A 55302-nucleotide genomic window follows, 5' to 3' on the forward strand; every position below is an offset into this window, starting at 1 on the left:
CAGCAACGACGACCGCGAGAAGCCGGACTCGTGGAAGCACGACAAGCCCGAGGGCGGTGTGCACGCCGGTGGTGGTGCGCTGGCCGGCGTGTCGGCCGACGACTGGGAGAAGGACAAGGAGAAGGACAAGGAGTCCGGCTCCGGCAGCAACGACGACCGCGAGAAGCCGGACTCGTGGAAGCACGACAAGCCCGAGGGCGGTGTGCACGCCGGTGGTGGTGCGCTGGCCGGCGTGTCGGCCGACGACTGGGAGAAGGACAAGGAGTCCGGCTCCGGCAGCTCCGGGAACAGCGAGCAGACCTGGAAGCACGAGAAGCCCGAGGGCGGCGTCCACACCGGCGGTGGAGCGATGGCGCTCTCCGGCAGCGGCCTCGCCGCCGGTTCGGTGCTGATGCTCGGCGGTCTCGGTGCGGTCGCGTACAAGCTGCGCCGCCGCAACGCCTCGGGTGCCTCGGCCGCCTGACCGGTGTGCCGCACCGCTGAATGAGTCCCGCCGCGGCCGCCGCCCCTTTCTCCGGGGTGGTGGCCGCGCCGGATTCCCCGGCACAGTCCTCCCCTCGCACGCGAAAGGCAGCATGCGCATGGCCGCCCCGCAGCCGTCCGACACAGCCCCCGCCTCCCCTGCCCTCGGCCGTTCCCTGCTGTGGCCCGTCGCGGCGGTGGGGCTGGGTTTCCTCCTCGTCCACAACTCCTTCGACGCGTCGGCGGGAGTCCCGCCGGCCCCCGCCGTGGTGTCCCTCCCCGCGCCCTCGAAACCTGCGTCGACCGCCCCGTCGGCAGCCGCGTCGGCCCCCTCGCCGGGGCTGCCCCGGTCGGAGCCCGAGCGGATCCGGATCAGATCGATCGGGGTCGACGCCCCCTTCGCGCCGCTGTCGATCGGCCCCTCCGGGCAGTTGGACGCCCCGCCCGCGAACGACGCGAATCTGGCCGGCTGGTTCAAGGACGGTGCCACCCCCGGTGAGCGCGGCACCTCGGTGGTGGCCGGGCACGTCGACACGAAGACCGGCCCCGCCGTGTTCCTGCTGCTCAGTACGCTCAAGGCGGGCAACACGGTGGACATCACCCGTCGGGACGGCTCCGTCGCCGGCTTCAAGGTCGACTCGGTCGAGACCTTCAGCAAGGAGGATTTCCCCAATGAGCGGGTGTACGCCGACAACGGCCGGGCCCAGCTTCGGCTGATCACCTGCGGCGGTGCCTACGACAAGAAGAAGAAGGACTACAAGGACAACGTGGTGGTCTTCGCCCACCTGGCCTCCACCACTCACCCCTGAGGCCGTTCGGAGCCGCGGCCGGTGTCGGCTGGGCCGGCCGCCCGCACCGCGAGGCCTCAGCGAGCGTTCCCCCGCTCCGCCACGGCGACCTGGTGCAGTGTGCGGCCGGTGCGGGCCGAGCGTGCGTGGTACGGATCGGGGGTGCCCGGCCGGTCATGGACGGCCTGCCGGTCGTCGGCCTTGATCAGCAGCCACGCCTCCGGTCCGCGTACCCCGTTCCCGTCGTCGATACGGAACCGGGTGAGCGCGAACTCGCCGTGCAGCTCGGTCCCGTCGAGCCGGAACGTGGCGTGCCCGCGCTCCAGAGACTCTGCGAACGGTACGGGCGCGCCCGTGAGGTCGTGGCTGGTCGGACGGTAGGTGCCCTGGTCCCAGACGATCACCGTACCGCCGCCCTGTTCGTCCTGCGGGATGACGCCCTCGAAATCGCGGTAATCCAAGGGGTGGTCGTCCGTCGGCACGGCCAGCCGCTTGTCGTTCGGGTTGTCCGACGGGCCGCGTGGTACGGCCCAGGACTTCAGTACTCCGTCGACCTCGAGCCGGAAGTCGAAATGCATGCGCCGGGCGTCGTGGATCTGCACCACGTAGCGCCGTGTTTCGCCGTCGCTGTCCACGCCGGATCCTTCCGCCGGATGCGGTCGGACGGTGCGTGTCTGCCCGGGGCGAGACCGCGCGGGCCCCGCACAGTCCATGTCTCCACTGTGCGGTCCCCTGTCCGCCCCCGCACGCGGGGGGCGGACAGGTCAGCCGGTGTGGCGCCCGAGCGCGGCGTCCGCGGCCGCGCTCGAACGGTGCCACCAGGTGGTCACAGGCTCCCAGACCCGGATCCCGCCCGGTGCCCCCAGCGAGGCGGCGTCGAACGTCCGCCCTCGGTGTGCGGGGTCCCCGGCGACCGTCAGCCGCTCCACGACCCGCAGCTCCGTGGCTTCCGGGTCCAGAGTGCGCACCGCGGCGTAGGCGGAACCGGCGGCCGGCAGGCGGTACGGACCACTCCGCCCGTCGGGCACGGGCAGTGCGGGACCGTCCAGATTGCCGAAGACGACGGTGGGGAAGCGGTCGACGGCGCAGGTCTGCCGGCCGTGGTTGGTGACGCTGATCCGCAGGGCCCCCGGCTGCTCCGAGGATGCTGCGGTGATCTCCAGCGCGCTCTCCGCGCAGGTGGGGAGAGGAGGTGCGGCGGTGGGGGAGGAGGCCGTCGCGGCGCCGGCCGTCGCCGGCAGGGCGAAGGCCAGGGCGAGGGTGAGGGCAAGGGTCGCTTCGGTGCGGATGCGCATGAGTTGTCCGTTCCCCGCCGCGGTGACTTCTACCCGTACCCGCCCGGTCCGGACCAGATCCTTGACGCGCCCCGGAGGGCTGCCTTAAATCAAGTGTTGAAAGATACGCCTGAGGTGAGCGCGTCACACGTTCACCTCTCGGCGTCAAAGTGTCATGCGCATGATTGTCATCCCCCCACCCGAAAAGATGTGATGACCGTGCATTCCCCCCACCACGCGGCGCGCCGCCTCTCCAGGAAGCGCCGGACGACGCTGTACACCGCACTGTCCCTGCTCTGCTGTTCCGTGGCCATGGCCGCACTCCCCGCCGGAGCCTCGGCCGCACCCGACCCCCACACGGCTGCGTCCTCCACGGCTTCCAGGGCGACCGCCGCGGTGGCCTTCGCCGACGAGTTCGACGGCCCCGCGGGCTCCGCCGTCGACGGCGGCAAATGGCTGACCGAGACCGGCGACAACGTCAACAACCACGAACGGCAGTACTACACGGCGGGCAACAGCAACGCCGCACTCGACGGCCAGGGCAACCTCGTCATCACCGCGCGCAAGGAGAACCCGGGCAACTACCAGTGCTGGTACGGGACCTGCGAGTACACCTCGTCCCGCCTCAACACCTCCGGCAGGTTCACCGCGACGTACGGACACGTCGAGAGCAGGATGAAGATCCCGCGCGGACAGGGCATATGGCCCGCCTTCTGGATGCTCGGCGCCGACATCGGCGACGTCGGCTGGCCCAACAGCGGTGAGATCGACATCATGGAGAACGTCGGCTTCGAACCCGGCACCGTCCACGGCACGCTGCACGGGCCCGGCTACTCCGGCTCGGGCGGCATCGGCGCCGGCTACACCCTTCCCGGCGGCGCGGCCTTCGCCGACGACTTCCACACCTTCGCGGTGGACTGGGCCCCCGACTCCATCACCTGGTCCGTCGACGGCACCGTCTACCAGCGAAGGACACCCGCGGATCTGAACGGCAACGCCTGGGTGTTCGACAAGCCGTTCTTCCTCATCCTCAACCTCGCCGTGGGCGGCTACTGGCCGGGCGACCCGGACGGCAGCACCAGCTTCCCGCAGGAGCTCGTCGTCGACTACGTCCGTGTGACCACAGGCGACTGACAGCGCGCGCGGACCGGCGGCGAGCCCGCCGGTCCGCGCGCCGACGTAGCATGATCCGTATGGAGCAACGCACACTCGGCAGGACCGGCCGTGACGTCTCGGTCGTAGGACAGGGCACCTGGCAGCTCGGCGGGGACTGGGGCGAGGTGACGGAGGCCGACGCCTTCGGGGTCCTCGACGCGGCCGTCGAGTCGGGAGTCACCTTCTTCGACACCGCCGACGTGTACGGCGACGGCCGGAGCGAGCAGCTCATCGGCCGCTACCTGAAGGACCGGCCGGACGCGGACGTCTTCGTCGCCACCAAGATGGGCCGGCGCGCCGACCAGGTCCCGGAGAACTACGTCCTCGACAACTTCCGCACGTGGAACGACCGTTCCCGAGCCAACCTCGGCGTCGACACCCTCGATCTCGTGCAACTGCACTGCCCGCCCACCGTCGTCCACTCCTCCGACGCCGTGTACGACGCCCTGGACACGCTCGTCGCCGAACAGCGGATCGCCGCCTACGCCGTGAGCGTCGAGACGTGCGCCGAGGCGCTCACCGCCATCGCGAGGCCGGGCGTCGCGAGCGTCCAGATCATCCTCAACCCGTTCCGGCTCAAGCCCCTCGACGAGGTGCTCCCGGCCGCCGTCGAGGCAGGTGTCGGGATCATCGCGCGCGTACCGCTCGCCTCCGGGCTGCTGTCGGGGAAGTACACGGCCGACACGGTCTTCGCTCCCGGGGACCACCGCACCTACAACCGCCACGGCGAGGCGTTCGACCAGGGCGAGACGTTCTCCGGCATCGACTACGCGACCGGCGTGGCCGCCGCCGCGGAGTTCGCCGGGCTCGCTCCCGAGGGCGCCACCCCGGCGCAGGCGGCGCTGCGCTGGATCATCCAGCAGCCGGGTGTCACCAGCGTCATCCCCGGTGCGCGTTCGGTGGAGCAGGCCCGCGCAAACGCGGCGGCCGCGGCTCTTCCGCCGCTCCCGCAGAGCACCCTGGACGCGGTGCGCGACCTGTACGACCGCCGGATCCGCGCGGAGGTCCACCCGCGCTGGTGAGCCGAGCGGGGTCAGCCGTCCGCGTCCTCGCCGTCCGGGGCGGAACCGTCCGTCGGGTCGGCGGGCGCGGGCGACTCGAGCCCGGCCGTCGGCGAGGAGCCGGGCTCGGGGGTGTCCGCCGCCCCGGTGTCCGGTGAGAAGAGGATCGTGCCCAGGTACACCGCCGCCAGGAAGGCAACCGTTCCGGCCACGGCGCTCGCCACGCGTGGGCGACGCCGGATGGCCTCACCCGTGCGGACCCGGCGTGTCGTGGCCGACCTGGTGGCGGATCTGGACGCCCGGGGCGCGGGAGCCGCCCGTCTGCGGCCGCCGGACTGAGGCAGCCGGTACGTCGACGGGCCTCCGGCCGCCGGAGCACCCGGAGCCTGGGCCGGTGAGGCCGCGACCCGGGCAGCGGGACGCGGTGCGGCCGCTGCGTGCTGCGGCAGCGGCTCGGGCCGGCCGCGCCAGGCATCCGTACGGAACCAGTCGGACACCTGCTGTGCGCTCGGCCGCTCCTCGGGCTGCTTCGCCAGCAGGCCCAGCAGGTACGAATCGAAGGCCGGGGAGACGTCGACCCCACGCTGTCGCACCGGCATCGGGGGAGTGTCCACATGCTGGTAGAGCGTCGCGGTCGCCGTGTCCGAGCGGAACGGCGGCTGCCCGACCAGCAGTTGGTAGATGACACAGCCGAGGGAGTACATGTCCGACGCGGAGTCGGCGGTACGGCCGAGAGCTCGCTCAGGTGCCAGGTACAGGCTCGTCCCGACGATGTGGCCGGCCGTGGTCAGAGCCGTCGAGGGGTCATCGACGAACTGGGCGATACCGAAGTCGCCGATCTTCACCGACCCGTCGGCGTCCAGCATCAGGTTGCCGGGCTTGATGTCACGGTGGACGATGCCCTGCCGGTGCGCCGCGGCCAGCCCTGCGGCGGCCTGTTCCGCGATGCGGGCGACCTGCTCGGGATGGACCGAATCCTGAGCCTCCAGCAGATCCCCGAGGCTCCGGCCCTCGACCAGCTCCATCACGAGGAAGAAGCGGTCCTCCCAGGAGCCGAAGTCGAACACAGCCACCAGGTGAGGGTGGCTCAGACGCGCGGCCGTCTGCGCCTCGAGCCGGAAGCGCGCCGTCGACGAGGCGTCAGCCTGATCACCCAGCAGCAGCTTCACCGCCACGGCCCGTCCCAGCACTTCGTCCGTGGCGCGCCACACCTCACCCATACCGCCACGGCCGATGGGGGATATCAGCCGGTACCGTCCAGCAACCAGCACCTGTGCACACCAATCTCGAATTGTGGCCCGCTCCGACTGCCGCGGCAGCGACCCCACGGGCTCATCGCCTCGGTACGGTGCGTCGGGTGCGCGGCATGATCAGGATATCGGTCCCCCGGACCTCCGCTCGCCCGGCCGGAGCGAGCGGTGCCGGATCCGGCCAACCGACGTGCCGAACCGGCCTGTTCTCAGCCGGTGGCAAGCCAGTCCAGCACGGCGGCAGCGGTGAACTCCGCCTGCCCTCCGGGAAACAGCAGTTCCGCCTTCCCGAACGCCTCCCCGTCCACCGTCGCCGCTGCGTCGGGAACCGCGACACAGCGCATTCCCGCCGCGTGAGCCGCCCGGACGCCGGGGACGGCGTCCTCCAGGACCACACACGAGTCCGGGGTCACGCCGAGCCGCCGCGCCGCCTCCAGGAACACGTCGGGCTCGGGCTTCCCGTGAGCCACCTCCTCGGCGGAGACGAACAGGGGGAGGTAGGTGTCCAGCCTCGTGACGGCGAGCGTGGCGGCGATCGCGGCCCTGGAGGACCCGGACGCCACCGCCATCGGCACGCGCTTCTCGTACAGCTGCTCGACCAGGGTGCGCATCTCGGGGAACGCGGTGGTGGACGCCCCGGCGAGCTCCAGGTAGAGGGCATTCTTGCCGGCGAGCAGTTCGTCGACCGGCGCCTCGATGCCGTACTCCTCGCGCAGGACGGTGAGGGTCTCGCGGGTGCCGATCCCGATGAACCGGGTGTGGTTCTCCCAGCTGAAGTCCCGTACGCCGTACCGGGCGAGGAGCCTGCGCCCCGCCTCGTAGTAGTTCGGCTCGCTGTCGACGAGGGTGCCGTCGAGATCGAAGAGGACGGGCGGGGTGGAGGGCGGGGTGTTCATGGCTTCCAGCATGCCTGATGGTGATCAGCCGGTGGCCGCTGCCCGGCCCACCGACTCGACCAGCGGCAGGACCCGGTGCGCCACCCGCTCGCGCAGCGCCACCTCGGTCCGGGTCCTGACGACGCCGGGAAGCTGGATCAGCTGCTGGATGACGTCCTCCAGGTGCCCGTTGTCGCGGGCCACGACGCGGGTCAGGAGATCGCCGCCGCCCGTGGTCGAGAAGGCCTCGATGATCTCCGGGACGGCCGCGAGCGCGTCACCCACCTCGTCCAGATGCCCCTGGGTGACCTCCAGGTGGACGAAGGCGAGTACCGGGTGCCCCAGGGCGGCGGGGGAGAGAGCAGGACCCGTGCCGGTGATCACACCGTCCCGCTCCAGGCGGTCCAGCCGGGCCTGAAGGGTGCCGCGTGCCACGCCGAGGATGCGGGCGTACTCGCGCACGCTGGTGCGCGGCTGCTCGATCAGCAGCCGGAGGATGCGGGTGTCCAGTGCGTCCACGGCCATGCGCGGATGTGCTCCTCAAGGCTCGGTGATCGTCCGCCCGACTGTACCCAGGACGGTTCGGCGTCCGTCGGCGACGGGCGCGGTGCGGTCCTGAAGGGGCATCGACGGCTACGGCGGTGCGCGCGCGCACCGCCGTAGCCGCCGTTTGACGGAGGTGCCCACCCGTGATTGCTTGGGGTGATTCGGGGATTTGACGCTGTTCGTCACGAAAGCGGTCGAGTATGGCTCTCGTTTCGCCGGTTAATTCGCACAACGAGTGGGACCCTTTGGAAGAGATCATCGTCGGGCGGCTCGACGGCGCGACGATCCCCTCAGGGCATCCGGTCGTGGCGTGCAACGTCCCACCCTGGGCGGGACGGTTGCAGGGGCTCGCCGCGGGCCGCGCCTACCCGCGACGGCTGGTCGAGCCCGCTCAGGAGGAACTCGACGGGTTCGTGGCCCTGCTGGAGTCCCTGGGGGTCACGGTGAGGCGCCCGGACGCCGTCGACCACAGGCGGCGTTTCAGCACCCCCGACTGGTCGTCGCGCGGATTCTGCAACACGTGTCCACGGGACAGCATGCTCGTGATCGGCGACGAGATCATCGAGACCCCGATGGCCTGGCCGTGCCGGTACTTCGAGACCCACTCCTACCGCGCGCTCCTGAAGGACTACTTCCGGCGCGGCGCGCGCTGGACGGCGGCACCGCGGCCCCAGCTCACCGACGAGCTGTTCGACCCGGATTTCCGTCCCCCCGCGGCCGACGAGCCGATGCGCTACATCCTCACCGAATTCGAGCCGGTGTTCGACGCTGCGGACTTCGTCCGCGCGGGTCGCGACCTGTTCGTCACGCGGAGCAACGTCACCAACCGTATGGGCATCGAGTGGATGCGCCGTCATCTCGGACCCGGCTACCGCGTCCACGAGATCGAGAGCCGCTGCCGCGCCCCCATGCACATCGACACGACCTTCCTCGTGCTCGCTCCCGGCAAGGTGCTGATCAACCCTGAGTACATCGATGTCGACCGTCTCCCCGATGTGCTCGATTCGTGGGACATCCTGGTCGCCCCGGAGCCCGACCGGATCCACGAACGGCTGCTCAAGCTCACCTCGCTCTGCGGGAAGTGGCTCAGCCTGAACGTTCTCATGGTCGACGAGAAGCGGGTGATCGCGGAGCGGCGCCACACGGGCATGCTGCGTGCCCTGGAGAGCTGGGGTTTCGAGCCGATCCCGTGCGACCTGCTGCACTACGCGCCGTTCGGCGGCTCGTTCCACTGCGCGACGCTCGACGTCAGGCGCCGCGGAACGCTCGAATCCTACGTCGACTGAGCCGAGGCCACGGGGGTGCGAGGTCCGGCGCCGGGGAAAGCCGCCGAGCGACTTCCCTCGTCCGTGTTCAGACCGCGGACCAGCCGTTGTCGACGGGAAGGATCGCCCCGTTGATGTTGCTCGCTGCGTCGGACGCGAGGAAGACGATCGCCGCCGCCTGTTCCTGAGCCCGGGCCGGCGAACCCACGTTGCCCATGTAGGGGGCGAGGGCGGCGGGCCCGTGGGCACCCCGGTCGGCTTCGACCCGGATGTTGGTGATGGTGCCGCCGGGTGCGACGGCGTTGGAGCGGATGCCCTTGTCGCGGTACATGACGGCCAGGGACTTGGTCAGCCCGGCGATGCCGTGCTTGGACGCCGTGTACGCGGCACCCGCCGCGCTGCCCCTCAGCGATGCCTCGGAGGCGGTGAAGACCACGGCTCCCTTCCCCGCCGTGAGCATGTGCGGCAGCACGGCGCGGGTGAGGCGGAACGGAGCCGTGAGGTTGATGCCGATGACACGCTCCCACTCGTCGTCACCGGTGTCGGCCGCCGCCGACATGCTGTCCATGATCCCGGCGTTGTTGACCAGGACGTCTATGCCGCCGAACTCCTCCACCGCCGTCGACGCGACCCGGTCGACGACGGCCTGGTCCCGCAGGTCCCCGATCACGGTCAGCGCGGTCCCGCCTGCCTGCTCGGTCTCCTCGGCGACGGCGCGGGCCGCCGCGTCGTCGACGTCCGCGATCACGATGCGCGCGCCCTCCTTCGCGAACAGCAGGGCGGTGGCCCGGCCGATGCCCGATCCGGCGCCCGTGACGATGACGCTGCGGCCCGTGCCCTTGCTGGTGACGCTCATGTGGTGCTCCTCGTGTCCGGTGAACGAACGGGAACGCTACCCTTAAGTGGCGCACGCTGCCAAAATGGCGTGGACCGTCAACAAAGTATCGCTACGATGGGCGCAGCTGGAAGGAAGGTGGCCGGAAGCCGTGGGACACGTACGCGTCGGAGCGGTGCGGGGTACTGCCCCGGGCGCCTCCGGAACAGAGGCCGGCGGAGCCCGCCTCGGCCGTCCTCCACTGACCGAACGCCGCAAGGCCGCGACCCGGCTGGAGATCGCCCGTGAGGCCGTACGTCTCTTCGCCGAGCGTGGTGTGGCCGCGACGACCGCTGACGAGATCGCCGAGGCGGCGGGTATCTCGCAGCGGACCCTGTGGCGCTACACCTCGTCGAAGGAACTGTGCGTCAGCCCTCTGCTGACCTACGCGCTGGACTCCGTCACCGCACTCATGAGGTCGTGGCCCCGTGACCGGCCGCTGGCGGAGGCCGTCGCGGGGACCCGGCCCTCGCTCCCTCACGAGCCTGACGGCACCGGGGCCGAAGCACTGCGTGACCTGGTCCTGCTCACCCGCACCGAGCCCGGGCTGCGCGCCGTGTGGCTCCAGGTGCACCACGAGGCGGAGCTGGTCTTCGCCGAGATCATCGCCGAACGGACGGGCGACGGGCCGGACGGTCTCGAGTCCCGGGTTCAGGCGACCCTGCTCAACAGCACGCTCCGCATCGCGGTGGAGCAGTGGGCCTGGAGCGCGGACCCGCGGCCGGCTTCCCTGTCCCGCACCATCCACCGCGCGCTGACCATCGCACGGTCCGGTCTGTCCGGCTGAGTGCGGGCCGGACCCGGAGCCCAGGACGTGTCCGGCCGTGCGGCTCGTCGTTGACCAGGACATGAACCTGCGGACCATGTCCTTCGCACTCGCTGCCCTGATGGGTACGGCCGGTTGTGTCTCCGTCCAGGCCGAAGCGGAGAGGCCGGCGGCGCCCGTGTCCTCCGCTCACTCCGCCGACGCCCCCGTCACGCGGGCGTCCACGCCCCCCACCGCACCCCCTGCCGTCCACGACGCCCTGGGGAAGGGCGAGGAGCAGCCGGGGCGTCCGAGCGGGAAGGAGCGGCCGGAGAAGAAGGAAGAGGGTGTCCGCGCGCCCGCCCGGCCCGCGGGTGCCGGCGCGCCACCGGCCCGCCAGGAGGCCCGGAGCCGGCCGCGCCCCGTCACGCCCGCCCGGCCCGAACCGCCGCGCCGGGCGCAGCCGCGGCAGACCTACGACATGCGCACCGTCTGCGCCAGGGGCCAGGGGGTCGCGTCCGCCGAGATCGTCGACCTGTGCCGCACCACCTACGGGCGCTGACGGCATGTGACGGCGGCGCCGCCCCGAAGCCGGGGAACGTGGCCCTGCCTGGTCGGCGCCGACGTGACGGGCTGCGCCCGAGGGCGTGGTCCGTTGGCTCTGCAGCGGTCAGTGAAGAGGGCGTAAATCTGGGCCATTGGCCCAGCAGAGTAGACCTCGGTTGAACCATCAGCTCCCCAGATGCTGAGATGGAGTCATCAATGGCGCTGCGGGTCCCTCCGGGGATCTCTGTGGCGCCTTTCCCATGTCTGCGCTGGTCCATGTGCGAAAGGTGCGGGGCAACTTGCTGAAGAGGGCGTTCGTCGCACCCGATCCGGGGCGCGTCCGGCTGAGGTTCGCGTCCCGGGCCGTGCTCGGTATCGGGCTTGCCGTCGCGCTCTGCGCAGCGGCCGGGCACTCGCTGGCGGCAACCATCACGGGTGGCCTGGCCGCGCTGCTCGCGCTGTTCACGGTGACCGACCCGACGGTGCGTGGGCAGGCGGTCACGACCGGGCTCCTCCCCGTGGTCGGTCTCCCGGTGCTCACGCTCGCCGCCGTGCTGCACGATGTGCCCGTCGCCCGCGACCTGGCGTTCCTCGCGGTCGTGGGGGCAGGGGTGTACGCGCGGCGGTGGGGACCTCGCGGGCACTCACTGGGCGTGTTCGGCTTCATGGCTTATTTCTCAGCCCAGTTCCTGCACGTCGTGCCCGGCCGGCTGCCCGAGCTCTACGCGGCCGTCCTGCTGTCGCTCGTCGCGTCCTCGACGGTGCGGTTCGGGGTCTGGTGCTACGAGCGGCGGCTCGCGGCACCGGTGGTGGTCGCACTCCCCGCCGGGCCGGCGGGGCTCGGGCGGATCACGACGCGGCAGGCGGTACAGGCCACGTCGGGGGCGGGCTTCGCGCTCGCTGCGGGGCAGTTGCTCTCCGACCAGCGCTGGTACTGGGCGGTCGGTGCCACCTGGTGGGTTTTCGTGGCCACGACCTCGCGGGGCGAGACGGTCGTGCGCGGATTCAGACGCTTCCTCGGGACGGTGCTCGGGATCGGGTTGGGCTTCGCCGTGGCTGTGCCGCTGCACGACGAGCCGGTCGTGGCCGCCGTGGTCGTGGCGGTGAGTGTGTTCGGGATCTTCTACACCGCCGCCGTCTCCTACACCTGGATGATGCTGGCCGTGACCGTGATGGCGAGCATGCTGTACGGGCTGCTCGGGGTGCTCGACGCGGGTCTGCTCATGCTGCGGGTGTCCGAGACCGCCGTCGGGGCGCTCGGTGCCGTACTGGCGGTGCTGTTCGTGCTGCCGGTGACCACGCACTCGGTGACCGAGGCGTGGGTGGAGCGGGCGCTGCGGTGCGTGCACGCGTGCACGGCCGAGGCCACCGCCCGGCTCGCCGGGAGCGAGGTCGCCGACCCTCCCCGGCGCGTCGTCGAACTGGAGGCGATCCTCGGCCGGGTGCGCCTTTCCCTCGCGCCGCTGGTGCATCCGCTGAGTCCGTTCCGCGCCCGCAAGGCACGCGCCGCGCGGGTCCTCGCGCTGCTCGACGTGTGCGTGCGCGAAGTGCGGGGCCTGGCTTCCGTCGCGGCGGACCCCGAGGCGTCCCACGACGCCCGTCTGGCGGCTGCCTGCTGGCGCGTGGAAGCGTCGGTGGAGGCGCTGACCGCCCCTCCGGTACGGCGGCGCCGCGCCACGGTGGCCTGTGCCGGTGAGCGGCTGCCCGCCGGGGACGCCGAACCCGCGCTGGCCCATCTCCACAGCCTGGAGAGGGCGCTCGCCGAACTCGCCGCCCCCCTGCACAGCTCCCCGCGCGCTCGGCTGATCGGCGCCTGACCCGCTCGCCCGGAACACTTTCAGGTCCGGACGGGAAAGAGCTGCCTGCTACCGTCGGCCGGGAAGATCGTGACGGACGTGAAGAGGGGTAGCGCTATGGGCGCCGACCACGCACAGCGGGCATTCATAGGGTCGTTCACCTCGGCGGGCGGCCTTGGCGTCACCGTCGCGGCCGTCGACCGGGACACCGGGGCGCTGGCCGTGCTCGCGTCCACGGACGCCGTGGCCGACCCGTCCTTCCTCGCGGTCGGCCGGGCCCCCGGGGCGGGCGGCACCGTGCTGTACACGGTCAGTGAGGCCTCCGACGGCGCGGTCGCGGCATTCGGCATCGACGACGACGGCGCACCGCGGCTGATCGGGGAGGTGCGGCAGGTCGACGGAAGCAGCCCCACCCATCTGGCCCTCGCCGCGGGCCACCTGCTGACGGCCAACTACGGTTCCGGCAGCGTCACCGCGCTCTCCGTACGGGACGACGGCTCGCCCGGCCCGGTGACGTCCGTGCTGCGGCACGAGGGCAGCGGGCCTGACGAAGGCCGTCAGTCGGGTCCGCACGCGCACCAGGTGCTGGTCGACCCGTCGGGCAGCTGGGTGCTGAGCGTGGACCTCGGTACGGATTCGGTACGTGTCTGTGCCCTCGACCCGGATAGCGGCTCCCTGCGGCTGCACGCCGAGACGGCACTGCGACCCGGGACCGGGCCACGTCATCTCGCCTTTCACCCGGGCGGAGGACACGTCTACGTCCTGAACGAGCTGGAGCCGACGGTCACCGTGTGCCGCTGGGACGCGTCCGGCGGCACGCTCGAACCGATGGGGGAGACGCAGGTGCTGCCCTACGACCACGAGGAAGGCGATGCCCCGCGCACCTACCCGTCGGAGGTGGTGGTCTCGCGCGACGGGCGTTTCCTGTGGACCGCCAATCGTGGGCACGACAGCATCTCCGTCCTCACGCTCGACGAGACGGCCGAGAAGCCCGTGCTGGCGGCGGCGGTGGGCTGCGGTGGACGCTGGCCCCGTGATCTCACGCTCGACCCCACCGGGCAGTGGCTGTACGTCGCCAACGAGCACTCGGGGAACGTCAGCTGGTTCGCCGTGGACGCGGAGACGGGCATCCCGGCGCACGCGGGCTCCGTCGAGCTCCCGGCCGCCTCCTGCGTGGTCCTCGCCTGACCGGAGGAGGCGCGGACCGGAGAGGACCGGTCCGCGCCACACAGCAGGGCCACGCCGTGGCGCGGATCAGTGTGCCTGGGCACCCTGCGGCGTCGCCGGGGTGATCCCCAGCGTCGTCGCGTACAGCGAGAGCACGAGCTTGCCGATCGCCGGGTACGCGCCGAGCGGCTCGGCGGTCGCGCAGCCGGCCTCCTTCGCGGCGGCGTCCAGCAGTCCCGCGTCGATCTCCGGGCCCACCAGGTACGGCGCGAGCGCGAGGTTCGCGGAGCCCGAGTTCTGCAGCTGCGCGGCGACCGAGGCGACCGAACCCTCCACGTCGAGGGCCGCGGCCATCACCGGAACGGCCAGGCGGGCGGCCAGCAGCATGCCGGTGATCCCGGCGGCCTGCACGGCTTCCTCGCCGCCGACCGTGGCCAGCACGATGCCGTCGGCCGCGGTCGTCACGGTGAACAGCCGCGCACGGTCGGCGCGTGCCAGGCCGGCCTCCGACAGGCGTACGTGCAGCGCTTCGGCGAGCAGCGGATGCGGACCCAGTACGTCGGTCAGCTCCGTCTGGGTACCGCTGTCCATCACGGCCTGCCGTATGCGCCGGATCAGAGCGCTGTCCGGCCCCGCGAGCAGCGGCACCACGACGGCGGACGGGCCCGAGGGCTCGGCGACCTCGCGGCCCGCGGCGGTGGCCTGCTCGTAGCGCGCGGTGCGCTCGGCGGCCGCGTGGGCGAGTACGGAGGCGAGCGTGGGATATTCGGCGTCGTCGCCGTCGAGATAGCCGATCTGCGCATTGAGACCGGGCAGCTCGGAACGGGCGATGCTGATCACTTCCTCGGCCAGGCCGCGCGAAGCCGGGGAAGGAGTACCGGGAAGGGCGAGAACGAGCGCGGCAGCGCCCTCAGGTGCGACCACGGGCTCCGGGCGGCGGTGCCGTCCGGACTGGCGAGGTCGCGGCATTCGTACAGGCAGGCCGGAAGCGGGCCCAGTGGGGGTGCTCATGGCGCCGCATGCTACTGGTTTTGGGTGCCCCTCTGTTCGGGGAGGGGGCGGCTGGGCGTCATCTGTCCGTATATGTCTGTTGAGCGGCATAGCGGGCAACTGACCTGCTCTGTCCGGGCGGATGATCGCCCGAATCGACTACGTTACTCCTGGTACGAACAGCAGGGTCGGGTGGGTCGGCAGTCGCAGTCCGGGGCCGGCGAGCGCCCGCGCGATCTCCAGCGCACCGTGCAGGGGGTCACCCCCGGCCGGGACCACGCGTGCCCGGGGCACCTGCCGGGCGAGCTCCTCGTGCAAGGGGCCGAGAAGGGGGGCGCCCATGCGGAACAGCCCACCGGTCAGAGCGACTTCAGGACCACCGGAGCGGGTCTCCGTGGGGCCGCCGGGGCACACGGCGGCCGCCGCTTCGGCGATGTGCGCCGCCGCCTCCCGCAGGATTCCCGCCGCCACCGGGTCGTCGACGGCGCAGGCCCCCACCTCGGGGGCGAAGGAGGCGAGGAGCGCGGGACGGTCCGTGCGCGGATAGAGGAGGCCCGGAAGGCCGACGGCCGGCCCGAAGGCCGCTTCGAGCCGCGCCAGCAAGGCGGGCGAGCCGCCGCGCCGGCCGTCATGGGCCCGCATCGCCGCGTCGAGCCCCGCCCGGCCGATCCAGGCGCCGCCGCCGCTGTCGCCCAGCAGATGCCCCCAGCCGTCCGCCCGGCGCCACGTCGTGAGGTCGGTTCCGAGCGCGATCAAGCCGGTGCCGCCCGCGACGACAGCCCCGGGCCGGCGGCCCAGGGCCCCGGCGTACGCGGTCACCGCGTCGGCGGCCAGCGCCACCCGGCGTACGCCCAGCGCGTCCGCGAGTGCGCCGGGCAGTCGGACGCGCAGCTGGTCACCGAGGGTCGCCATACCCGCCGCGCCGACCGCCGCGGCGGTGACGGCGGCCTCGGGCCCTGCCTGCTCGAGGAGGCCGCGAACCGCGGGCAGCAGCTGCTCCAGCAGGTGCCCGGCGTCGATGCCGTCCGCGTTCGTCCGCACCGGTTCGGCGCAGACGGCTGTGAGCGGCGGCGGCCCGGCGGCCACCGGTCCGAGTGCCACCCGCAGCCCCGACCCGCCCGAGTCCACCCCGAGGGCGAACGCGTCACCGCCGACCGCGGACGGGCGCCTGCTGGAGTTCATGGAAGGACTCCGGAATCCTGGAGGACCGGCATGGAGGACTGACGACGAGCGGCACCCTATCCCTCATTCCCGCCCCGTGGGGTCACATGATCACCCGGGGTCCTGTAGGCCGGTAGAGTGACGCCCGTGGCAGCGCGACCGTTGAGCGAACTTGTGGAGCCCGGCTGGGCCGAGGCGTTGGAGCCCGTGGCAGGCCGGGTCGCGGCGATGGGGGACTTCCTCCGCGCGGAGATCGGTGCCGGACGCACCTATCTGCCGGCGGGGAAGAACGTCCTCCGCGCCTTCCAGCAGCCCTTCGACGACGTCCGTGTCCTGATCGTGGGTCAGGACCCGTACCCGACGCCGGGCATGGCCATCGGACTCAGCTTCGCGGTGGCGCCCGATGTGCGACGACTGCCGGGCAGCCTGGAGAACATCTTCAGGGAGCTGCACTCCGACCTCGGGGTTCCCAGGCCCTCCAACGGTGATCTGACGCCCTGGACGCGGCAGGGCGTGCTGCTGCTCAACCGGGCGCTGACCACCGCGCCCGGCAAGCCGGCAGCCCACCGGGGCAAGGGCTGGGAAGAGGTGACCGAGCAGGCCATCCGTGCCCTGGCGGCTCGGGGCAAGCCGATGGTGTCCGTGCTGTGGGGGCGGGACGCACGCAACGTACGGCCGCTCCTCGGTGACCTGCCCGCGATCGAGTCAGCCCACCCTTCCCCCATGTCGGCGGACCGCGGCTTCTTCGGCTCACGGCCTTTCAGCCGCACCAACGACTTCCTGGTCGGTGCGGGGGAGCAGCCGGTGGACTGGCGACTGCCCTGAGCGGCACCCGGTGGGTGGCCGGAGTCAGCTGAGCACCGCCGCCCGCACGCACAGCACATCGGGCAGGTGCGAGACCAGCTGCTGCCAGCTGTCGCCGTCGTCCGCGCTCGCGTACACCTCGCCGTTGCGATTGCCGAAGTAGATTCCCGCCGGGTCGGCGTCGTCCGTGCAGAGTGCGTCACGGAGCACCGTGCCGTAGTGGTCTCCGTCCGGAAGGCCCAGGGCCAGGGGCTCCCAGGTCTCACCCGCGTCCTGTGTGCGGAACACCCGGCAACGGTGTCCGGCAGGGACCCGGTCCGCGTCGGCGTTGATCGGGAAGACGTAGAACGTGTCCGCGCGGTGCGGGTGCGCGGCGGCGGCGAAGCCGAAGTCCGAGGGCAGACCGGCGCCGATGTCCTTCCAGTGCTCCCCGGAGTCGTCGCTGCGGAACACGCCCCAGTGGTTCTGCAGATAGAGCCGGTCCGGGTCGGCCGCGTCCCGGGTCACCTTGTGCACGCACTGGCCGAACTCGGGCTCCGGGTCCGGCAGGAAGACGGCGGAGACGCCCTTGTTGGACGGTGTCCAGCGCTTGCCGCCGTCCTCGGTGCGGAACACGCCCGCTGCGGAGACGGCGACGGTCACCGCGTGGGCGTCCCGAGGATCGGTCAGGATGGTGTGCAGACCTTCGCCGCCTCCGCCGGGCACCCACTCGGACCGTGTCGGATGCTCCCAGAGCGGGCGGACCAGCTCGAAGGACTCGCCCCGGTCCTCCGACCGGAAGAGCGCGGCCGGCTCGGTCCCCGCGTAGACGACGTCCGGGGCCTCGGGGCCGGCGGGGTGCAGCTGCCAGACCCGCTCCAGCGAGGCCCCGGTGGACTGCGGGAACTTGACGGCGGGTCGTCGGGGCTCCACCCAGGTCGTGCCCAGGTCGTCGGAGTGGAAGACCGACGGGCCCCAGTGGGCGCTGTCGCCGCCGACCAGCAGCCGGGGCGTACGCCCCCGGGTGTCGATGGCGATCGAGTAGATCGCCTGGGCGTTGAAGTGCGGATCGCCGAACGTCCATCCGCGGCCGTCCCTGCGGCCGATGAAGAGCCCCTTGCGGGTACCCACGGTGAGCAGTACGTCGGACATGAAAGACCTCCCGAGACGCCTGTGTGCCGGATGAGGGCCAGTCTGCACCCGGCCACTGACAGTGACCGGGAAATGCGGTGTCGGCCCAGGTCGGCACGGTCGTGGCGGCGTACGGGGCCTGGTGAGGGACGGACGGGCCCGCACGGAGGGAGCAGCCGTCGGCCGCACCCTCAGCGGGCCGGAGGGGCCGTGCTGCTGCGGACCACCAGGCTCGTCGCCAGGTCGACCCGGGTGGTCGCCGGCTGCTTGCCCCGGCCCAGGTCGAGGACGAGCCGGGCCGCGGTCTCGGCCATCTCTATGAGCGGCTGGCGCACCGTCGTGAGCGGCGGTCCGATCCAGCGGGTGAGCGGCAGGTCGTCGAAACCGACCACACTGAGGTCCTCGGGGATCCGCAGTCCCAGCTCGCGTGCGGCTTCGTACACGCCGAGGGCCTGGAGGTCGTTCCCGGCGAAGACCGCGGTGGGCGGCTCCGGCAGGCGCAGCAGTTCCAGCGCCGCCGTGTAACCGTCCTCGTGATTGAACTCGCCCTCGCGGACGAGTTCGGGATCCATCGGGATGCCCGAGGTCTCCAGGGCGGCCCGATAGCCGTCGAGCCGGGCGCGGCTGCACATCATGCGGGCCGGTCCGCCGACGATGCCGATCCTGCGGTGCCCCAGGCCCGTCAGGTGGCGGGTCGCGGCAAGGCCGCCCTGCCAGTTGGCCGCCCCGACCGAGGGGATGTCGTCCCCGGGGTCACCCGCCGGGTCGACGACCACGAAGGGGATGGAGCGGCTGGTCAGCTGCGCGCGCTGGGCCGCGTCGAGGTCCGAGAGCACCAGGATCACTCCGGCCGGGCGGCGGGCCAGGACGCCGTCCACCCAGGTCTGGCCGGGTGTGAGCCGGCCCGCGCTCTCCGAGAGGACCAGGCTCAGCCCCTCCTCCCGCGCGACGTTCTCTACCCCCCGGACGACTTCCATCGCCCAGGCGCTGTCCAGCTCGTGGAAGACGAGGTCGATCAGTTGGGACTGCTGGGAGGTCCCCCGCCTGCGGCGGTAGCCGTGCCGCAGAAGGAGCTCCTCCACTCGCGTGCGCGTACCGGGGGCGACGTCGGCGCGGCCGTTCAGCACCTTCGAAACTGTCGGAGCCGAAACTCCGGCCGCTCGGGCGATCTCTGCCAGCGTGGCGGTGCTCTCCGTCGGCTCGGCGCCGGGCGTCTTCTCCTGTGGTGGCTGGACCTTTGCAGGGCTCATGCGCGAATCGTAGCGTCCCCGCAGCCCGACAGCCGCGTTCGGGCAGGGTTCGCAAATGCTTGCTCCCACCCTCTTGACGGGCTCGAAACACGACCGTACGGTTCCGGCAACATTCGAAAGGCAAGCCGAAACATTCGACAGAGGGTGCGGTCATGCGGTCGGGGATATTCACTCAGGGCACACGTTCGACGAGATGGGCCGCAGCAGGCGCGGCCATGGCGATGGCCGGGCTTCTGGCCGGCTGCGGGTCCGGGAGCAGCGGGGGCGACAGCGGGACCATCACCGCCTATGTCTACGGCGACGACGCCGTCAAGGTTCAGCAGGCCGCGGTCGACACGTTCAACAAGACCTCCAAGGTCAAGGTGAAGCTGGTTCCGGTTCCCGGCAGCGACTACGTGAACAAGCTGCGCAGCGCCATGGGTTCGCCCAGCGCCCCCGACGTCTTCTACAACTGGGGCGCCGGCTCCATCAAGCCGTACGTCGACTCCAAGGACCTGATCGACCTGACGTCGACGGTCAAGAACGACGCCACGCTCAAGGACGCCTTCATCCCCTCGATCATGACGGCCGGCAGCCTCGACGGGAAGATCTACGGCGTGCCCATGCGCGGCATGCAGCCCGTGATGCTCTTCTACAACAAGACCCTCTTCGCCGAGCACGAGATCGAGCCGCCGAAGACCTGGGAAGAGCTCCAGGAGGCCATCAAGACCTTCAAGGCCGCCGGTATCACCCCCTTCGCGCTCGGTGGCGCCGAGAAGTGGCCCGAACTGATGTGGATGGAGTACTTGCTGGACCGGATCGGCGGCCCTGAGGTCTTCAAGAGGATCCAGGACGGCGACACCGACGGCTGGGGCGACCCCGCGGTGCTCAAGACGGCCCGGACGGTCAGGCAGCTGATCGACGACGGAGCCTTCGGGAAGAACTTCAACTCCGTGGACTACGGCAGCGGAGCAGCGCCGACCCTCCTCAGCAAGGGCAAGGCCGCGATGCACCTCATGGGCTCGTGGGAGTACTCGACCCAGCTGGGCAAGGCGCCCGAATTCGCCGAGAAGGACCTCGGCTGGACCACGTTCCCCGCAGTGACCGGAGGGGTCGGTGACCCGGCGAACATCGTGGGCAACCCCACCAACTACTGGTCCGTCAACGCCCGGACCAAGCACAAGGACACCGCCATCGAGTTCCTGAAGACGATGGCGTCCAAGACCTACGCACAGGCCCTCGTGGACAACGGTGACGTCCCCACCACGTCCGACGCGGCCGAGATGCTGAGCGGTTCCCCTAACCCGCAGTTCGCGACCGACCAGTACGAGATGGTGCAGAAGGCCCCGAGCTTCACCCTCTCGTGGGATCAGGCACTCGAAACCCAGTACGCCACGCCCCTGCTCACGGAGATCAGCAAGCTGTTCGCCGGCAAGACCACTCCCGAACAGTTCGTCGAAGCGATGAAGGCCGCCAGGTAACGATGTCCCACCACACTCCGGTCGCGAAGAGGCACGGGGACAGGAAGGCGGCCGTCGGCGACGTCGGCCGCCCGCCGGTCGCCTGGGCGGTCCCCGGCATCCTCTTCTTCGCCGTCTTCGCGATCGTCCCCCTGGCGATCGCCGTCTACCTCTCCTTCTCCGAGTGGGACGGGCTCAACTCCCCGACCTTCACGGGCCTGGACAACTGGACCCGGCTCTTCAACGACTCCGAGTTCGGCCAGGCCGCCTGGCTGAGCCTCCTGCTCACCACCATGAGCTGGGCCTTCCAGACCCCGGTGGCCCTGCTGCTGGGCGTATGGGCCGCCGGCCGCCAGCGCAGCCGCGCGTTCCTGTCCGCGGTCTTCTTCATCCCGCTGCTGCTCTCGACCACCGCCATCGCGATGCTCTTCCGCGCGCTGCTCGACCCCAACTTCGGCGTGATCCAGACCATCGGACCCTGGCTCGGCATCGACCCCAACGTCATGGGGTCGTCCACCGGTGCGCTGCTCGTGGTCGTCTTCGTCGGCGGGTGGCAGTTCATGCCCTTCCACACGCTGATCTACCAGGGCGGCGCCCGCCAGATCCCGGAGGTCCTCTACCAGGCGGCCTCCATCGACGGCGCGGGCATGGTCCTGCAGTTCTTCCACATCACCCTGCCGCAGCTCCGCCACACGATCACCACCTCGTCGGTCCTGATGATCGTCGGCTCGCTCACGTACTTCGACACCGTGCTCATCATGACCAAGGGTGGCCCCGGCACGGACACGACGATCCTGCCGTACCTGATGTACCGGACCGGCTTCCAGACCTACGACCTCGGCTATGCGGCGGCCATCGCCACCGCGCTCGTCGTCGTGGCCACCAGTATCTCGCTGATCATGGTCCGTCTCAGCGGCTTCGGGTCCATGCGGTCCACCCGGGAAGGTATGTGACGCCATGTCGATCGACACCCGCCCCGCCGCCCCGCAGCACCGGGTGAATACCTCCGTGCCGCGTCGCGGCCGCCCGGTCCGCGGACGCAGGGCCCGGGGCAACCCGGTGGCCGGCATCGGTTCGCTGATCTGGCTCGTCATCGTCCTCGTGCCGCTCTACACCCTGGTCTCCGCCTCGCTGATGCACCAGGACGAGGCGCTGAACGGTGACCCCCTGGCGATCCCCACGGATCCGACGTTCGACAACTACCGCTCCGTGCTGGACAGCGGGTTCCTCACGCTGATCGGCAACACCGCGATCGTCGCGGCGGCCACGGTCGCCATCGTGCTGGTGCTGTCCGTCCCCGTGGCGTACGTGGCGGTGCGCACCCGCAGCCGCCTCTCGTCGCTCGCCTTCAGGACCTTCCTGCTCGGCGTCGCCATCCCGGCGCAGGCGGTGATCGTGCCCCTGTACCTGATGATCGGGAAGATGGGGCTGTACGACACCCTGTGGGCGATCATCCTGCCCACCGCCGCCTTCGCGATGCCCGTCGCGGTCCTGGTGCTCAGCGGCACCATGCGTGATGTCTCCGAGGAGATGTACGAGGCGATGGCCCTCGACGGAGCCTCGCCGCTGCGCATGCTCTGGCAGTTGGCGGTGCCGCTGTCCAAGGCCGGGATCAGCACGGTGGCGATCTTCTCCGCCCTGCAGGCGTGGAACGGCTTCCTGTTCCCGCTGATCCTGACGCAGTCGGAGGAGCAACGCGTCCTGACGCTGGGGCTGTTCAACTTCATGAGCCAGTTCGGAGTGAACATCCCCGCCGTACTGGCAGCGATCGTCCTCTCCGTCGTTCCCATCTTCGCCGTGTACCTCGTGGCGCGGCGGGCGCTGATCAACGGACTGATGGGGGTGGGCGGCAAGTAGCCCACCGATGCCGCCCGGACCACCGCACTCATGAGAGGAACCCCTGCCGCCATGGCAATCCACCCCGTCCCGCACACCCGCCAGGCCGATCCGCCCCCCGCCGTCGACGGCCCCTGGCGCGACCCTTCGCTGAGCCCCGAGGAGCGGGTCGCCGATCTGACGGCCCGGATGACACTGGAGGAGAAGACCGCCCAGCTCTACGGGATCTGGGTGGGCGCCGACGCGGAGGGCGACGGAGTCGCCCCGCACCAGAACGACATGGTCGACCCGGTCGACTTCGAGGACATCACCACGCGCGGACTCGGCCAGCTCACCCGCCCGTTCGGCACCGCCCCGGTCGACCCGGGCGTCGGCGCCGTCGCGCTGGCCACGGCCCAGGGCAGGATCTCCGAGGCGGGCAGGTTCGGCATCCCGGCCCTCGCCCACGAGGAGTGTCTGGCCGGCTTCACCGCCTGGGGCGCGACCGCGTATCCGGTTCCCCTGGCCTGGGGAGCGGCCTGGGACCCGGAGCTGGTCGCCGAGATGGCCCACCGGATCGGCACAGACATGCGGTCGGTCGGGGTCCATCAGGGCCTCGCCCCGGTCCTGGACGTGGTGCGGGATCTGCGCTGGGGCCGCGTGGAGGAGACCATCGGGGAGGATCCCTACCTCGTCGCGACCATCGGTACGGCCTACGTCCGGGGCCTGGAGTCGTCCGGGATCGTCGCCACCCTCAAGCACTTCGCGGGCTACTCCGCGTCGGCGGGCGCCCGTAACCTCGCCCCGGTGCGGGCGGGCGCACGCGAGATGGCGGACGTGATCCTGCCGCCGTTCGAGATGGCGATCCGCGAAGGTGGAGCCCGGTCGGTGATGCACTCGTACGCCGAGATCGACGGTCTGCCCGCCGCCGCCGACCCGGCCCTGCTCACCGGGCTGCTCCGGGACGCCTGGGGGTTCGGCGGAACGGTGGTCGCCGATTACTTCGGCGTCGGTTTCCTGGAGACGCTGCACAAGGTCGCCGCCGGGCGCGGTGACGCCGCGCGGCTGGCCCTCACCGCCGGCGTCGACGTGGAACTGCCCACCGTACGCAGTTACGGCGACGCGCTCGTCGCCGCCGTGCGCGACGGTGCGGTGGCCGAGGAGCTGGTGGACCGCGCCCTGCGCCGGGTTTTGCTGCAGAAGTGCGAGCTGGGCCTGCTCGACCCGGACCGGCCCGCCCTCCCCGACGCGCTGGACGGGGTGGACCCGGAGCGGGCACGCGGCACGGTGGACCTCGATCCGCCGCGGAACAGGGCTCTGGCCCGGGAGCTCGCCGAGCGGTCCTGCGTCCTGCTGGCGGACGCGGGGGGAACGCTGCCGTTGCGGGGCACCGGGCGGATCGCCGTCGTCGGCCCACGCGCCGACGACCCCCTGGCCATGCTCGGCTGCTACTCCTTCCCGAGCCACGTCGGGGTCCAGCACCCCGAGGCGCCCATGGGCATCGAGGTGCCGACCCTGCTGGAGGCGTTGCGCGGGGAGTTCCCGGACGCGGACGTCGACCACGCGCAGGGCTGCGAGGTGGACGGTACGGACGCCTCCCGGATCCAGGAGGCCACCGCCCTCGCGGCCGGGGCGGACGTCTGTGTGGCCGTGCTCGGTGACCGGGCCGGACTCTTCGGCCGCGGCACATCCGGAGAGGGCTGTGACGCGACCGACCTGGCGCTGCCAGGTCTCCAGGGCGAGCTGCTGGACGCGTTGCTCGCTACCGGCACGCCCGTCGTCCTGGTGCTGCTGACGGGGCGCACGTATGCGCTCGGCGGATGGGCGGACCGGCTGGCCGGTTGCGTGCAGGCGTTCTTCCCCGGCGAGGAGGGCGGTCCGGCGCTCGCGGGTGTGCTCTCGGGGCGGATCAACCCCTCGGGGCGTCTGCCCGTGAGCGTGCCCAGCGACCCCGGTGGCCAGCCGTGGACGTACCTGCAGCCGCCGCTGGGCCGGGCCAACGGGGTCAGCAGTCTGGACCCGACCCCGCTCTACCCCTTCGGCCACGGACTCTCGTACACCTCGTTCGGCTGGGAGCCGGGTGCCGACGTGCCGGCCGAGCTCCCCACCGACGGCGAGACGGACCTCGAGATCACGGTCCGCAACACGGGCGACCGTGACGGGGCCGAAGTGGTCCAGCTCTACGTCCATGACCCGGTCGCCCAGATCACCCGACCCGAGGCCCGGCTGATCGGATACGCCCGGGTGCCGCTCGCCGCGGGGGAGTCCCGGAAGGTCAGTTTCCGCTTCCACCCGGACCTGGTCTCCTTCACCGGGACCGGAGGGTTCCGGATCGTCGAACCAGGTGACCTGGAGCTCCGTTTCGCCACGTCCAGCGATGCGGCCGACGTGAAGCACACCGTACGGCTGCGTCTCACCGGAGCCGAGCGCGTCGTCGACCACGGCCGCCGCATGGTCTGCGCCACCTCGGTCGACGCGCTGGTCGCGCAGGACTGAGTACGAGGGCTCACGCCCCTCCGCGCGGTCTCCGCACACCCTCCCAGGGGTGCGGAGACCGCGTCGAAACTTTCGAAGGCCGCCTATGCGGTCCCCGTCCACGTGCTGGAATTCTGGAAGGCCGACCCGGCCGTGGTACTCCAGTACCTCGTGATGGACGTCGGCGGCGGCGGACCCGGATGTCCGGGCCCACCGGCCGGAGCGGGACGAGGAAGGCGGCAGGGATGAGCATCGAGATCTCGGACACCGAGGGGCGGGGCGCGAGGCTGGAGGTGGCCCCTGGGGCCACGGACGGGCCGCTTCGGGTAGGAATCCGGATCGAGGGCCGCTCGTCGCGCGTTTCCTGGTCCTGTTCCCCGGCCGCCGCCAGGGCGCTGGCGGCGGTACTCGTCGCGGCGGCCGCCGAGGCGGAGGACGCGCGTGCGGTGGAGCCCGTCACCGTCAAGGCGCGGGAGCTGTTGCGTGGAGACGTGCGGGACGGGGACCGGCGCATGACGGTGGAGGCCGCCAGGACGGACGGGGCCGAGGTCCGGGTGACGTGGACCTCTGGAGCTGGGCGCAGCTGGACCCAGACGTACGACGCCGAAGCAGGCATCCGGCTCCGGCGCCGCCGGTCGGCGTAGCGCGGCGCGCCTCGTGGTACGTCACATCTCGTAGTACGGCGAAAGTCGTAGTACGACGAGAGTCGTAGTACGGTGAATCTCGAACGAACAGACGGTCCGGCGCGCCCGGGCCGTCGCGTCCCGAGAATCCGGAGTCCCCTGTGAGTGCACTGTTCGAGCCCTTCACCCTGCGTTCGCTGACCATTCCCAACCGGCTGTGGATGGCCCCGATGTGCCAGTACAGCGCGGAGGTGTCCGGCCCCGACGCGGGCACGGTCAACGCGTTGCACCACGTCCACTACGGCGCCCGCGCCGTCGGCGGCACCGGCCTCGTCCTGGTCGAGGCCACCGCCGTCAGCCCGGAGGGCCGGATCAGTCCCGCGGACCTCGGTATCTGGAACGACCGCCAGGTGGAGGCGTTCCGCGACCTCACCGGCTTCCTGGCCGGCCAGGGGACGGTGCCCGGAATCCAGCTCGCCCACGCCGGACGGAAGGCGTCGACCGACCGCCCCTGGCTCGGCGGTGCACCCATCGGCGTCGCCGACGCCGAGGGCTGGACGCCGGTCGCCCCGAGCCCTCTCGCGTACGACGAGGCGCACACGGTGCCCTCCGAGCTGAGCGTCGAGGACATCCAGCAGGTCGTGCGGCAGTTCGCCGACGCCGCCCGTCGGGCGCTCGACGCGGGCTTTGAGGTCGCCGAGATCCACGGAGCACACGGCTATCTGATAGGTGAGTTCCTGTCCCCGCACAGCAACCACCGCACCGACGCCTACGGCGGCTCCTTCGAGAACCGCACACGCTTCGCACTGGAGGTCGTGGACGCCGTGCGCGCCGTCTGGCCCGAGGAGCTCCCGCTGTTCTTCCGCGTCTCCGCCACCGACTGGCTGACCGAGAACGCGGACGACCCGCGCGAGGGCTGGACCGCGGACGACACCGTCCGCTTCGCCCGCGAGCTGCTCGCGCACGGCGTCGACCTGTTGGACGTCTCGACCGGCGGCCTGGCGCCGAAGGCGCGGATCCCCGTGGAGCCCGGCTATCAGGTGCCCTTCGCCGAGCGGGTACGCAAGGAGACCGGCCTCCCGGTGGCAGCGGTGGGGCTCATCACGGACCCCGTGCAGGCCGAGAAGGTACTCGCCGACGGCAGCGCCGACGCGGTCCTTCTGGGCCGGGAACTGCTGCGCGACCCCTACTTCGCCCGCAACGCCGCACGGGCGCTCGGCGGCGACGTCCACGTGCCCGAGCAGTACGGGTACGCGGTGTGACGCCGCGTCCGTGGGTACGCTGAGCGGCGATGTTCACTCCCCAGGGCCCCACGTTGCGCGAACTGGCCGTACAGGCGCTCTCCTCGACGATGCGCGGATACGACCTGCTCGCCCCGAAGTTCGACCTGACTCCCTACCGGACCCCGGACCGGGTACTCGAAGCCGTCGCCGACGCGGTACGGCCCCTCGGGCCGTTCGGCCGGGGCCTGGACGTCTGCTGCGGCACCGGAGCGGGCGTGGGTGTGTTGCGGACGTTGTGCCAGGAGCGGGTCACCGGTGTCGACTTCAGTGCCGGCATGCTGGACGTCGCCCGGGCGGCGGACGCCGGGAGCGCCGGAGGGCCGGCGGTCGACTGGGTCCGGGCCGACGCCCGCGCGCTGCCGTTCGCGCACGCCTTCGACCTGGCCCTGAGTTTCGGGGCGTTCGGCCATTTCCTGCCGGAGGAACGCCCCGCACTGTTCGACCAGGTGCACGCGGCGCTGCGGCCCGGCGGGCTGTTCGTCTTCCCGGTGGGCGCCCCGCCCGCAGTGGGGTCCCGGGCCTACTGGTCGCTGCTCGGCTTCGACCTGGCCATGCGGGCGCGCAATCTGCTGTGGCGCCCGCCCTTCGTCATGTACTACCGCACGTTCCCGCTCGCGGGGGTGGTGGACGACCTCGTACGGACCGGATTCACGGTGCGGCTGCGGCCGTTGGAGGAGTTCGGCCGGAGACCGGACGGCAGCCCCCGCGTCCGGCTCGTGACGGCGTTCCGTGGATAGAACTACGACGACTCTCGTACGATGAAGGACCCTTTACGAAGTGGAGCCATTGTGACGACGAACGCCACGCGCGTGCTCGCCCACCCCTCGCGGGAGGAGATCCGCGTAGAGGGCGTGCTCCACGCGCTCTCCGACCCGATCAGGCTCCGGATCGTTCGCCAGCTGGCAGGGGCGACCGACGACCAGGCCTGTTCCCAATTCGATCTCCCGGTCTCCAAGTCCACCACCACCCACCACTTCAGGGTGCTCCGCGAGAGCGGCGTCATCAGCCAGTTCTACCGCGGTACCGCGAAGCTGAGCTGTGTGCGGGCGGAGGACCTGGACGCACTCTTCCCGGGCCTCCTGGACAGCGTGCTCGGCGGCGCGGACCGGCAGGCCGAGCGCCTCGGCCAGGGCTGACGTCCTGGGCCACCGGGAATCTCCAGGATTCCCGACACGAGTCGGGCTGACGGTCAGCGGCGCGAGCGGACGATGCGGCGGCAGCGCAGGCGCTGCCCGGTTTCCCGCAGGGTCCGCGCGGCAGGGCGTGCTGGGCGGTCACCGGGCCGTGCGACGCTTTCAGATCTGGTTCTCACCGCCGTCGACGTACAGGTTGGCGCCCATCATGTAGCTGCTGTCCGCCGAAGCGAGGAAGGCCACGGCGGCCGCAACCTCCTCCGGGCGCCCGATCCGGCCGATCGCGACTTCGGCGCCGAGCTTCGCCTTGAAAGCGGCTGCGTTTTCCTCACCCACGAGTTCGGTGATGCCGGAGGTGTCGATCGGTCCGGGCGAGATCGCGTTGACGCGAACGCCCCTGCTGCTGAGTTCGTTGGCCCAGGTCCGCGCGAAAGACCGGACGGCGGCCTTGGACGCCGCGTAGGCACCGAACGCCGGTGTGCCGTGGTCGGCGGCCGTGGAGGCGTTCAGGATGACCGAGGCGCCGTCATTCAGGAGCGGCAGCGCCTTCCGCACGGTCAGGAACGTGCCCTTGACGTTGACCTCGAAGATGCGGTCGAAGTCCTCGCCGGTGGTCTGCTCCAGCGTCGCGAACGAAGCGGTGGCCGCGTTGGCGAACAGCACGTCAAGGCCCATCCCTCGCTCGCGCACCGCGCCGTACAGCCGGTCCAGATCGGCCGGGTCCGTGATGTCACCCGGCACCGCGGTGACCGCGGTGCCGATGGACTCGACCGCTTCCTTCAGTTCGACCTCGCGCCGGCCGGTGATGAACACGTGCGCTCCCTCCGCCGCCAGCCGTGCGGCGGTGGCTCGGCCGATGCCTCGCGTCCCGCCGCCCGTGACGACAGCCGTCTTGCCTTCGAGTTTTCCCATGACGTGGCCTCTCCCTATTTCTGTTCCGACCGGGACAGAATGAGACCGTAGCACTTCTGTTCCGGTCGGAACAGAAGGGGTATGATCTGGAGCGTGGAAGCTACGAACAGGGCACCGGTCGGCCGGCCTCGAGGGTTCGACACCGACGAGGCCCTGCAACGGGCCATGGTCGTCTTCTGGGAACACGGCTATGACGCCGTCAGCCTCACCGACCTGACCCGCGCGATGGGAATCACGAAGACCAGCATGTACGCGGCCTTCGGCAACAAGGAGGACCTCTTCCGAAAGGCCCTGGAACGTTACGCCGAAGGGCCTGCCTCCTACAGCGCCCTCGCACTGCGGGAGCCCACCGCCCGGGAGGTGGCCGCCGCCTACCTCACCGGCTCCGTCCGTGCCTCCACCCGGGCCGGCTGTCCGGCCGGATGCCTCGGCGTCCAGGGCTTCCTGGCCGCGGGCCGTCTCGGGCAGAGCGCCGGCGACGCTCTCGCCGCGTGGCGCAACGACAACAGGGCACACCTTCACGACCGCTTCCGACGCGCCATCGACGAGGGCGACCTGCCCGCCGACGCCGACCCGGACACTCTTGCCCGCTACCTCATGACCATGGCGAACGGCGTCGCGGTCCAGGCGGCCATGGGCGCCACCCGGGACGAGCTCCAACAGGTCGTGGACGCCGCCCTCCACGCCTGGCCCCCCGCCTGACGGGCCGGTCCACGGTTGATGCCGGGGCGCGTCGGCCTACGGCCGGCTGGTGCTCACCCCCGGACCGGCCCGTCAGCGCCTGACGCTGTCGCCACGGGCCGCGTCGAGCAGCCCCGACCAGTCGGGGATCTTCACCCGCCCGCGTCCGAGCGAGCGGCCGAGTGCCGTCTCCGCGCGTTCGATGGCCAGCCAGCCGTCCCATTCCACCGGCCGTAGCCCCTGAGCCCGCAGAGCACCCAGGGGGTCGGTTGCCACCTCCCGGCCGGCCAGCAGCGACGCGTCCTCGATGAGCGAGGCGACCGTCTCCTTGGCGCACGATCTGTTGGAGCCGATCACCCCGGTGGGACCACGCTTGATCCACCCGGCCACGTACTCGCCGGGCGACACGGTTCCGTCCCTGGTCACCCGCCCCGCCAGATGCGGCACGGTGCCGCGCACCGGGTCGAAGGGCAGGCCGGGCAGGGGCGTCCCCCGGTATCCCACGGCCCGCAGGACGAGCTGGGCCTCGATGTCCTCGTACGTCCCGGTGTCCCGTACGCCTCCGGCGCCGTCAGGCGCCGTCCGCGCGAACCGCACTCCCGCGACCCGCCCGTCCCTCTCCAGCAGTTCCACCGGGCGCAGGAAGAACCGCAGCCGGATGCGGCGCTCGCGGTCGGCGGCCCCGGACGGCGGATCCGCCGCCCACCCGCGCAGGACGTCCAGATTGCGCCGGACCACGGCGGGCAGTGCCGCCCCAGGGTCCTCCGCCGTACCCGCGTACGCCGGATCGAGTGCGAGATCCGTCCCGTCGACGACGACCCCCGCCCTGGGGAGCGTGCCGAGCTCGCGCAGTTCCTTGGTGGTGAACCTGGCCTGCGAGGGGCCGCGCCTGCCGATGATGTGCACTTCACGCACCCGGCTCGCCCCCAGTGCGTCCAGGGCGGCCCGCGGTACGTCCGTGCCCCGCAGCTCGGCCGCGCCGCGGGCGAGGATCCGGGCCACGTCGACCGCCACGTTGCCGACCCCGACCACCACGGCCGAACGCGCCAGGAGAGGGAAGCCGTCGACGGCGGCGTCGGGGTGGGCGCTGTACCAGGAGACGAATTCGGTGGCGGAGAAACTCCCCGGCAGCCCCTCACCGGGTACGGCGAGCGGCCGGTCGGCCGCCGCGCCGACGCAGTAGACCACCGCGTGGTACAGCTCCTTCAGCCGGGCGGGTGACAGGCCACCCGCGCCACCCACCTCGACATGTCCGACGAACGTGATCCGTTCGTCCTCCAGGACGGCCCGGAGGCTGCTCTGCAGTGACTTGATCTTCTCGTGGTCGGGTGCCACGCCGTAGCGCACCAGTCCGTACGGCGTGGGCAGCCGGTCCAGCACGTGCACCCGCACCTCGGGTACCCGCGTCTGCCGCAACAGGGCCTGAGCCGTGTAGACCCCGCTGGGGCCCGAACCGACGACGGCGACACGGAGCACGGCGCACCTCCTCCCGGACGATGCCTCCAGCATGGCACCGCCACGCGGAGGAGGGGAGTGGTGCGGCCCGGCACCCTTCAGGCCATCAGGCCGCGCATCCGGTCGATCTCCACCGTCTGCTGGGCGACGACGTCGTTGGCCATCTCCTCCACCAGCACGTTGTTGCCGTCCGCGAGAGCCTCGGTGGCCATGGTGACCGCACCCTGGTGGTGGGTGATCATCAGCTCGAGGAACAGCCGGTCGAAGGCCTTGCCCTGCGCGGCACGCAGCCGCCCTATCTGCGCGTCGGTCGCCATGCCGGGCATCGCGGAGTGGTCGTGCGTCTCCTCGCGGTCGTCGCCGCCGTTGTTCTTCAGCCAGCCCTCCATGGCACCGATCTCGGGCTTCTGGGATGCCGAAATGCGTCGCGCGAGCCGTTCGACGGACGGGGAGGACGCCCGTCCGGGGACGAGCGCGGTGAGTACCAGGGCTTGTTCGTGGTGCTCGATCATCATGCGGGCGTACCGGAAGTCGGCGGAGTTGGGCGTATCGTCCCCGGCGGCTTCCGCCGCTTCCTCGGCCGACAGCGTCCTGGCCGGTTCTCCGGGCTTCCCGGGCGCCACGACCGACATGCCCTTGTCCGCCCCAGACGCTTCGCCGCTGCCGCTGCCGCTGCCGTCGTCGCAGCCGCCCAGTGCGAGAACTGCGGCCAGGAGCGTCACCGTCAGGGCGGGTGAGCGCAGGCGTGTAATTCGACGGGGCATCAACACGGCGACCTCCATTGCCACATGAGTCTGTTGCAGACCGTCCTAACACCTTCCGCCGGGCCGTGATCAAAAACTTTTATTACGTCTCTGTTGCCATCTGTTGGTGTGTACATGCGAGGGACGATACTGCCGGGGTCCAAGAACCGTTCGTCGGCGAACGGATACAAGGGAGGACACAGTGACTTCGTTGCACACCACCAGCGTGCGGCGCAGACGTCTGGGCGCGGCAGCAGCCGCGGCCGGGCTCATCGCGACGCTGTTCACGGCCGGGCCCGCGGCCGCGACACCGGACCCGGGCGACACCGCCACCACCCGCAGCGGTGTCTCCGCGAGCGAGCAGGCCGAAGCACGGGCCGCGATCGAGAGCGGCGAGATACCCGGCGTGGACGAGATCGTCCACAGCGCCAACATCGAACACCTCGCGAACGTCCCCAAGGACGCGCTCCAGGGGAACAACACGGACCTGGCGTTCCAGGGCACCTACGCCTACGCCGGGAACTACGACGGCTTCCGGATCTTCGACATCCGCAACCCGAAGAAGCCGAGGACCGTCGCGCAGGTCCTGTGCCCCGGTTCGCAGAACGACATCTCGGTCTCCGGGAATCTCCTCTTCCTGTCGACCGACTCCTCCCGCAGCGACAACTCCTGTGCCAGCACCACCCAGCCGGCCACGGAGAAGTCCTCCTGGGAGGGCATGAAGGTCTTCGACATCAGCGACAAGCGCAACCCGAAGTACGTCGCCGCCGTCGAGACCGCCTGCGGTTCGCACACCCACACGATCGTGCCCGAGCGCAAGAGCGTGTACGTGTACGTCTCGTCGTACTCGCCCAACGAGACCTTCCCGGACTGCCGGCCGCCGCACGACGGGATCTCCGTCATCAAGGTGCCGCGCAGCGCGCCCGAGGACTCCCGGATCGTGAACTTCCCGGTGCTCTTCCCGGACGGCGGCAACCCGGGCGCGCCGGCCAATCCCGGCGTCTCGAAGACCACCGGGTGCCACGACATCACCGTCCTGCCGTCGAAGGACCTGGCAGCCGGGGCGTGCATGGGTGACGGCCTGCTGTTCTCCATCAAGGACCCGGAGAACCCGAAGATCATCGACCGGGTGCAGGACAACGTGAACTTCGCGTTCTGGCACTCGGCGACCTTCAACCAGGACGCCGACAAGGTCGTCTTCACCGACGAGCTCGGCGGCGGTGGCGCGGCCACCTGCAACGACGAGATCGGCCCGACCCGTGGTGCCGACGGCATCTACGACATCACCGGCAGGGGGGACCACCGCAAGCTGGTCTTCCGCAGCTACTTCAAGATCGACCGTCCGCAGGCGGACACCGAGGTGTGCGTCGCGCACAACGGCTCGATCATCCCGGTCAAGGGCAAGGACCTCATGGTCCAGGCCTGGTACCAGGGCGGTATCTCCGTATGGGACTTCACCGACTCCTCGAAGCCCGAGGAGATCGCGTACTTCGAGCGCGGTCCGGTCTCCACGGACGCGGTCACCACGGCCGGCCCGTGGTCGGCGTACTACTACAACGGCCACATCTACTCCAACGACATCGCCAAGGGCTTCGACGTCCTGAAGCTCAACGACCGGAGGACCGACCCGGCGAAGAAGGTGCGGCTGCCGGAGCTCAACGTGCAGACGCAGCCGGACTACTTCGGCCGCTGATCCGTCCACGCCTCCCGCAGATGAGCGCGAGTGCCCCGCCGGGCGGTGTCCGCCCGGCGCGGCACGCATATCTCATTGACCCATGAGCGGCACCGGGACATGCTTGACCCCTGGTTCCGGCGATGCGGGGGATCGCCGGAATCAGGCCGCGGGGTCACGTGCCGCCCGGTCGCTCAGGCGGCCGGCCGGACGCTGGTACCCGAGGCGGTGGCCCACTCCACCAGCAGGTGCTGGTACTCCGTCTCGTCCTCGGCGGACAGCAGTCCGCCCGAGCGCTGCCACAGGTCACGGATCTCGGCGTTGACGACAGAGGCGGGGCGCACGGCGACGGACGTGTTCGGATACGGGGACATGTCCACCAAGCTAAACCCCCTTCGGGCTCCCGGCCCCCTTCGTGGACAGGGATATCCCTCACACCCCCTGCCGGAATCCTTCACGGAACGCGGTGGGTGGGCCCGGCGGCTTCCCGCCGTTCCGTGTACGTGGTGTATCCGGCTACGGACAACGCGACCAGGGCGGCCCCCGACAGCACCCCGCCCAGTACGTCACTCATCCAGTGCACACCCAGGTAGACGCGTGTGAGGGACACACCGGCCACGGAGACGGCGGCCAGTGCCAGTGACCCCCACCACACCGATGGCTCCACGCCGTGCAGGCGTAGCAGCCACATCAGGAGCCCGCAGGCCACCGCCGCGCTCATGGCGTGTCCCGAGGGGAAGGCCGCGTAGTGCGCCGAGTCCACCGGGTCGGGCCACTGCGGGCGTTCCCGGCCCACGGCCCACTTCAGCCCCTGCTGCAGCAGGGTGCCGACCAGGCTGGTCGCCGCCACCCAACCCGCGAGCAGGCGCGCACCTCGCCGCCACAGCGTGATCACGACCACGGCGGTCAGGACGCGCATCGTCCAGGGATCCCACACCCAGTCCGTCAGCACCCGGCTGGCCCGGACCAGTCCCGGCTCGTCCACCGCCCTGCGGTGCAGACCGTCGGCCACCGTGGTGTCCAGCGAGATCAGCGGCGGCCAGCGGACCGCGACCAGCACGAGGACGACGAGGGACAAGGCGGCGCAGACGAGGCCGGTGGTCAGGAAGGGGACTCGGGTGCGGGGAGGGAAAGGAGGGGAGTGCATGGGGTCGATACTCGTGCACGATCCGTGCGAGAAGCTATCCCAGTGCCCTCAGACCCGGTACGAAGGCCACCAGCAGGGGGACCACGGGCACCAGCGCTGCGGCTGCGGTCAGCCGCAGCCGGCGGCCGGCCGTGAGCCGTTCCACCGGCGTGAGAAGGCGGTTCACCCTCAGCGGCATCTGCGCGCCCGAGGTCGGTGCGGGACCGAACACCCCGCGGTCCTCGTTGAGTTCGACCAGGGCGAGGGCGGTCGTGAGGCGTCCGAAGCGCCGTGACGCCACATCGTCCGCGGCGAGTTCGACGAGACGGTGCATCTCGTCGCGGAACGCGGCGAACACTGGTACCTGGGGGAACCCGGTCGCGAGTGCGTCCGAGCAGTGCAGGAGCCAGTCGTGGCGGGCCTGCGCGTGGCCCTGCTCGTGCGCCAGCACGGCATCGAGCTGACGGCCCTTCAGCCGGTTGAGAGCCGCGGTGGTGATGACCAGTTGGGGTGCCGTCCCCGACATCCACCACGCGTCCGGCCGTTCGCCCTCCAGTACGACGAGGCGTCCGCTGCCGGGTTCCTCTCCGGGCATCAGCGGGGAACGGACCAGCAGTTCGGTGCGCCGCCGCCTGCGACGGGCCCGGGCCCGGTGGATCTCCCGTACGAGCATGGCGGCGGTCCATACGCCGCCGAGTGCCAGCAGGACCGCGATGACCGCCGACCACGGGCCGTACGCGCCCAAGGCGTACGCCTCGACCACGGCGTGCGGGGCGGGTGCGAAGACATGGCCGCGGACCGCCTGCCAGGCGGCGGCCGCGCTGAAGGTCATGGAGAGCCCGAACGACAACAGGACGCCCGCGACCACGCACTGCCACACCCACAGGGCCACGACGGGCTCACGCTCAGGCCATCGGGCCCTGGCCATCAGGCCCGGGGCCACGACGGCGGCCAGTGCACCGAGCAGCAGGAGCGCGAGGGAGACCAACATGGGCGTCAGCCTATGAGTGCCGCGGTGTCCAGGGGTATGGCCGCGCACGTCAAGTGACGTACGACACGGGCCGCAGGGCCCTGCCTCACAGGGTGAGCAGCATGGCGAACATGGCTATGCCCATGGTCAGCCTGCACGCCAGGGCCAGCTCCGGCCGCGCACCCCAGGCCGGGGCCGTCAGGCCACCGCCGGCCGGCGCGGGAGCAGGTATGAGCTGCCCCGCCGAGCCCAGGACGTAGAGCGCGTAGTAGATGAGCAGGGCCCCCGTGATCACAGGGATGCCTCCGGATCCGGCGGCCCCCGCGCCGTGGCCCGGGTGGCCGCCCCCCGGCGCCATGGCCACGGCCATGTAGACCATGGCCAGCGAACCCACCAGGTGGTGCAGATGATGGCCGCCACGCCTGGCGCACACCACGGCGTGCAGCGAGGCGGCGCCGAATACCGCCGCGTACACCGCCCACGTCCGTTCCGGGAGTGTGAACAGGGCGGCGGGCATCGCCATCGCGGCCATCCCGAACCCCATCAGAGCCTCGGCGCGCGCCGATCCGCGTTCCCGCGCCGTGCTGTCGCGCGCCCGCAACAGGCAGTAGGCACCCGTGGCCCCGCACAGCACCATGAGCAGCCAGCCGGACAGCGCCGGTCCGTGCACGGTGCACCTCCCCCCTGGGATCACGCCGGTGTCGTCCCATCGATGCCCCGTTCCTGTCGCCCCTACCGGGGCGCATTGGAGTACTGGGGGGAGCGCGCCGGGGGCCTGCGGAGGCTGGTCGGGGCCGGGTTAGTCTCGGGAAAGCACAGTCGACAGCGCACCACCGGAGACGCCACATGGACATCGCACCGGCCACGGCACGGGCAGAACTGACCTTCCGCGACGCGACGGAGGGCGATGTGCCGGTGCTGGTGCGACTCGTCGAGTCCGCCTACCGGGGCGACGCCAGCCGTGCCGGATGGACCACGGAGGCGGACATCCTCCAGGGGCAGCGCACCGACGCCGACGGGGTCCGCGAGGTGCTCGCGGCCCCCCACGGCCGGGTCCTCCTCGTCGAGCGGGGCGATGATCCGGTCGCGTGCTGCCAGCTCGAACACCGCGGGAAGGCCGCGTACTTCGGCATGTTCGCGGTCAGACCGGATCTGCAGGGCGCGGGCCTCGGCAAAGTGATCATCGCGGAGGCGGAGCGCACGGCCCGCGACAGCTGGGGCGTGAGCGAGATGCACATGACGGTGATCTCCGTCCGCGAGGAGCTGATCGCCTGGTACGAGCGCCGGGGGTACCGCCGTACGGGAGAGCTGACACCCTTTCCGTACGGCGACGAGCGCTTCGGTATCCCGCAGCGTGACGACCTCACGTTCGAGCTGCTGGTCAAGGCGCTGTAGCCCGCAGGTGGGACAGGCCGGCGGAATCCGGCGGTCAGGCGGTGAAGCGGCCCGCGCGCCGGATCTCCGGATAGTCGGTCGTCGCGCCGTCGAGCCCCAGCGCGCGGACGAGGCGCAGATGGTCCTGGGTGTTCACCACCCAGCCGATCACCCTCAGGCCCTCCGCATGCGCCTGCTCGACCACCTCGAGGGTGAGGCGGCGGATGTTCAGCGCGAGCGTCGCCGCACCCACGGCCTTCGCCCGTTCCACCACGTCACCTTCCCAACGGCTGGCGATGAGCACCGTCCGCACGCCAGGGACCAGCTGCGCGATCTCGGCGACCGCCTCGTCGTGGAACGAGGACACCTCGACACGGCCGGCCAGATCACGTCGCAGCATCACCTCGGCCAGTGCCCTCGCGGCCGCCACGTCCTTGATCTCGGCCTGTACCGGGGAGCCGATCGCGTCGAGCACCTCCTCGAAGACGGGCACCCGTTCGCCCTGGCCGGCGTCGAGCTCTCGGAGCTCCGCCATGGTCTTCTCGGCGATCAGACCCCGCCCGTCCGTCGTGCGGTCCACGGCGGGGTCATGCATCACGGCGAGTGCGCCGTCCTTGCTCAGATGGAGATCCAGCTCGACGGCGTCCATGCCGGCCTGCTCCGCGTGCGCGAACGAGCGCAGCGTGTTCTCCGGTTCGACACCCATGACCCCGCGATGACCGATGGTGAGAAAAGTCAAGGCACTCCCGCTTCCGTCCGTCGTGTCCGCCCCGTGCGGCTTCCGCACCAGGGAACCAGTTCTCGCACGCCGAACGGTCACCGCCTGTCGACTCCGGTGGAAGGAGTTGTCGCATGGATGTGTGGCAGGAAAAATAGCGGTGAAGATGAGGGGTGGCAGGATAATTTTCATCTCTCCACTTGTCCGCAGGAACCGCACATGGATACGGTTGCTTGACGCGAGGTTCTCCCGTGAAGGAAGTGTTATGACGGAAATTCTTGAGCATGCCACCGCCACCGGCGCGATAGCTGCTTCCCAGCGGGTCGTGGAGCACCCGGCCTGGCCCGCGCTCAAGAGTGCCGTGGAAGAGCTCCGTCCCTGGCAGTCCAAGGACGGCTCCATCGACTTCGAGGCCGACGGGGCGCCCTCCGTCGAGACGGCCGGAACCGTCATCGAACGTGTGATCGCGGCGGTCGAGCAGCTCTCCCCGCTGCTCCCGCACGACGACGTCTACCACCGCGCGCTCGTCGCCGACCTGCGCCGCTGGGCCGCGGACGGCTTCGGAGTCCCGGACTTCCTCGACTCCCTGCTCGCCTTCCAGCCGGCGAAGGACCGCGTGGACGGCCTGCAGCACCTGGTGGTCTTCGCGATGTACACCCAGAACGGCAATCCGGACCGCAATCTCGAAGCCGTCGTGCTGCGCATGGTCTGGCCCGATTGGCTCGCCGACCTCGAGGCCACGCGGTACGACAACCCGCTGTTCTGCGGCATCACCTTCGAGGACTTCACCGCGGGCTACGACACCAACTCCGCGGTGCTCTTCCCCGAGACCATCGCCGTACGTGAGGCTCCGGAGCGCTTCAGCTGGGGCGGCATCTTCTGCGACCGGGAGGCCGCGCGCTTCCGCCGTGTGACCGAGGCGTCCGTCGACCTGCTGGGCGTGGAGCTGCCCGACGACATCCGCGAGATGATCGGTGACCAGAAGCGCTGTGAGCAGGCCTTCGTGCTCTGGGACATGGTCCACGACCGCACCCACAGTCACGGTGACCTCCCGTTCGACCCCTTCATGATCAAGCAGCGCCAGCCGTTCTGGATGTACGGGCTGGAGGAGCTGCGCTGCGACCTCACAGCCTTCAAGGAGGCCGTGAAGCTGGAGGCCGACGGCTTCGGCCAGGGCCGTGACGTCCAGTTCGCGGTGCTCTTCGACCGGATGTTCCGTTTCCCCGTCACCGGCGAGCGCGTGCGCAACTACGACGGCCTCGGTGGCCAGCTGCTCTTCGCCTACCTCCACAAGCACGACGTGGTCCGTTGGACCGACAACACGCTGAAGATCGACTGGGACCGTGCTCCGCAGGTCACCAACCAGCTCTGCGGAGAGATCGAGAAGCTCTACCGTGACGGCATCGACCGCCCCAAGCTCGTGCACTGGTTCGCGGCGTACGACCTGGTCGCGACGTATCTCGCCCCCCACCCGGGATCCCGCTGGGCCAAGGGTCCGGACGCCCTGGACGTGACTCAGCCGCCCCGGAAGCTCGTCGACGACGTGCTTCCGGACGAGTTTCCCCTGAGCATGTTCTATGAGGCGCTGTCGAAGAAGCTGAAGCATGTGATCGCCTCGACCCGGGGGATCACCGCGGCGGACGCCGGGCGGGCAGCAGCGTGAGCGCGGGTTCTGAGGAGACGGTGGCGATGAACGGAACAGGCAGGACCGACAGCGGTGCGCTCGAGGGCGCGGTGGTCGCGGTGGCCGGAGCGGCGGGGCCGGCGGGCCGCGCCACCTTGCTCCGGCTCGCCGAGGCGGGCGCGACCGTGGTCGCCTCCGACGCCAATCCCGAGCGTCTCGCGGAGGCCGTCGACGCCGCGCGGTACGCACACGGCGGGGCGACGGTCACCGGGGACACGGTCGATCTGCTCGACCTGGCGGCCACCCGGGACTGGGTCGCCAAGACGGAGAAGGAATTCGGCCGCGTCGACGGCCTCGTCCACCTCGTGGGCGGCTGGCGCGGTGGTTCCGGATTCGCGGACACCAGCCTCGCCGACTGGGACTTCCTGGAGAAGCTGCTGATCCGTACCGTCCAGTCGACGTCGCTCGCGTTCCAGGACGTTCTCCAGCGCAGCGACCGCGGCCGGTACGTGCTGATCAGTGCGGCCGGTGCCAGCAGGCCCACCGCCGGAAACGCGGCCTACTCCGCGTCGAAGGCGGCGGCCGAGGCCTGGACACTCGCCCTGGCCGACGCCTTCCGCAAGGCGGGGGGCGACGCGGGACCGACTTCCGCGGCTGCGATCCTGGTCGTCAAGGCATTGGTGCACGACGCGATGCGCGCCGAGCGCCCGAATGCGAAGTTCGCGGGCTTCACGGATGTCACGGAGCTGGCCGAGGCCATCGCCGGAGTCTGGGACGAGCCCGCCGGAGAAGTGAACGGAAAGCGTCTGTGGCTGACCCCGCAACCGTAAGGACCGATGCGCGACGTCATCACGACCCGCAGGTACGCGGTTTCGCCAGTGACAACTACGCGGGTGCGCACCCCGAGGTTCTCGCGGCGCTCGCCCTCGCCAACGGCGGCCACCAGGTCGCCTACGGCGAGGACGACTACACCGGACACCTCCAGCGGATCATGCACAGCCACTTCGGTCCCACCGCTGAGGCATTCCCGGTCTTCAACGGCACCGGAGCCAACGTCGTCGCCCTCCAGGCGCTGACCGACCGCTGGGGCGCGGTGATCTGCGCCGAGTCCGCCCACATCAACGTGGACGAGGGCGGCGCGCCGGAGCGGATGGGCGGACTGAAACTGCTCACCGTCCCGACACCGGACGGCAAGCTCACGCCGGAGCTCATCGACCGCGAGGCGTACGGCTGGGACGACGAGCACCGGGCGATGCCGCAGGTCGTGTCGATCACCCAGAACACCGAACTGGGCACGGTCTACACCCCCGGCGAGATCCGCGCGATCTGCGAGCACGCCCACGAGCGGGGCATGAAGGTCCACCTGGACGGGGCGCGGATCGCCAACGCCGCCGCGTCGCTGGACGTGCCCATGCGTACGTTCACCAACACGGTCGGGGTCGACGTCCTCTCGTTCGGGGGCACCAAGAACGGTGCGTTGTTCGGCGAGGCGGTCGTCGTCCTGAACCCGGATTCCGTCCGGGCCATGAAGCACCTGCGCAAGCTGTCCATGCAACTCGCCTCCAAAATGCGCTTCGTCTCGGTACAGCTGGAGGCGCTGCTCGCACGTGACCTCTGGCTGCGCAACGCGCGCCATGCCAATGCCATGGCCCAGCGGCTCGCCGACGGGGTCCGCGCGGTGGACGGCGTGGAGATCCTTCACCCGGTCCAGGCCAACGCGGTCTTCGCACGGCTGCCGCACGAGGTGACCGAGCGGCTGCAGAAGCGGTTCCGGTTCTACTTCTGGGACGAGAAGGCCGGAGACGTCCGCTGGATGTGCGCGTTCGACACCCGCGAGGACGACGTGGACGCCTTCGTGCTGGCGCTCAAGGAGGAGATGGCCAGGGAGTGACGGTGTGCATGGCTATGCGGTCGATCGGAAATCTATTGCCTCTGGTCGGCCGCCTGGCTACGCTCCGTGGGTATGAATCCGATCCAGCATGCCCCCGCACTCTCGGCCTACCTCGCCGCTGACGAGGTCATCGACCATCACCACCCGCTCGTGCGGGAGGCAGCCGAGCGCCTCGGCTCCGGAACGGCTGACGCATATACATACGCGTCCGATGCCTTTACATATGTGCGTGACACCATCCCTCACTCGATGGACGTGGGGGACCCGAGAGTCACCTGGCGCGCCTCCGACGTCCTCGCCGAGCGCACCGGCATCTGCTACGCCAAGGCCCATGCGCTGACCGCCCTGCTGCGGGCAGCGGGCATCCACGCCGGCCTCTGTTACCAGCGGCTGACCGCGGGCGACGGCACGGGCCTCGTCGTGCACGGCCTGGTCGCGGTACGGCTCCCCGCGTGGGACAGGTGGATCCGGCAGGATCCACGGGGGAACGTGGGCGGGATCGATGCCCGGTTCTCGGCGGGTGCGGAACGGCCGGCCTGGGTGGCGCGGCCGGAGCTCGACGAGATGGACTACCCGGAGGTCTACGCCGCACCGCACCCGACCGTTCTCCGCGCGCTGCGGAGCTACCGCGACGGAGCGGAACTGGGCAGGAACCTGCCGTCCGCACTGTGAAGCCGCCGCCCGCCGCGGAGCGGCGGGCGGCGGGACGTCACTTCCGCTCCACGACGGATCAGCCGAGCTCGCGTGCCTCCGCGGGCGTCGGGGCCGTACCGCCGAGGTGGGACGGGACCCACCAGGTGTCGGCCGCGTCCCTGGGGCGCACCGGATAGGCGCGCTGTGCCGCCTCGAGGAGCTCCTGGACGCGCTCACGGAGCCGACGGGTGATCGCCCCCGCGTACTGGTCGGCCGGGGCCTCCACGGCCTCTCCCACCCGGATGGTGATCGGGGTGTGGCTGCGCCGGAAGTTGCGCGGCCGTCCCTTGGTCCACAGTCGCTGGGTGCCCCAGAGCGCCATCGGGATCAGCGGTACGCCGGCCTCCTGGGCCAGTCGCGCGGCGCCCGACTTGAAGCTCTTCAGGGTGAAGGACTGCGAGATGGTCGCCTCGGGGAACACGCCCACGATCTCGCCGGCGCGCAGTGACGCCAGCGCGTGCGCGTAGGCGTCCTCGCCCTGGTTGCGGTCCACGGGGATGTGCTTCATGCCGCGCATCAGGGGTCCGGACACCTTGTGGCGGAACACCGACTCCTTCGCCATGAAGCGGACGAGCCGCTTCTGGGGCAGGGCGCCGAGTCCGGTGAAGATGAAGTCCAGATAGCTGATGTGATTGCTGACCAGAACCGCGCCACCGGTCTTCGGGATGTGCTCCGAACCCTGGGTGTCGATCTTCAGGTCGAGCGCCTTGAACAGCGTGCGAGCGGCGCCGATGACCGGCCGATAGACGAGTTCTGCCATCTGGATGAAGACCCTTCTTCAATGCCTGGGGAGGGTTCTCCCGGCGGAAGTTACGCAGCCGTAGGTTTTCGGCATTGTGGCGATCGTGCCCCATGCGCGACGCCGTGGCCAGCCCCAAAGGCCCCAGGACGAGAGATTCTCGTCACGTGAATCCTCCGGGAATGTAATGCCGTCGCAGGACGCTGACCCTTTGCGCAGAGCTCTGAGAGGGAGGACCGGATGGATGGACGGGCGGCCGTCGGCACTTTGGGCGCGGCCCAACTCGGCGTGGAACTGGGGGATCGGGCCACTCTGGTCCAGTTCTCCACCGCGTTCTGCCAGCCGTGTCGTGCGACCCGGCGCACCCTCGCCGAGGTGGCGGGCATGGTCGAGGGCGTGGCCCACGTCGAGATCGACGCCGAGGAGCATCTGGCGCTCGTGCGCAGCCTCGGTATCAGCCGGACCCCCACGGTGCTGGTGCTCGACGCGGCGGGCCGCATCATCCGTCGGGCGGCGGGACAGCCGCGCACGGCGGATGTCGTAGCGGCGCTGGGGCAGGCGATGTGACGGGCCGTGACACATCTCCCACATGACTGGACGCACTTGACTGTGTACACCACGCATCGTCATTCTGACGCTATGCCGCCAGCACTCCTTCTCTTCGGCCGGGTCCACATCGACCTCGCGCGTCACGCGAGCGCGTGCTGTCAGGGTGCGTGACGAACCAGCGGACCCGTACGCCTCTTCGCAGAAGGATCTTCCCATGACGGCCTCGCCCGACCTCGGTACTTCCCGGACGGCTGCTCCCGGACTTCTCCGCTCCGTCTTCCGGCAGCATGCCGCCGGAGTCGCCGTGATCACCGCCGCCGGAGCGGCTCCCGTCGGTTTCACCGCGACCTCGCTCAACTCCGTCGCCGCCGAGCCGCCGCTCATCTCCTTCGGGGTGGGCACGTCGTCCTCCAGCTGGCCCGTGGTCTCGGAGGCGGAGCACGTCGGTGTCCACATACTCGGCGAGGGGCAGCGGGAGCTGGCCGCGAGGTTCGCCCGCAGCGGCGCCGACCGGTTCGGGCCGTCCACCGACTGGCGTGCGGGGCCCGAGGGTGTGCCCCTGCTCGGGGGAGTGGTGGCGTGGCTGGTGTGCCGTGTGGTGGCCCGGGTTCCGGCGGGGGACCACCGCATCGTGATCGCCGAGGTCGTGGCCGGGGACCCCTCGGGAGGCGGTCGGCCGCTGGTCTACCACCAGGGCGGTTTCACGGCTCTGCGAGACTGAGCGGGAGCAGGGCGGCAACGGAACGGACATGGTTGTCCACGTCACAGTTCCAAGCGCTTGCTTATGGGTAACGTACTGGGTGTACTGGCGAGTAATATTTCGCCGGGAGCCGGGTCGCCCCCGACCGGAATCCGCCCGATAAGGCGCCTATGCTGCGTGCAACAAGGCAGCCCAGAAATGACGATGCAGTAGGAGAGCCGGCGTGAGCTTGAGGATCGTTGTCTGTGTGAAGTACGTGCCCGACGCCACCGGCGACCGGCACTTCGCCGATGACCTGACCCTGGACCGTGACGACGTCGACGGTCTGCTGTCGGAGCTCGACGAGTACGCGGTCGAGCAGGCGCTGCAGATCGCCGACGAGGCGGACGACGCGGAGATCACCGTGCTCACGGTGGGCCCCGAGGACGCCAAGGACGCGCTGCGCAAGGCGCTGTCGATGGGTGCCGACAAGGCCGTCCACGTCGAGGACGACGACCTGCACGGCACCGACGTCATCGGCACCTCCCTGGTCCTGGCCAAGGCGGTCGAGAAGACCGGTTACGACCTGGTCATCTGCGGCATGGCGTCGACCGACGGCACCATGGGTGTGCTCCCGGCGCTGCTCGCGGAGCGCCTGGGCGTCCCGCAGGTCACCCTGCTCTCCGAGGTCTCGGTCGACGGCGACACCGTGAAGGGACGTCGCGACGGCGACTCCGCGAGCGAGCAGCTCGAGGCCTCCCTGCCGGCCGTGGTCTCCGTGACCGACCAGTCGGGCGAGGCTCGCTACCCGTCGTTCAAGGGCATCATGGCGGCGAAGAAGAAGCCGGTGGAGTCGCTGGACCTGGAGGACCTGGAGATCGAGGCGGACGAGGTCGGCCTGGGTGGCTCCTGGACCGCGGTCGACTCCGCGGCCGAGCGTCCCGCCCGCACGGCGGGCACGATCGTCAAGGACGAGGGCGAGGGCGGCAAGCAGCTGGCCGCCTTCCTCGCGGAGCAGAAGTTCATCTAGACACAGCCCTGCGGGCCAGACGTTCGTCTGCGCCCCGGCTGCTCCCTCACCCGTCCCGCCCTCCCTCGCACGCAGGAGATTGAAGTCCCATGGCTGAAGTTCTCGTCTATGTCGACCACGTGGACGGTGCCGTCCGCAAGCCCACCCTGGAGCTGCTGACGCTCGCCCGCCGCATCGGCGAGCCCGTCGCCGTCGCCCTCGGCAACGGGGCCGCCGACACCGCCGCCGCACTCGCCGAGCACGGCGCGGTCAAGGTCCTGACCGCCGACGCGCCGGAGTTCGCCGACTACCTCGTCGTACCGAAGGTGGATGCCCTCCAGGCCGCCTACGACGCCGTGTCCCCGGCTGCCGTGCTGCTGCCCTCCTCGGCCGAGGCCAAGGAGATCGCGGCCCGCCTGGCGCTCCGCATCGGCTCCGGCATCATCACCGACGCCGTCGACGTCGAGGCCGGCGCCGAGGGTCCGGTCGCCACGCAGTCGGCGTTCGCCGCCTCGTACACGACCAAGTCCCGTGTCTCCAAGGGCACTCCGGTCATCACGGTCAAGCCGAACTCGGTGGCCGTCGAGGCCGCCCCGGCCGCGGGCGCCGTCGAGGCCCTCACGGTCTCCTTCTCCGCCACGGCCACCGGCACCAAGGTCCTCTCGCGCACTCCGCGTGAGTCGACCGGGCGTCCGGAGCTGACCGAGGCCGCGATCGTCGTCTCCGGCGGCCGTGGTGTCAACGGCGCGGAGAACTTCGCGATCATCGAGGCGCTCGCCGACTCCCTCGGTGCGGCTGTCGGTGCCTCGCGTGCCGCGGTCGACGCCGGCTGGTACCCGCACACCAGCCAGGTCGGTCAGACCGGCAAGAGCGTGTCCCCGCAGCTGTACATCGCCTCGGGCATCTCCGGTGCGATCCAGCACCGGGCCGGCATGCAGACCTCGAAGACCATCGTCGCGGTCAACAAGGACGCCGAGGCGCCGATCTTCGACCTCGTCGACTACGGCGTCGTCGGTGACCTCTTCGCCGTCGTCCCGCAGCTCACCGAGGAGGTCAAGTCCCGTAAGGGCTGACCCCGCAGGAGTTCTGTCCGTGTGACGGCCCGGGGCCGCGTGGTGTTCGCACCGCGCGGCCCCGGGCCGTTTCCGATCACCATTGACGCGGAACAGGGAGGCTTATAACTTCACCATGCGGATGAATCATTCCGGTCAGCGGAATTCCTGAACAAGTGGAGGGTACGGCCATGGGTCAGCAGGAGAAGGTGGCGACGAGCCTCACCGGCACGGTCGGCGCGGAGATCGGCGCCTCCCTCGCATCGGTGGACGCCGAACTCGCCCGCCGTTACCCAGGGGACCCCGGTACGCGCCAGCCCGTCCACACCGTCTACGTGCCCGCGGACTCCTTCACCCCCACGACCGTCCGCACCTGGGGTGACCAGGCGCTGGCAGCGCTCGACGAGCACGCACCCGACGCCGTCTCGCTCGCCACGGTCCTCGGCATCCCGCAGGAACTCGCCGGGCCCGTCCACGACCGCGTACGCGCCAAGCTGGAGCGCGAGCCGGTCGAGGACCTGCGCATCGACTTCGAGGACGGCTACGGGCCCCGCCCCGACGCCGAGGAGGACGAGGCGGCCGCCCGCGCGGCGCGTCTGGTCGCAGAGGCGTACGCCGACGGGACCGCGGCTCCGTACATGGGCATCCGGATGAAGTGCATGGAGTCCGCCGTACGTGACCGGGGCATCCGCACCACGGACATCTTCCTCACCGGCCTGATGCGGGCCGGTGGCCTGCCCGACGGGCTCGTCCTGACGCTGCCCAAGGTGACCTACCCCGAACAGGTCACGGCTTTCGTGCGCCTGCTCGAGGCCTTCGAGGAGGCCCACGCACTGCCCGCCGGGCGCCTCGGGTTCGAGATCCAGATCGAGACCAGCCAGTCCATCCTGGCGGCGGACGGCACCGCCGCCGTGGCCCGCATGATCGACGCCGCCCGGGGCAGGGCGAGCGGTCTGCACTACGGAACCTTCGACTACAGCGCCTGCGTGGGCGTCAGCCCCGCCTACCAGGCCAGTGACCATCCCGCCGCCGACCACGCCAAGGCCGTCATGCAGGTCGCGGCGGCCGGTACCGGCGTGCGGGTCTGCGACGGCTCCACGAACGTGCTGCCGGTCGGCCCCGCCCAGCAGGTCCACGACGCCTGGCGCCTGCACCACGGCCTCACCCGCCGCGCGCTGGCCCGCGCCTACTACCAGGGCTGGGACATGCACCCGGGCCATCTGCCCACCCGGTACGCGGCCGTCTACACGTTCTACCGCGAGGGCCTCGGCCAGGCGGCGGCCAGGCTCGCCGCCTACGTGGCCAAGGCCGGCGGTGACGTCATGGACGAGCCCGCCACCGCCAAGGCGCTCAGCGGTTACCTGCTCCGTGGCATCGACTGCGGCGCACTGGACACGGCGGAGGTCACCGGGCTCACCGGCCTCGGCCGTCCGGAGCTGGACGCCCTCGCCGCGCCGGGCCGGGGCGGCCCGACGGTGTGAGCCGGTGCGGCGAGCGCGGCGCGGACGGTGCGGCACCTCACCGCCGCACCGTGCCCCGGATCCGCCTGGCCCGCCGGGTGAGCCTGCTGCGCAGCCCCATGCTGACAAGGGCTGCGGTCGGCAACTCGCCGGAGCGCAGCCGTGGTAAGCCCCTTCGGGGGAACAGCAGGGCTCAGGCGGGCGGGAGTTCGCCCGAGCCGCGCGCGATGAGCCGGGTGGGGAGCTCGACCCTGGCCGGGGCGTGCGCGGCGCCGTCGAGGCGGCGGAACAGGTGCTCCGCCGCCGTGCGGCCGACCGTTGCGGCATCCTGCGAGATCACCGTGATGCCGAGCAGATCGGCGAGTTCGATGTCGTCGAAGCCGACCAGGGCGATCCGGCGGTCGCACTCGGCGAGGACGCGGACGGCGGTGACCGTCACCCGGTTGTTGCCCGCGAAGAGCGCGGTCACCGGCTCCGGGCCGCTGAGCATGGCCTCGGCGGCGGCCCTGACCCGGTCCGGGTCGGTCGGGCCGAGGGAGACCCAGGCGTCCTGGACCTCCACCCCGGAGTCGGTCAGGGCCGCGTGGTAGCCGCGCAGCCGTTCCTTCGCGGTGTGGATGCGCGGATGGTCGCCGATGAAGCCGATCCGGCGGTGGCCGTGCGCGACCAGGTGGGCGACGCCCGCTCGTGCTCCGCCGAAGCTGTCCGAGAGGACCGTGTCGGCGTCCACCCGGCCCGCCGGTCGGTCGACGAAGACGGTGGCGATGCCCGCCTTCATCTCGGGCTCCAGATAGCGGTGGTCGTCGCCGGCCGGGATCACGATGAGACCGTCCACCCGGCGGGCGCAGAGGGCGAGGACGAGCTCCTGCTCGCGCTCCGGGTCCTCGGCGCTGGAGCCGTTGATCAGCAGGGCGCCGTGCGCGCGGGCCACTTCCTCCACAGCGCGGCTCAGCGGGCCGTAGAAGGGGTCCGCGAGGTCCTCCAGCACGAGGCCGATGGAGGCGGTCCTGCCCTTGCGCAGGACGCGCGCGCTGTCGTTGCGGCGGAACCCGAGGGCCTCGATGGCCTCCTGGACGCGGCGCTCGGTGTCGGGGGTGACACCGGGCTCGGTGTTCACCACGCGTGAGACCGTCTTGAGGCCCACCCCGGCTCGTGCCGCCACGTCCTTCATGGTCGGCCTGTTGCCGTAGCGGGACTCGGAGGGGCGGGCGGTCTCGGCCACGGTGCGCTGTCCTGTCGTCGGGAGCGGGTTGCTTCCGGCCTTCACCGGTGATGCCGGGGGCGGGCCGGATGCTGTGGCGTCGAGCATAGGCCCTGGACAACGTTGTCAAGAGAATGGAGACTGGGTCGGCCATCCGATTGAAGTCGCAGGTCCTGCCCCTCACCCTCCGGAGAGTCCACACCGATGCATACCGACCTCGTCGCCGCGCTCGACATCGGCGGTACCAAGATCGCCGGGGCGCTGGTCGACGGCGGCGGAACCCTACTCGTGCGGGCGCAGCGCCCGACACCCGCCCGTGAGGGCGCCGAGGCCGTGATGGGTGCGGTGAGCGACGTCCTGACGGAGCTGACGACATCCCCGCTGTGGCGCCGTGCGCGCGCGGTCGGCATCGGCAGCGCGGGGCCCGTGGACGCCTCGGCCGGCACGGTCAGCCCGGTCAACGTACCGGGCTGGCGCGGCTTTCCGCTGGTGGACAGGGTGGCCGCGGCCGTCGACGGGCTGCCGGTCACGCTGGTCGGCGACGGGGTCGCGATGACGGCGGCCGAACACTGGCTGGGCGCCGCCCGGGGCTACGACAACGCGCTGTGCCTGGTCGTCTCCACCGGTGTCGGCGGGGGACTCGTACTCGGCGGAAAGCTGCATCCTGGTCCCTCGGGCAACGCCGGTCACATCGGTCACATCAGCGTCGACCTGGACGGCGACCTCTGCCCCTGCGGCGCGCGCGGCTGCGTGGAGCGGATCGCCAGCGGGCCGAACATCGCCCGGCGGGCCCTGGAAAACGGCTGGAGCCCCGGCCCCGACGGGGACGCGACGGCCGCCGCGGTGGCCACTGCCGCCCGGGCGGGCGACCCGGTGGCGGCCGCGTCCTTCGAGCGCGCCGCCCAGGCGCTCGCCGCGGGTATCGCCGCCACGGCCACCCTGACCGACATCGACATCGCCGTGATCGGCGGAGGGGTGGCGGGCGCGGGGGAGGTCCTCTTCGCGCCGCTGCGCAGGTCGCTGCGCGACTACGCCACGCTCTCCTTCGTCCAGGACCTCACCGTGACCTCCGCGGTGATGGGCACCGACGCGGGCCTGGTAGGTGCCGCGGCGGCCGCCGCGACGGCCCTGCCCGGTGCCATCGGATCGAACGGCGTGCGGGCCGTAGCCGCCCCCTGATGCGCCGTCCCCGAGGAGCGTCCGCGCAACCGCGTCACCCCGGTGGGGTTTCCGGAGCGGGGTGATGCGGGCAAGCCACAGGGGGCTACGGAAGAGGGGGACCCGTGATCGTCTGGATCAACGGTGCGTTCAGTGCGGGCAAGACCAGCGCCGCGTGCGAACTGATCGATCTGATCCCGAACAGCACCTTCTACGACCCCGAGCTGACCGGCGGGGGACTGAGCAGGCTGCTGCCCCAGAAGAAGCTCGCCGAAGTGACCGACTTCCAGGACCTGCCGATATGGCGGCGCCTGGTGGTCGACACGGCGGCCGCGCTGCTCGCCGAACTCTCCGGGGTGCTGGTGGTGCCGATGACACTGCTGAGGCAGGACTACCGTGACGAGATCTTCGGAGGGCTCGCCGCCCGTCGCATACCGGTGCGTCATGTGCTGCTCTCACCTGAGGAAACGATCCTGCGCAAGCGGATAGCCGAGCGCGAGGAATGCGCCGACGACCCCGAGCACAGTGAGCGGGTCCGGCAGTGGGCGTACGAGCACATCGAGCCCTACCGGGCGGCGCTCGGATGGATCACCGAGGACGCCCACACGATCGACACCAGCGCGCTCACCCCGTACGAGACGGCCGAGCGGATCGCCGAAGCACTGCGCACCGGTGCGGCCGGGGAGTGCGGGATAGTCCAGACCCCCGAGCCGAGAGCCGAGACGGTGGCGTCCGGGGTGCTGCTCTTCGACGAGCACGACCGGGTGCTGCTCGTCGACCCCACCTACAAGCCCGGCTGGGAGTTCCCCGGTGGTGTCGTGGAGCCCGGAGAGGCTCCGGCGCAGGCAGGGATACGGGAGGTCGCCGAGGAGCTCGGGCTCTGTCTGGACGTGATGCCCGAACTCCTGGTGGTGGACTGGGAGGCGCCGAAGCCGCCCGCGTACGGAGGACTCCGCTTCCTGTTCGACGGCGGGCGTCTGCGTGGCGAGCAGGCCGCGCGGCTGCTGCTGCCGGGATCGGAACTGCGCGGCTGGCGGTTCGCCACCGAGGACGAGGCGGCCGGCATGCTCCCACCGACCCGCTTCGAGCGGCTCCGATGGGCCCTGCGCGCCCGGGAGCGGTCCGTCGTGCTGAATCTGGAGGCCGGGGTGCCCGTGGGCGGCCGATAGCCGCCCACGGTGCGCCGCTCACTCCGCGGGATCGGGCACGGGCTCCTCGCCCCCGGACAGCCGGGGCCTCCAGCCGGTGCGCCAGGGCGCCGTGCGCGTCCGCGAGTCCTTTGGCGGCCCTGCGGTGGTCGCGGTGGCCGTGGGTGAGCACGATCCGCCGATCCCCGCCCGGATCCGGTCCGAGCCCGCGTACACCGTCCTCGATGTCCCGGCGGCCGGAAATCCGCTCCGGGCGACTCCGCCCGACGCGTACCCCTGGACGGGCGGGCCCTCAGACCTGCTTGGACTCGGCGTAGTTGCGCAGGAAGAGAGCCTCGGCGACCGAGAGCCGCTCGAGCTCCTCGGGAGACACGCTCTCGTTCACCGCGTGGATCTGGGCCTCCGGCTCGCTCAGCCCGATGAGCAGGATCTCCGCCTGCGGGTACAGCGCGGCCAGGGTGTTGCAGAGCGGAATGGAGCCGCCCATGCCGGAGGACTGCATCTCCTCACCCGGGTAGGCGAGCCGCATGGCCTCGGCCATGGACGTGTAGGCGGGGCTGGTGACGTCGGCCCGGAACGGCTGCCCCTGGCCGACCTGTTCGACGGAGACCCGCGCACCCCACGGAGCGTGCGCCTCGAGGTGGGCGGTCAGCAGCTTCGTCGCCTCCCCGGCGTCCTGGCCCGGCGGGACCCGCAGACTGATCTGCGCCCGCGCGCTCGCCTGCAGCGACGGGGTCGCTCCGACCACCGGCGGGCAGTCGATGCCGATGACCGTGACCGCGGGCCGCGCCCAGACGCGGTCGGCGACCGTGCCCGTGCCGATCAGCCCCACGCCGTCGAGCACCTTGGCGTCCTTGCGGAACTCGCCCTCCGGGTACTGCAGTCCGTCCCACTCCGCGGCGGTCGTGAGCCCGTCGACCGTCGTCGTGCCGTCCGCGGACCGCAGGGACGCCAGCAGCTGGATCATCGCGGCCAGCGCGTCCGGGGCCGCGCCGCCGAACTGCCCGGAGTGCAGGTTCCCTTCGAGGGTCTCCAGCCGCACCCGCAGCATGGTCATGCCCCGCAGCGTGGCGGTGACGGTCGGCAGCCCGACGCGGAAGTTCCCGGTGTCACCGATGACGATCGTGTCGGCGGCCAGCAACTCAGGGTGTGCCTCGGCGTACTGTTCGAGACCGCCCGTCCCCTGCTCCTCGGAGCCCTCCGCGATCACCTTGACGGAGACCGGGACGCCGCCGTTCGCCTTGAGGGCGCGCAGCGCGAGCAGGTGCATGATGAAGCCGCCCTTGCAGTCCGCTGCGCCCCGGCCGAACCAGCGTCCGTCGCGCTCGGTCAGCTCGAACGGCGGGGAGAGCCAGGCGGACTCGTCCAGCGGCGGCTGCACGTCGTAGTGCGCGTAGAGCAGCACGGTGGGCGCGCCGGCCGGGCCGGGCAGGTAGCCGTACACCGACTGGGTCCCGTCCGGGGTGTCGAGCAGGGCGACGTCCTGGAAGTCCTCGGCACGCAGGGCGTCGGCGACCCAGTCGGCGGCCGCCTCGCACTCGCTCCTGGGGAACTGAGCAGGGTCCGCCACCGACCGGAAGGCCACCAGCTCGGCGAGCTCCGCCTGCGCACGGGGCATCAGCGAGGCAACGGTCTCGGAAATCGGACGGGCGGTCATGGGCACGCTCCTGGTGGGTGCGACGTTAGGACTATGGCGCGGTGGGTACGCGGCCGGCGGCGACGCCATGGATGCGGCGTCGCGTGTACAACGAATTCATCGCCGATCCTCCCACAGCGGAGTTCGGCCGCGGCGCGCCGTAGGATGCCGTGAGCAGCTGGGGCCACTGGTCGGATCGGGAGCAGAAGCACATCGTGAGCAGCGAGAACGCAGACGCCGGACGTGAGCCGGATGAGTCGTCGTCGTCGGTACCGCGGGATTCCTCGGTATGGGATGTCGTCGTGGTCGGCGCGGGCCCGGCCGGAGCCTCCGCGGCGTATGCGGCGGCCGTCGCAGGCCGTCGGGTGCTGTTGCTGGAGAAGGCGGAGATCCCCCGCTACAAGACGTGCGGCGGTGGGATCATCGGGTTCTCGAGGGACTCCCTGCCCCCCGGCTTCGAACTGCCTCTGAAGGACCGGATCCACGCCGTCACCTTCTCGCTCAACGGGAAGCTGTCGCGCACCCGCAGGTCCAGGCGCATGCTCTTCGGTCTGATCAACCGGCCGGAGTTCGATGCCGGGCTGGTTGAAGAGGCGCAGAAGGCGGGCGCCGAGCTGCGCACGGGCGCGACGGTGACGCGGGTGGAGCAGCACGGCACCGCCGTGCCCGACCGGCGCACGGTCGCCGTGGTGCTCTCCGGCGGCGAGACGTTGCTCGCCAGGGCCGTCGTCGGCGCGGACGGCAGCGCGGGCCGCATAGGGGCTCATGTCGGCGTGAAGCTCGACCAGGTCGACCTCGGGCTCGAGGCTGAGATCCCCGTTCCGGAGACGGTCGCCGAGGACTGGGCGGGCCGGGTGCTCATCGACTGGGGTCCGATGCCCGGGAGTTACGGCTGGGTGTTCCCCAAGGGCGACACGCTGACCGTCGGCGTGATCTCGGCGCGCGGTGACGGTGCGGGGACCAAGCGCTATCTGGAGGACTTCGTCGGCCGGCTGGGCCTGGCCGGGTTCGAGCCGTCGGTCTCCTCCGGCCATCTGACCCGGTGCCGCAGCGACGACTCCCCACTCTCCCGCGGACGGGTGGTGGTCTGCGGCGACGCGGCCGGGCTGCTGGAACCCTGGACCAGGGAAGGTATTTCCTTCGCCCTGCGGTCCGGGCGGCTCGCCGGTGAGTGGGCGGTGCGCATCGCGGAGTCGCACGACGCGGTCGACGCCCGGCGCCAGGCACTCAACTACGCGTTCGCCATCAAGGCGGGGCTGGGCGTGGAGATGAGCGTCGGACGCCGCATGCTCAGGCTGTTCGAGCGGCGCCCCGGGCTGCTGCACGCGGTCCTGACAGGCTTCCGCCCCGCCTGGAGCGCGTTCGCGGGGATCACCCGGGGGACGACGTCGCTGGCCGAACTGGTCCGCTCGCATCCGCTGGCACAGCGGGCCCTGCACGTGATGGACCGTCAGGGAAAGGACCAGGTAGGCTCGCGACCGTGATCCGGAGGCCGGAGAGGCGTGGCGGAAGCCACGCCGAGGCGGCGTCGGGCTCGAACAGGTCGCAACTCGCCCAGGGCGTGTTTCGGAAGTCCCGCCTGCCTGCCGACGCCTGGCACGCACGCTCGCCGCGTTGTCGGGATCACTCCGATACATCCAGTATCGGGGCGCCCTAGGAACCGGGGCTGGTGCGCCCCGGCCGCTTCGGCTCGACGGGCGGCAGCCGAAGTTCCTCCGCCGGGCGGGGAAAACGCCGGAGCACATGTACGACCCGGACGGCGAACACGACTGCGCCGAGTGCCGCCCCGACGCGGAACAGTACGCCTTCGGTGCCGCCCGGCAGCTGGAGGACGAGGGCGGGGAGCAGGTAGACCCCGGTGAAGGTGGCCGCGGCCACCATCACTCCGCTGACCAGGGCGTAGCCGATCTCCACGGTCATCGCGTCCCGCTCCGCCTGAGTGCGTCGAGCCATGCACGCAGTGTCACAGGGGCGGTGGCCCACGGCAAGGCCGCTTTCTCCACTGCTGCGCGGCGGAGCCGGAAAGCTGGTATGCGTGTGCATGTATTGCGCGTACATCTACAGCTCGCTCCTCTGCTAGCGTGCGGTCATGGCAGTGGAGAAGTCCGAGCAGGCGCTCGTCGACGAGTGGCGCGAACTGCTCGCGCTACACGCCAGGACGCTGGGCGAGCTCGACAGAGCACTGGCCCGGCACGGCCTGGGAGCCAGCGACTTCGAGGTTCTGGACGTCCTGGCGGAGGCCGCGCAGGGCGGGGACGCGTGTTTGCGCGTTCAGGAGATCGGCTCGCGGGTCCATCTCAGCCAGAGCGCGCTGTCGCGGCTCGTGGCGCGGCTGGAGAAGGGCTGCCTCGTACGCAGGGCGATGTGCGAAGAGGACCGACGCGGTGTGCGCGTCGAGCTGACGGATGAGGGCCGGGCGCTCCACGCGCAGGCCCGGCCGCTCCAGCGGGCGGTGCTTACGCGGATGTTGAACCGGGCAGGCGGCTGAGCCCGCTCCGGTCACGACCAGACGACCGCCGCGTTCTCCTTCCACAGCCGGGCGACCTCGCGGTCTCCCGACAGGCCGGCGGGCGGGATCGGCCCGCGGTTCCACAGTCCCAGGTAGAGCTCCTCGGCGGTGCCGCTCAGGGTGCAGTCGGCTGGCGTCTCCGCGGCGGCGTTCCCGCGCACCGTGAGCGGCGGTTCGGCCGACAGCCGCACGGTCCACACCGCGTCGATGTCCACGGCCCGTACCCGGAGGGTGCGCGGGGAATCCGTGCGCACCCGGCTCTTGGCACGGGCGTGGAAGCCGGCCAGCAGTTCGTCGATCCCGTCCACCGCGTGCCGCGGTGTCACCGGAGTCAGCGGGCCACCCCGGGCCGACTCGGCGTCCACCCGGTGGATCCTGGTCTCGTGTGCCTGCCGACGCGCCCAGAAGGCGAGCGGGGACGGCGCGGAGAACAGGGTCCAGCACTCCAGGCCGGCCGGTGCGGTCCGGAGCGCCTC

56 protein-coding genes and 1 pseudogene (1 of these 57 cut by a window edge) are annotated in these 55302 nt (G+C 71.1%); 34 read left to right on the forward strand and 23 right to left on the reverse strand.

All coding sequences use genetic code 11. The annotated features are described in order from the left end of the window. A pseudogene (locus ABT001_RS18570) lies at positions 1-463 on the forward strand (hypothetical protein); the annotation flags it as partial. A gap of 118 nt (positions 464-581) precedes the next feature. Further along, positions 582-1271, forward strand: coding sequence for a class F sortase (locus ABT001_RS18575; protein ID WP_351278436.1), 690 nt, complete (start codon positions 582-584; stop codon positions 1269-1271). Between the two features lie 56 nt (positions 1272-1327). On the opposite strand, the gene ABT001_RS18580 is transcribed toward ABT001_RS18575, so the two are convergent. Then, entirely contained in the window at positions 1328-1885 is a 558-nt protein-coding gene (locus ABT001_RS18580; RefSeq protein WP_351278439.1) for a DNA polymerase ligase N-terminal domain-containing protein, read from the reverse strand. A 129-nt stretch (positions 1886-2014) separates the two neighbouring features. Beyond that, a complete protein-coding gene (locus ABT001_RS18585; protein ID WP_351278442.1) occupies positions 2015-2545 on the reverse strand; it encodes a DUF4232 domain-containing protein in 531 nt (176 codons plus the stop codon). Between the two features lie 192 nt (positions 2546-2737). Here ABT001_RS18585 and ABT001_RS18590 point away from each other — a divergent pair, with 192 nt between their 5' ends. Next, positions 2738-3658 (forward strand): glycoside hydrolase family 16 protein, encoded by a 921-nt coding sequence (locus ABT001_RS18590; RefSeq protein WP_351278445.1) that lies wholly within the window; start codon positions 2738-2740, stop codon positions 3656-3658. A 50-nt stretch (positions 3659-3708) separates the two neighbouring features. Further along, on the forward strand, positions 3709-4701 hold the full coding sequence (locus ABT001_RS18595) for an aldo/keto reductase (RefSeq protein ID WP_351278448.1): 993 nt from the start codon (positions 3709-3711) through the stop codon (positions 4699-4701). An 11-nt stretch (positions 4702-4712) separates the two neighbouring features. Here the strand turns inward: ABT001_RS18595 and ABT001_RS18600 are convergent, their stop codons facing one another. From ABT001_RS18600 to ABT001_RS18610, 3 genes are all read right to left on the reverse strand, one after another. Beyond that, entirely contained in the window at positions 4713-5951 is a 1239-nt protein-coding gene (locus tag ABT001_RS18600) for a serine/threonine-protein kinase (RefSeq protein ID WP_502967481.1), read from the reverse strand. 188 nt (positions 5952-6139) lie between these two features. Further along, positions 6140-6826: an HAD family hydrolase gene (locus ABT001_RS18605; protein WP_351278450.1), complete on the reverse strand. Its 687-nt coding sequence runs from the start codon at positions 6824-6826 to the stop codon at positions 6140-6142. Positions 6827-6850: 24 nt separating this feature from the next. After that, complete coding sequence (locus tag ABT001_RS18610) at positions 6851-7330, reverse strand: Lrp/AsnC family transcriptional regulator (RefSeq protein ID WP_351278453.1); 480 nt, start codon at positions 7328-7330, stop codon at positions 6851-6853. 221 nt (positions 7331-7551) lie between these two features. On the opposite strand from ABT001_RS18610, the gene ABT001_RS18615 reads away from it, so the two are divergent. Further along, positions 7552-8637 (forward strand): amidinotransferase, encoded by a 1086-nt coding sequence (locus ABT001_RS18615; protein ID WP_351278455.1) that lies wholly within the window; start codon positions 7552-7554, stop codon positions 8635-8637. Between the two features lie 67 nt (positions 8638-8704). Here ABT001_RS18615 and ABT001_RS18620 read toward each other — a convergent pair whose 3' ends face one another. Next, positions 8705-9472, reverse strand: coding sequence for an SDR family NAD(P)-dependent oxidoreductase (locus ABT001_RS18620; RefSeq protein WP_351278457.1), 768 nt, complete (start codon positions 9470-9472; stop codon positions 8705-8707). Between the two features lie 130 nt (positions 9473-9602). Here ABT001_RS18620 and ABT001_RS18625 point away from each other — a divergent pair, with 130 nt between their 5' ends. The 4 genes from ABT001_RS18625 to ABT001_RS18640 all read left to right on the forward strand — a co-directional run bounded on the left by ABT001_RS18625 (position 9603) and on the right by ABT001_RS18640 (position 13765). After that, the gene (locus ABT001_RS18625) at positions 9603-10277 is read left to right on the forward strand and encodes a TetR/AcrR family transcriptional regulator (protein ID WP_351278459.1); all 675 of its coding nucleotides are present in this window, start codon (positions 9603-9605) and stop codon (positions 10275-10277) included. Between the two features lie 37 nt (positions 10278-10314). Further along, positions 10315-10797 (forward strand): hypothetical protein, encoded by a 483-nt coding sequence (locus ABT001_RS18630; RefSeq protein ID WP_351278461.1) that lies wholly within the window; start codon positions 10315-10317, stop codon positions 10795-10797. Between the two features lie 283 nt (positions 10798-11080). Continuing rightward, on the forward strand, positions 11081-12598 hold the full coding sequence (locus ABT001_RS18635; RefSeq protein WP_351278463.1) for an FUSC family protein: 1518 nt from the start codon (positions 11081-11083) through the stop codon (positions 12596-12598). A gap of 96 nt (positions 12599-12694) precedes the next feature. Further along, positions 12695-13765, forward strand: coding sequence for a lactonase family protein (locus ABT001_RS18640; protein WP_351278465.1), 1071 nt, complete (start codon positions 12695-12697; stop codon positions 13763-13765). 66 nt (positions 13766-13831) lie between these two features. On the opposite strand, the gene ABT001_RS18645 is transcribed toward ABT001_RS18640, so the two are convergent. Beyond that, positions 13832-14755, reverse strand: coding sequence for a sirohydrochlorin chelatase (locus tag ABT001_RS18645; protein ID WP_351278468.1), 924 nt, complete (start codon positions 14753-14755; stop codon positions 13832-13834). Positions 14756-14893: 138 nt separating this feature from the next. Then, positions 14894-15916, reverse strand: a complete 1023-nt coding sequence (locus ABT001_RS18650) for an N-acetylglucosamine kinase (protein ID WP_351278470.1) — start codon at positions 15914-15916, stop codon at positions 14894-14896. 126 nt (positions 15917-16042) lie between these two features. On the opposite strand from ABT001_RS18650, the gene ABT001_RS18655 reads away from it, so the two are divergent. After that, positions 16043-16720 carry a uracil-DNA glycosylase gene (locus ABT001_RS18655; RefSeq protein WP_351278473.1) on the forward strand — a complete coding sequence of 226 codons (678 nt, stop codon included), beginning with the start codon at positions 16043-16045 and terminating at the stop codon, positions 16718-16720. Positions 16721-16744: 24 nt separating this feature from the next. On the opposite strand, the gene ABT001_RS18660 is transcribed toward ABT001_RS18655, so the two are convergent. Together ABT001_RS18660 and ABT001_RS18665 are read right to left on the reverse strand one after the other, a co-directional pair. After that, the gene (locus tag ABT001_RS18660) at positions 16745-17830 is read right to left on the reverse strand and encodes a WD40/YVTN/BNR-like repeat-containing protein (protein ID WP_351278475.1); all 1086 of its coding nucleotides are present in this window, start codon (positions 17828-17830) and stop codon (positions 16745-16747) included. Between the two features lie 170 nt (positions 17831-18000). Then, positions 18001-19059, reverse strand: coding sequence for a LacI family DNA-binding transcriptional regulator (locus ABT001_RS18665; RefSeq protein ID WP_351278477.1), 1059 nt, complete (start codon positions 19057-19059; stop codon positions 18001-18003). Between the two features lie 215 nt (positions 19060-19274). Here ABT001_RS18665 and ABT001_RS18670 point away from each other — a divergent pair, with 215 nt between their 5' ends. The 8 genes from ABT001_RS18670 to ABT001_RS18705 all read left to right on the forward strand — a co-directional run bounded on the left by ABT001_RS18670 (position 19275) and on the right by ABT001_RS18705 (position 27830). Next, positions 19275-20519: an extracellular solute-binding protein gene (locus ABT001_RS18670; RefSeq protein WP_351278480.1), complete on the forward strand. Its 1245-nt coding sequence runs from the start codon at positions 19275-19277 to the stop codon at positions 20517-20519. Between the two features lie 2 nt (positions 20520-20521). Continuing rightward, a complete protein-coding gene (locus ABT001_RS18675; RefSeq protein ID WP_351278483.1) occupies positions 20522-21451 on the forward strand; it encodes a carbohydrate ABC transporter permease in 930 nt (309 codons plus the stop codon). A gap of 4 nt (positions 21452-21455) precedes the next feature. Beyond that, positions 21456-22355 (forward strand): carbohydrate ABC transporter permease, encoded by a 900-nt coding sequence (locus tag ABT001_RS18680; protein WP_351278485.1) that lies wholly within the window; start codon positions 21456-21458, stop codon positions 22353-22355. A gap of 51 nt (positions 22356-22406) precedes the next feature. Continuing rightward, positions 22407-24809: a beta-xylosidase/alpha-l-arabinosidase gene (locus ABT001_RS18685; RefSeq protein ID WP_351278488.1), complete on the forward strand. Its 2403-nt coding sequence runs from the start codon at positions 22407-22409 to the stop codon at positions 24807-24809. A gap of 224 nt (positions 24810-25033) precedes the next feature. Then, positions 25034-25432: a hypothetical protein gene (locus ABT001_RS18690; protein ID WP_351278490.1), complete on the forward strand. Its 399-nt coding sequence runs from the start codon at positions 25034-25036 to the stop codon at positions 25430-25432. Positions 25433-25572: 140 nt separating this feature from the next. Then, positions 25573-26673, forward strand: a complete 1101-nt coding sequence (locus ABT001_RS18695) for an NADH:flavin oxidoreductase/NADH oxidase (protein ID WP_351278492.1) — start codon at positions 25573-25575, stop codon at positions 26671-26673. A gap of 29 nt (positions 26674-26702) precedes the next feature. Beyond that, the gene (locus ABT001_RS18700) at positions 26703-27431 is read left to right on the forward strand and encodes a class I SAM-dependent methyltransferase (protein ID WP_351278495.1); all 729 of its coding nucleotides are present in this window, start codon (positions 26703-26705) and stop codon (positions 27429-27431) included. 21 nt (positions 27432-27452) lie between these two features. After that, positions 27453-27830 carry an ArsR/SmtB family transcription factor gene (locus ABT001_RS18705; RefSeq protein ID WP_502967482.1) on the forward strand — a complete coding sequence of 126 codons (378 nt, stop codon included), beginning with the start codon at positions 27453-27455 and terminating at the stop codon, positions 27828-27830. 159 nt (positions 27831-27989) lie between these two features. Here the strand turns inward: ABT001_RS18705 and ABT001_RS18710 are convergent, their stop codons facing one another. Next, on the reverse strand, positions 27990-28739 hold the full coding sequence (locus ABT001_RS18710) for an SDR family NAD(P)-dependent oxidoreductase (protein WP_351278500.1): 750 nt from the start codon (positions 28737-28739) through the stop codon (positions 27990-27992). Between the two features lie 93 nt (positions 28740-28832). Between ABT001_RS18710 and ABT001_RS18715 the strand changes: the two genes are divergently transcribed. Beyond that, positions 28833-29441, forward strand: coding sequence for a TetR/AcrR family transcriptional regulator (locus ABT001_RS18715; RefSeq protein ID WP_351278503.1), 609 nt, complete (start codon positions 28833-28835; stop codon positions 29439-29441). 72 nt (positions 29442-29513) lie between these two features. Here ABT001_RS18715 and ABT001_RS18720 read toward each other — a convergent pair whose 3' ends face one another. Continuing rightward, on the reverse strand, positions 29514-30896 hold the full coding sequence (locus ABT001_RS18720; RefSeq protein WP_351278506.1) for an FAD-dependent oxidoreductase: 1383 nt from the start codon (positions 30894-30896) through the stop codon (positions 29514-29516). 77 nt (positions 30897-30973) lie between these two features. Next, positions 30974-31639 (reverse strand): DUF305 domain-containing protein, encoded by a 666-nt coding sequence (locus ABT001_RS18725; protein WP_351278508.1) that lies wholly within the window; start codon positions 31637-31639, stop codon positions 30974-30976. A gap of 181 nt (positions 31640-31820) precedes the next feature. Here ABT001_RS18725 and ABT001_RS18730 point away from each other — a divergent pair, with 181 nt between their 5' ends. Then, on the forward strand, positions 31821-33311 hold the full coding sequence (locus ABT001_RS18730) for an LVIVD repeat-containing protein (RefSeq protein ID WP_351278511.1): 1491 nt from the start codon (positions 31821-31823) through the stop codon (positions 33309-33311). Between the two features lie 173 nt (positions 33312-33484). On the opposite strand, the gene ABT001_RS18735 is transcribed toward ABT001_RS18730, so the two are convergent. The 4 genes from ABT001_RS18735 to ABT001_RS18750 all read right to left on the reverse strand — a co-directional run bounded on the left by ABT001_RS18735 (position 33485) and on the right by ABT001_RS18750 (position 36056). Further along, positions 33485-33664 (reverse strand): hypothetical protein, encoded by a 180-nt coding sequence (locus ABT001_RS18735; RefSeq protein ID WP_351278513.1) that lies wholly within the window; start codon positions 33662-33664, stop codon positions 33485-33487. A gap of 80 nt (positions 33665-33744) precedes the next feature. Beyond that, positions 33745-34437, reverse strand: coding sequence for a phosphatase PAP2 family protein (locus ABT001_RS18740; protein WP_351278515.1), 693 nt, complete (start codon positions 34435-34437; stop codon positions 33745-33747). 34 nt (positions 34438-34471) lie between these two features. Continuing rightward, the gene (locus ABT001_RS18745) at positions 34472-35407 is read right to left on the reverse strand and encodes a M56 family metallopeptidase (RefSeq protein WP_351278517.1); all 936 of its coding nucleotides are present in this window, start codon (positions 35405-35407) and stop codon (positions 34472-34474) included. Positions 35408-35492: 85 nt separating this feature from the next. Further along, the gene (locus ABT001_RS18750; RefSeq protein ID WP_351278520.1) at positions 35493-36056 is read right to left on the reverse strand and encodes a DUF5134 domain-containing protein; all 564 of its coding nucleotides are present in this window, start codon (positions 36054-36056) and stop codon (positions 35493-35495) included. Positions 36057-36232: 176 nt separating this feature from the next. Between ABT001_RS18750 and ABT001_RS18755 the strand changes: the two genes are divergently transcribed. Next, on the forward strand, positions 36233-36781 hold the full coding sequence (locus ABT001_RS18755; protein ID WP_351278523.1) for a GNAT family N-acetyltransferase: 549 nt from the start codon (positions 36233-36235) through the stop codon (positions 36779-36781). A gap of 34 nt (positions 36782-36815) precedes the next feature. Here the strand turns inward: ABT001_RS18755 and ABT001_RS18760 are convergent, their stop codons facing one another. Then, complete coding sequence (locus ABT001_RS18760; RefSeq protein ID WP_351278525.1) at positions 36816-37466, reverse strand: glycerophosphodiester phosphodiesterase; 651 nt, start codon at positions 37464-37466, stop codon at positions 36816-36818. A gap of 277 nt (positions 37467-37743) precedes the next feature. Between ABT001_RS18760 and ABT001_RS18765 the strand changes: the two genes are divergently transcribed. The 4 genes from ABT001_RS18765 (at position 37744) to ABT001_RS18780 (ending at position 41665) form a co-directional block, all read left to right on the forward strand. Next, positions 37744-39141 carry a DUF6421 family protein gene (locus ABT001_RS18765; RefSeq protein ID WP_351278527.1) on the forward strand — a complete coding sequence of 466 codons (1398 nt, stop codon included), beginning with the start codon at positions 37744-37746 and terminating at the stop codon, positions 39139-39141. 26 nt (positions 39142-39167) lie between these two features. Then, entirely contained in the window at positions 39168-39932 is a 765-nt protein-coding gene (locus ABT001_RS18770; RefSeq protein ID WP_351278529.1) for an SDR family NAD(P)-dependent oxidoreductase, read from the forward strand. Further along, positions 39911-40993 carry a threonine aldolase family protein gene (locus ABT001_RS18775; RefSeq protein WP_351278531.1) on the forward strand — a complete coding sequence of 361 codons (1083 nt, stop codon included), beginning with the start codon at positions 39911-39913 and terminating at the stop codon, positions 40991-40993. Before ABT001_RS18770 ends, ABT001_RS18775 begins: the two co-directional genes overlap by 22 nt. 72 nt (positions 40994-41065) lie before the next feature. Continuing rightward, positions 41066-41665 carry a transglutaminase-like domain-containing protein gene (locus ABT001_RS18780; protein WP_351278533.1) on the forward strand — a complete coding sequence of 200 codons (600 nt, stop codon included), beginning with the start codon at positions 41066-41068 and terminating at the stop codon, positions 41663-41665. A gap of 58 nt (positions 41666-41723) precedes the next feature. Here the strand turns inward: ABT001_RS18780 and ABT001_RS18785 are convergent, their stop codons facing one another. Further along, entirely contained in the window at positions 41724-42446 is a 723-nt protein-coding gene (locus ABT001_RS18785; RefSeq protein WP_351278535.1) for a lysophospholipid acyltransferase family protein, read from the reverse strand. Positions 42447-42665: 219 nt separating this feature from the next. Between ABT001_RS18785 and ABT001_RS18790 the strand changes: the two genes are divergently transcribed. The 5 genes from ABT001_RS18790 to ABT001_RS18810 all read left to right on the forward strand — a co-directional run bounded on the left by ABT001_RS18790 (position 42666) and on the right by ABT001_RS18810 (position 47195). After that, positions 42666-42992 carry a TlpA family protein disulfide reductase gene (locus ABT001_RS18790; protein WP_351278538.1) on the forward strand — a complete coding sequence of 109 codons (327 nt, stop codon included), beginning with the start codon at positions 42666-42668 and terminating at the stop codon, positions 42990-42992. 196 nt (positions 42993-43188) lie between these two features. Then, positions 43189-43695 (forward strand): flavin reductase family protein, encoded by a 507-nt coding sequence (locus ABT001_RS18795; protein ID WP_351278540.1) that lies wholly within the window; start codon positions 43189-43191, stop codon positions 43693-43695. A 202-nt stretch (positions 43696-43897) separates the two neighbouring features. After that, positions 43898-44683 carry an electron transfer flavoprotein subunit beta/FixA family protein gene (locus tag ABT001_RS18800; protein WP_351278543.1) on the forward strand — a complete coding sequence of 262 codons (786 nt, stop codon included), beginning with the start codon at positions 43898-43900 and terminating at the stop codon, positions 44681-44683. 89 nt (positions 44684-44772) lie between these two features. Further along, on the forward strand, positions 44773-45735 hold the full coding sequence (locus ABT001_RS18805; RefSeq protein ID WP_351278544.1) for an electron transfer flavoprotein subunit alpha/FixB family protein: 963 nt from the start codon (positions 44773-44775) through the stop codon (positions 45733-45735). Positions 45736-45905: 170 nt separating this feature from the next. Further along, entirely contained in the window at positions 45906-47195 is a 1290-nt protein-coding gene (locus tag ABT001_RS18810) for a DUF6986 family protein (protein ID WP_351278547.1), read from the forward strand. Positions 47196-47367: 172 nt separating this feature from the next. On the opposite strand, the gene ABT001_RS18815 is transcribed toward ABT001_RS18810, so the two are convergent. Continuing rightward, on the reverse strand, positions 47368-48396 hold the full coding sequence (locus ABT001_RS18815; protein ID WP_351278550.1) for a LacI family DNA-binding transcriptional regulator: 1029 nt from the start codon (positions 48394-48396) through the stop codon (positions 47368-47370). Between the two features lie 183 nt (positions 48397-48579). Between ABT001_RS18815 and ABT001_RS18820 the strand changes: the two genes are divergently transcribed. Both ABT001_RS18820 and ABT001_RS18825 read left to right on the forward strand, forming a co-directional pair. Further along, positions 48580-49554: an ROK family protein gene (locus tag ABT001_RS18820; protein ID WP_351278553.1), complete on the forward strand. Its 975-nt coding sequence runs from the start codon at positions 48580-48582 to the stop codon at positions 49552-49554. Between the two features lie 104 nt (positions 49555-49658). After that, positions 49659-50702, forward strand: coding sequence for an NUDIX domain-containing protein (locus tag ABT001_RS18825; RefSeq protein WP_351278555.1), 1044 nt, complete (start codon positions 49659-49661; stop codon positions 50700-50702). Between the two features lie 271 nt (positions 50703-50973). On the opposite strand, the gene ABT001_RS18835 is transcribed toward ABT001_RS18825, so the two are convergent. After that, complete coding sequence (locus ABT001_RS18835; RefSeq protein WP_351278558.1) at positions 50974-52338, reverse strand: dipeptidase; 1365 nt, start codon at positions 52336-52338, stop codon at positions 50974-50976. A 194-nt stretch (positions 52339-52532) separates the two neighbouring features. Between ABT001_RS18835 and ABT001_RS18840 the strand changes: the two genes are divergently transcribed. Continuing rightward, positions 52533-53801, forward strand: coding sequence for a geranylgeranyl reductase family protein (locus ABT001_RS18840; RefSeq protein WP_351278560.1), 1269 nt, complete (start codon positions 52533-52535; stop codon positions 53799-53801). A gap of 169 nt (positions 53802-53970) precedes the next feature. Here ABT001_RS18840 and ABT001_RS18845 read toward each other — a convergent pair whose 3' ends face one another. Continuing rightward, a complete protein-coding gene (locus ABT001_RS18845; protein WP_351278562.1) occupies positions 53971-54270 on the reverse strand; it encodes a DUF6332 family protein in 300 nt (99 codons plus the stop codon). Between the two features lie 136 nt (positions 54271-54406). On the opposite strand from ABT001_RS18845, the gene ABT001_RS18850 reads away from it, so the two are divergent. Then, positions 54407-54805: a MarR family transcriptional regulator gene (locus ABT001_RS18850; protein WP_351278565.1), complete on the forward strand. Its 399-nt coding sequence runs from the start codon at positions 54407-54409 to the stop codon at positions 54803-54805. 11 nt (positions 54806-54816) lie between these two features. On the opposite strand, the gene ABT001_RS18855 is transcribed toward ABT001_RS18850, so the two are convergent. Beyond that, positions 54817-55302 carry the 3' portion of a maleylpyruvate isomerase family mycothiol-dependent enzyme gene (locus ABT001_RS18855; protein ID WP_351278567.1) on the reverse strand. Its footprint extends 267 nt past the window's final position, so 486 of the gene's 753 nt are visible here — the last part of the coding sequence; its start codon lies off the right edge, out of view; it ends in the stop codon at positions 54817-54819.

Source organism: Streptomyces sp. NPDC002793 (genome assembly GCF_040295485.1).
Lineage (GTDB): Bacteria > Actinomycetota > Actinomycetes > Streptomycetales > Streptomycetaceae > Streptomyces.

Coding starts and splice junctions, on each gene's coding strand:
- ABT001_RS18615 (WP_351278455.1), top strand. CDS start 7,552: ATGGCTCTCGTTTCGCCGGTTAATTCGCACAACGAGTGGGACCCTTTG.
- ABT001_RS18685 (WP_351278488.1), top strand. CDS start 22,407: ATGGCAATCCACCCCGTCCCGCACACCCGCCAGGCCGATCCGCCCCCC.
- ABT001_RS18845 (WP_351278562.1), bottom strand. CDS start 54,270: ATGGCTCGACGCACTCAGGCGGAGCGGGACGCGATGACCGTGGAGATC.
- ABT001_RS18650 (WP_351278470.1), bottom strand. CDS start 15,916: ATGAACTCCAGCAGGCGCCCGTCCGCGGTCGGCGGTGACGCGTTCGCC.
- ABT001_RS18680 (WP_351278485.1), top strand. CDS start 21,456: ATGTCGATCGACACCCGCCCCGCCGCCCCGCAGCACCGGGTGAATACC.
- ABT001_RS18665 (WP_351278477.1), bottom strand. CDS start 19,059: ATGAGCCCTGCAAAGGTCCAGCCACCACAGGAGAAGACGCCCGGCGCC.
- ABT001_RS18585 (WP_351278442.1), bottom strand. CDS start 2,545: ATGCGCATCCGCACCGAAGCGACCCTTGCCCTCACCCTCGCCCTGGCC.
- ABT001_RS18785 (WP_351278535.1), bottom strand. CDS start 42,446: ATGGCAGAACTCGTCTATCGGCCGGTCATCGGCGCCGCTCGCACGCTG.
- ABT001_RS18850 (WP_351278565.1), top strand. CDS start 54,407: ATGGCAGTGGAGAAGTCCGAGCAGGCGCTCGTCGACGAGTGGCGCGAA.
- ABT001_RS18645 (WP_351278468.1), bottom strand. CDS start 14,755: ATGAGCACCCCCACTGGGCCCGCTTCCGGCCTGCCTGTACGAATGCCG.
- ABT001_RS18820 (WP_351278553.1), top strand. CDS start 48,580: ATGCATACCGACCTCGTCGCCGCGCTCGACATCGGCGGTACCAAGATC.
- ABT001_RS18780 (WP_351278533.1), top strand. CDS start 41,066: ATGAATCCGATCCAGCATGCCCCCGCACTCTCGGCCTACCTCGCCGCT.
- ABT001_RS18755 (WP_351278523.1), top strand. CDS start 36,233: ATGGACATCGCACCGGCCACGGCACGGGCAGAACTGACCTTCCGCGAC.
- ABT001_RS18690 (WP_351278490.1), top strand. CDS start 25,034: ATGAGCATCGAGATCTCGGACACCGAGGGGCGGGGCGCGAGGCTGGAG.
- ABT001_RS18745 (WP_351278517.1), bottom strand. CDS start 35,407: ATGTTGGTCTCCCTCGCGCTCCTGCTGCTCGGTGCACTGGCCGCCGTC.
- ABT001_RS18795 (WP_351278540.1), top strand. CDS start 43,189: ATGACGGCCTCGCCCGACCTCGGTACTTCCCGGACGGCTGCTCCCGGA.
- ABT001_RS18670 (WP_351278480.1), top strand. CDS start 19,275: ATGGCGATGGCCGGGCTTCTGGCCGGCTGCGGGTCCGGGAGCAGCGGG.
- ABT001_RS18740 (WP_351278515.1), bottom strand. CDS start 34,437: ATGCACTCCCCTCCTTTCCCTCCCCGCACCCGAGTCCCCTTCCTGACC.
- ABT001_RS18675 (WP_351278483.1), top strand. CDS start 20,522: ATGTCCCACCACACTCCGGTCGCGAAGAGGCACGGGGACAGGAAGGCG.
- ABT001_RS18790 (WP_351278538.1), top strand. CDS start 42,666: ATGGATGGACGGGCGGCCGTCGGCACTTTGGGCGCGGCCCAACTCGGC.
- ABT001_RS18705 (WP_502967482.1), top strand. CDS start 27,453: ATGAAGGACCCTTTACGAAGTGGAGCCATTGTGACGACGAACGCCACG.
- ABT001_RS18700 (WP_351278495.1), top strand. CDS start 26,703: ATGTTCACTCCCCAGGGCCCCACGTTGCGCGAACTGGCCGTACAGGCG.
- ABT001_RS18760 (WP_351278525.1), bottom strand. CDS start 37,466: ATGGGTGTCGAACCGGAGAACACGCTGCGCTCGTTCGCGCACGCGGAG.
- ABT001_RS18595 (WP_351278448.1), top strand. CDS start 3,709: ATGATCCGTATGGAGCAACGCACACTCGGCAGGACCGGCCGTGACGTC.
- ABT001_RS18575 (WP_351278436.1), top strand. CDS start 582: ATGGCCGCCCCGCAGCCGTCCGACACAGCCCCCGCCTCCCCTGCCCTC.
- ABT001_RS18810 (WP_351278547.1), top strand. CDS start 45,906: ATGGGTCAGCAGGAGAAGGTGGCGACGAGCCTCACCGGCACGGTCGGC.
- ABT001_RS18620 (WP_351278457.1), bottom strand. CDS start 9,472: ATGAGCGTCACCAGCAAGGGCACGGGCCGCAGCGTCATCGTCACGGGC.
- ABT001_RS18590 (WP_351278445.1), top strand. CDS start 2,738: ATGACCGTGCATTCCCCCCACCACGCGGCGCGCCGCCTCTCCAGGAAG.
- ABT001_RS18640 (WP_351278465.1), top strand. CDS start 12,695: ATGGGCGCCGACCACGCACAGCGGGCATTCATAGGGTCGTTCACCTCG.
- ABT001_RS18710 (WP_351278500.1), bottom strand. CDS start 28,739: ATGGGAAAACTCGAAGGCAAGACGGCTGTCGTCACGGGCGGCGGGACG.
- ABT001_RS18610 (WP_351278453.1), bottom strand. CDS start 7,330: ATGGCCGTGGACGCACTGGACACCCGCATCCTCCGGCTGCTGATCGAG.
- ABT001_RS18605 (WP_351278450.1), bottom strand. CDS start 6,826: ATGAACACCCCGCCCTCCACCCCGCCCGTCCTCTTCGATCTCGACGGC.
- ABT001_RS18735 (WP_351278513.1), bottom strand. CDS start 33,664: ATGTCCCCGTATCCGAACACGTCCGTCGCCGTGCGCCCCGCCTCTGTC.
- ABT001_RS18765 (WP_351278527.1), top strand. CDS start 37,744: ATGACGGAAATTCTTGAGCATGCCACCGCCACCGGCGCGATAGCTGCT.
- ABT001_RS18805 (WP_351278544.1), top strand. CDS start 44,773: ATGGCTGAAGTTCTCGTCTATGTCGACCACGTGGACGGTGCCGTCCGC.
- ABT001_RS18835 (WP_351278558.1), bottom strand. CDS start 52,338: ATGACCGCCCGTCCGATTTCCGAGACCGTTGCCTCGCTGATGCCCCGT.
- ABT001_RS18660 (WP_351278475.1), bottom strand. CDS start 17,830: ATGTCCGACGTACTGCTCACCGTGGGTACCCGCAAGGGGCTCTTCATC.
- ABT001_RS18725 (WP_351278508.1), bottom strand. CDS start 31,639: ATGCCCCGTCGAATTACACGCCTGCGCTCACCCGCCCTGACGGTGACG.
- ABT001_RS18770 (WP_351278529.1), top strand. CDS start 39,168: ATGAACGGAACAGGCAGGACCGACAGCGGTGCGCTCGAGGGCGCGGTG.